This is a genomic window from Bradyrhizobium sp. USDA 3650 (assembly GCF_054057395.1).
This window is the reverse complement of the sequence record NZ_JBSRZG010000001.1, coordinates 3,981,990-4,038,381: the sequence shown is the minus strand read 5'-3', so window position 1 is coordinate 4,038,381 and position 56,392 is coordinate 3,981,990. Positions and strand designations below refer to the sequence as shown.

The 56,392-nt window shown below is 64.0% G+C and carries 49 protein-coding genes and 3 pseudogenes (2 of these 52 only partly in view); 30 read left to right on the top strand and 22 right to left on the bottom strand.

Going from position 1 to position 56,392, the window contains the following annotated elements; all coding sequences use genetic code 11:
* Window positions 1-570, top strand: partial view of a bifunctional 2-polyprenyl-6-hydroxyphenol methylase/3-demethylubiquinol 3-O-methyltransferase UbiG gene (ubiG, locus tag ACVIN2_RS18770; RefSeq protein ID WP_354207422.1) — the 3' portion only. Its footprint begins 204 nt before the window's first position; the window shows 570 of its 774 coding nt (coding positions 205-774); its start codon lies off the left edge, out of view; it ends in the stop codon at window positions 568-570.
* Between the two features lie 265 nt (window positions 571-835).
* Window positions 836-1,736: pseudogene (locus ACVIN2_RS18765) on the top strand (EamA family transporter).
* On the opposite strand, the gene ACVIN2_RS18760 reads toward ACVIN2_RS18765, so the two are convergent.
* The 4 genes from ACVIN2_RS18760 to ACVIN2_RS18745 are packed head-to-tail and all read right to left on the bottom strand — an operon-like array spanning window position 1,733 to window position 4,210.
* Window positions 1,733-2,218: a DUF1178 family protein gene (locus tag ACVIN2_RS18760; RefSeq protein WP_247464461.1), complete on the bottom strand. Its 486-nt coding sequence runs from the start codon at window positions 2,216-2,218 to the stop codon at window positions 1,733-1,735. The pseudogene ACVIN2_RS18765 and the gene ACVIN2_RS18760 overlap by 4 nt on opposite strands.
* Window positions 2,215-3,093, bottom strand: a complete 879-nt coding sequence (locus tag ACVIN2_RS18755; RefSeq protein WP_247363092.1) for a carbon-nitrogen hydrolase family protein — start codon at window positions 3,091-3,093, stop codon at window positions 2,215-2,217. The genes ACVIN2_RS18760 and ACVIN2_RS18755 overlap by 4 nt, the downstream gene beginning before the upstream one ends.
* The gene (gene grxC, locus ACVIN2_RS18750; RefSeq protein WP_456769758.1) at window positions 3,090-3,365 is read right to left on the bottom strand and encodes a glutaredoxin 3; all 276 of its coding nucleotides are present in this window, start codon (window positions 3,363-3,365) and stop codon (window positions 3,090-3,092) included. Before grxC ends, ACVIN2_RS18755 begins: the two co-directional genes overlap by 4 nt.
* A 47-nt stretch (window positions 3,366-3,412) precedes the next feature.
* The gene (locus ACVIN2_RS18745; RefSeq protein ID WP_456766670.1) at window positions 3,413-4,210 is read right to left on the bottom strand and encodes a ComF family protein; all 798 of its coding nucleotides are present in this window, start codon (window positions 4,208-4,210) and stop codon (window positions 3,413-3,415) included.
* 43 nt (window positions 4,211-4,253) lie between these two features.
* Here ACVIN2_RS18745 and ACVIN2_RS18740 point away from each other — a divergent pair, with 43 nt between their 5' ends.
* Complete coding sequence (locus ACVIN2_RS18740; protein WP_456766669.1) at window positions 4,254-5,123, top strand: methyltransferase domain-containing protein; 870 nt, start codon at window positions 4,254-4,256, stop codon at window positions 5,121-5,123.
* Window positions 5,124-5,268: 145 nt separating this feature from the next.
* Here ACVIN2_RS18740 and mutT read toward each other — a convergent pair whose 3' ends face one another.
* Complete coding sequence (gene mutT / locus ACVIN2_RS18735; RefSeq protein WP_456766668.1) at window positions 5,269-5,679, bottom strand: 8-oxo-dGTP diphosphatase MutT; 411 nt, start codon at window positions 5,677-5,679, stop codon at window positions 5,269-5,271.
* A gap of 139 nt (window positions 5,680-5,818) precedes the next feature.
* Between mutT and ACVIN2_RS18730 the strand changes: the two are divergent.
* Window positions 5,819-7,169, top strand: a pseudogene (locus tag ACVIN2_RS18730) (TadE/TadG family type IV pilus assembly protein).
* Between the two features lie 14 nt (window positions 7,170-7,183).
* Here ACVIN2_RS18730 and argJ read toward each other — a convergent pair.
* Both argJ and ACVIN2_RS18720 read right to left on the bottom strand, forming a co-directional pair.
* Window positions 7,184-8,425 carry a bifunctional glutamate N-acetyltransferase/amino-acid acetyltransferase ArgJ gene (gene argJ, locus ACVIN2_RS18725; protein ID WP_456766667.1) on the bottom strand — a complete coding sequence of 414 codons (1,242 nt, stop codon included), beginning with the start codon at window positions 8,423-8,425 and terminating at the stop codon, window positions 7,184-7,186.
* Between the two features lie 100 nt (window positions 8,426-8,525).
* Window positions 8,526-9,488, bottom strand: a complete 963-nt coding sequence (locus tag ACVIN2_RS18720) for a peptidylprolyl isomerase (protein WP_456766666.1) — start codon at window positions 9,486-9,488, stop codon at window positions 8,526-8,528.
* Between the two features lie 361 nt (window positions 9,489-9,849).
* Between ACVIN2_RS18720 and secA the strand changes: the two genes are divergently transcribed.
* Window positions 9,850-12,690 carry a preprotein translocase subunit SecA gene (gene secA / locus ACVIN2_RS18715; RefSeq protein WP_456766665.1) on the top strand — a complete coding sequence of 947 codons (2,841 nt, stop codon included), beginning with the start codon at window positions 9,850-9,852 and terminating at the stop codon, window positions 12,688-12,690.
* A gap of 188 nt (window positions 12,691-12,878) precedes the next feature.
* Here secA and ACVIN2_RS18710 read toward each other — a convergent pair whose 3' ends face one another.
* A complete protein-coding gene (locus ACVIN2_RS18710) occupies window positions 12,879-13,313 on the bottom strand; it encodes a MarR family winged helix-turn-helix transcriptional regulator (protein WP_456766664.1) in 435 nt (144 codons plus the stop codon).
* 178 nt (window positions 13,314-13,491) lie between these two features.
* Here ACVIN2_RS18710 and ACVIN2_RS18705 point away from each other — a divergent pair, with 178 nt between their 5' ends.
* The 7 genes and pseudogenes from ACVIN2_RS18705 (at window position 13,492) to ACVIN2_RS18675 (ending at window position 21,066) form a co-directional block, all read left to right on the top strand.
* Window positions 13,492-14,679: a substrate-binding domain-containing protein gene (locus ACVIN2_RS18705; RefSeq protein WP_456766663.1), complete on the top strand. Its 1,188-nt coding sequence runs from the start codon at window positions 13,492-13,494 to the stop codon at window positions 14,677-14,679.
* 161 nt (window positions 14,680-14,840) lie between these two features.
* A pseudogene (locus tag ACVIN2_RS18700) lies at window positions 14,841-16,356 on the top strand (amidase).
* A gap of 108 nt (window positions 16,357-16,464) precedes the next feature.
* Window positions 16,465-17,322 carry a branched-chain amino acid ABC transporter permease gene (locus ACVIN2_RS18695; protein ID WP_063992465.1) on the top strand — a complete coding sequence of 286 codons (858 nt, stop codon included), beginning with the start codon at window positions 16,465-16,467 and terminating at the stop codon, window positions 17,320-17,322.
* Between the two features lie 4 nt (window positions 17,323-17,326).
* Complete coding sequence (locus ACVIN2_RS18690) at window positions 17,327-18,544, top strand: substrate-binding protein (protein ID WP_007599205.1); 1,218 nt, start codon at window positions 17,327-17,329, stop codon at window positions 18,542-18,544.
* A gap of 6 nt (window positions 18,545-18,550) precedes the next feature.
* The gene (locus ACVIN2_RS18685; RefSeq protein ID WP_456766662.1) at window positions 18,551-19,657 is read left to right on the top strand and encodes a branched-chain amino acid ABC transporter permease; all 1,107 of its coding nucleotides are present in this window, start codon (window positions 18,551-18,553) and stop codon (window positions 19,655-19,657) included.
* Entirely contained in the window at window positions 19,644-20,378 is a 735-nt protein-coding gene (locus ACVIN2_RS18680) for an ABC transporter ATP-binding protein (protein WP_007599214.1), read from the top strand. Before ACVIN2_RS18685 ends, ACVIN2_RS18680 begins: the two co-directional genes overlap by 14 nt.
* The gene (locus ACVIN2_RS18675; protein WP_007599215.1) at window positions 20,371-21,066 is read left to right on the top strand and encodes a branched-chain amino acid ABC transporter ATP-binding protein; all 696 of its coding nucleotides are present in this window, start codon (window positions 20,371-20,373) and stop codon (window positions 21,064-21,066) included. The genes ACVIN2_RS18680 and ACVIN2_RS18675 overlap by 8 nt, the downstream gene beginning before the upstream one ends.
* A 50-nt stretch (window positions 21,067-21,116) precedes the next feature.
* Here the strand turns inward: ACVIN2_RS18675 and ACVIN2_RS18670 are convergent, their stop codons facing one another.
* From ACVIN2_RS18670 to ACVIN2_RS18645, 6 genes are all read right to left on the bottom strand, one after another.
* Window positions 21,117-21,521 (bottom strand): PIN domain-containing protein, encoded by a 405-nt coding sequence (locus ACVIN2_RS18670; protein WP_456766661.1) that lies wholly within the window; start codon window positions 21,519-21,521, stop codon window positions 21,117-21,119.
* Window positions 21,518-21,754, bottom strand: coding sequence for an AbrB/MazE/SpoVT family DNA-binding domain-containing protein (locus tag ACVIN2_RS18665; RefSeq protein ID WP_456766660.1), 237 nt, complete (start codon window positions 21,752-21,754; stop codon window positions 21,518-21,520). The genes ACVIN2_RS18670 and ACVIN2_RS18665 overlap by 4 nt, the downstream gene beginning before the upstream one ends.
* Window positions 21,755-21,906: 152 nt before the next feature.
* Window positions 21,907-23,436: a L,D-transpeptidase family protein gene (locus tag ACVIN2_RS18660; protein WP_456766659.1), complete on the bottom strand. Its 1,530-nt coding sequence runs from the start codon at window positions 23,434-23,436 to the stop codon at window positions 21,907-21,909.
* A gap of 375 nt (window positions 23,437-23,811) precedes the next feature.
* Window positions 23,812-24,774: an acetyl-CoA carboxylase carboxyltransferase subunit alpha gene (locus tag ACVIN2_RS18655; protein ID WP_007599220.1), complete on the bottom strand. Its 963-nt coding sequence runs from the start codon at window positions 24,772-24,774 to the stop codon at window positions 23,812-23,814.
* Window positions 24,775-24,975: 201 nt separating this feature from the next.
* Window positions 24,976-25,959, bottom strand: a complete 984-nt coding sequence (xerD, locus tag ACVIN2_RS18650; protein ID WP_456766658.1) for a site-specific tyrosine recombinase XerD — start codon at window positions 25,957-25,959, stop codon at window positions 24,976-24,978.
* A 17-nt stretch (window positions 25,960-25,976) separates the two neighbouring features.
* Window positions 25,977-26,123, bottom strand: coding sequence for a histidine kinase (locus tag ACVIN2_RS18645; protein ID WP_211400134.1), 147 nt, complete (start codon window positions 26,121-26,123; stop codon window positions 25,977-25,979).
* A gap of 184 nt (window positions 26,124-26,307) precedes the next feature.
* Between ACVIN2_RS18645 and ACVIN2_RS18640 the strand changes: the two genes are divergently transcribed.
* The 3 genes from ACVIN2_RS18640 to ACVIN2_RS18630 all read left to right on the top strand — a co-directional run bounded on the left by ACVIN2_RS18640 (window position 26,308) and on the right by ACVIN2_RS18630 (window position 29,473).
* Window positions 26,308-26,931, top strand: coding sequence for a shikimate kinase (locus ACVIN2_RS18640; protein ID WP_456766657.1), 624 nt, complete (start codon window positions 26,308-26,310; stop codon window positions 26,929-26,931).
* A complete protein-coding gene (gene aroB, locus ACVIN2_RS18635; protein ID WP_456766656.1) occupies window positions 26,928-28,076 on the top strand; it encodes a 3-dehydroquinate synthase in 1,149 nt (382 codons plus the stop codon). Before ACVIN2_RS18640 ends, aroB begins: the two co-directional genes overlap by 4 nt.
* A 92-nt stretch (window positions 28,077-28,168) precedes the next feature.
* Window positions 28,169-29,473, top strand: coding sequence for an HlyC/CorC family transporter (locus tag ACVIN2_RS18630; protein ID WP_007599226.1), 1,305 nt, complete (start codon window positions 28,169-28,171; stop codon window positions 29,471-29,473).
* Between the two features lie 167 nt (window positions 29,474-29,640).
* On the opposite strand, the gene ACVIN2_RS18625 is transcribed toward ACVIN2_RS18630, so the two are convergent.
* The gene (locus ACVIN2_RS18625) at window positions 29,641-29,916 is read right to left on the bottom strand and encodes a BolA family protein (protein WP_456769757.1); all 276 of its coding nucleotides are present in this window, start codon (window positions 29,914-29,916) and stop codon (window positions 29,641-29,643) included.
* Between the two features lie 152 nt (window positions 29,917-30,068).
* On the opposite strand from ACVIN2_RS18625, the gene ACVIN2_RS18620 reads away from it, so the two are divergent.
* On the top strand, window positions 30,069-30,704 hold the full coding sequence (locus ACVIN2_RS18620) for a J domain-containing protein (RefSeq protein WP_456766655.1): 636 nt from the start codon (window positions 30,069-30,071) through the stop codon (window positions 30,702-30,704).
* 199 nt (window positions 30,705-30,903) lie between these two features.
* Here ACVIN2_RS18620 and ACVIN2_RS18615 read toward each other — a convergent pair whose 3' ends face one another.
* On the bottom strand, window positions 30,904-31,998 hold the full coding sequence (locus tag ACVIN2_RS18615) for a citrate synthase/methylcitrate synthase (protein ID WP_456766654.1): 1,095 nt from the start codon (window positions 31,996-31,998) through the stop codon (window positions 30,904-30,906).
* A 75-nt stretch (window positions 31,999-32,073) separates the two neighbouring features.
* Here ACVIN2_RS18615 and ACVIN2_RS18610 point away from each other — a divergent pair, with 75 nt between their 5' ends.
* Window positions 32,074-33,294 (top strand): citrate/2-methylcitrate synthase, encoded by a 1,221-nt coding sequence (locus tag ACVIN2_RS18610; RefSeq protein WP_456766653.1) that lies wholly within the window; start codon window positions 32,074-32,076, stop codon window positions 33,292-33,294.
* Window positions 33,295-33,460: 166 nt separating this feature from the next.
* On the opposite strand, the gene ACVIN2_RS18605 is transcribed toward ACVIN2_RS18610, so the two are convergent.
* Window positions 33,461-34,120, bottom strand: coding sequence for a DedA family protein (locus ACVIN2_RS18605; RefSeq protein ID WP_456766652.1), 660 nt, complete (start codon window positions 34,118-34,120; stop codon window positions 33,461-33,463).
* 309 nt (window positions 34,121-34,429) lie between these two features.
* Here ACVIN2_RS18605 and cobS point away from each other — a divergent pair, with 309 nt between their 5' ends.
* The 5 genes from cobS (at window position 34,430) to ACVIN2_RS18580 (ending at window position 40,456) form a co-directional block, all read left to right on the top strand.
* Complete coding sequence (gene cobS, locus ACVIN2_RS18600) at window positions 34,430-35,428, top strand: cobaltochelatase subunit CobS (protein WP_456766651.1); 999 nt, start codon at window positions 34,430-34,432, stop codon at window positions 35,426-35,428.
* A 162-nt stretch (window positions 35,429-35,590) separates the two neighbouring features.
* Window positions 35,591-37,495 carry a cobaltochelatase subunit CobT gene (gene cobT / locus ACVIN2_RS18595; RefSeq protein WP_456766650.1) on the top strand — a complete coding sequence of 635 codons (1,905 nt, stop codon included), beginning with the start codon at window positions 35,591-35,593 and terminating at the stop codon, window positions 37,493-37,495.
* Window positions 37,492-38,565: an esterase-like activity of phytase family protein gene (locus ACVIN2_RS18590; protein WP_456766649.1), complete on the top strand. Its 1,074-nt coding sequence runs from the start codon at window positions 37,492-37,494 to the stop codon at window positions 38,563-38,565. The genes cobT and ACVIN2_RS18590 overlap by 4 nt, the downstream gene beginning before the upstream one ends.
* A gap of 125 nt (window positions 38,566-38,690) precedes the next feature.
* Window positions 38,691-39,803: an NADH:flavin oxidoreductase/NADH oxidase gene (locus ACVIN2_RS18585; RefSeq protein ID WP_456766648.1), complete on the top strand. Its 1,113-nt coding sequence runs from the start codon at window positions 38,691-38,693 to the stop codon at window positions 39,801-39,803.
* 245 nt (window positions 39,804-40,048) lie between these two features.
* Window positions 40,049-40,456: a hypothetical protein gene (locus ACVIN2_RS18580; protein ID WP_456766647.1), complete on the top strand. Its 408-nt coding sequence runs from the start codon at window positions 40,049-40,051 to the stop codon at window positions 40,454-40,456.
* A gap of 183 nt (window positions 40,457-40,639) precedes the next feature.
* Here ACVIN2_RS18580 and ACVIN2_RS18575 read toward each other — a convergent pair whose 3' ends face one another.
* The 3 genes from ACVIN2_RS18575 to ACVIN2_RS18565 form a co-directional block, all read right to left on the bottom strand.
* Window positions 40,640-40,885, bottom strand: coding sequence for a PilZ domain-containing protein (locus ACVIN2_RS18575; protein ID WP_007599245.1), 246 nt, complete (start codon window positions 40,883-40,885; stop codon window positions 40,640-40,642).
* A gap of 359 nt (window positions 40,886-41,244) precedes the next feature.
* Window positions 41,245-42,582, bottom strand: a complete 1,338-nt coding sequence (locus tag ACVIN2_RS18570) for a DUF2235 domain-containing protein (protein ID WP_456766646.1) — start codon at window positions 42,580-42,582, stop codon at window positions 41,245-41,247.
* 286 nt (window positions 42,583-42,868) lie between these two features.
* On the bottom strand, window positions 42,869-43,000 hold the full coding sequence (locus tag ACVIN2_RS18565) for a hypothetical protein (RefSeq protein WP_007599247.1): 132 nt from the start codon (window positions 42,998-43,000) through the stop codon (window positions 42,869-42,871).
* Window positions 43,001-43,359: 359 nt separating this feature from the next.
* Here ACVIN2_RS18565 and ACVIN2_RS18560 point away from each other — a divergent pair, with 359 nt between their 5' ends.
* From ACVIN2_RS18560 to ACVIN2_RS18550, 3 genes are all read left to right on the top strand, one after another.
* Entirely contained in the window at window positions 43,360-43,626 is a 267-nt protein-coding gene (locus tag ACVIN2_RS18560) for a hypothetical protein (protein WP_085351640.1), read from the top strand.
* Complete coding sequence (locus ACVIN2_RS18555; RefSeq protein WP_456766645.1) at window positions 43,619-43,915, top strand: hypothetical protein; 297 nt, start codon at window positions 43,619-43,621, stop codon at window positions 43,913-43,915. Before ACVIN2_RS18560 ends, ACVIN2_RS18555 begins: the two co-directional genes overlap by 8 nt.
* A 197-nt stretch (window positions 43,916-44,112) precedes the next feature.
* A complete protein-coding gene (locus ACVIN2_RS18550; RefSeq protein WP_007604598.1) occupies window positions 44,113-44,391 on the top strand; it encodes a DUF1488 family protein in 279 nt (92 codons plus the stop codon).
* Between the two features lie 207 nt (window positions 44,392-44,598).
* On the opposite strand, the gene ACVIN2_RS18545 is transcribed toward ACVIN2_RS18550, so the two are convergent.
* Together ACVIN2_RS18545 and rpmB are read right to left on the bottom strand one after the other, a co-directional pair.
* Complete coding sequence (locus tag ACVIN2_RS18545) at window positions 44,599-48,624, bottom strand: hypothetical protein (RefSeq protein ID WP_456766644.1); 4,026 nt, start codon at window positions 48,622-48,624, stop codon at window positions 44,599-44,601.
* Window positions 48,625-48,829: 205 nt separating this feature from the next.
* Window positions 48,830-49,141: a 50S ribosomal protein L28 gene (gene rpmB / locus ACVIN2_RS18540; RefSeq protein ID WP_026232426.1), complete on the bottom strand. Its 312-nt coding sequence runs from the start codon at window positions 49,139-49,141 to the stop codon at window positions 48,830-48,832.
* A 634-nt stretch (window positions 49,142-49,775) separates the two neighbouring features.
* Between rpmB and ACVIN2_RS18535 the strand changes: the two genes are divergently transcribed.
* The 5 genes from ACVIN2_RS18535 to ACVIN2_RS18515 form a co-directional block, all read left to right on the top strand.
* Window positions 49,776-50,585, top strand: coding sequence for a DUF3108 domain-containing protein (locus ACVIN2_RS18535; protein ID WP_456766643.1), 810 nt, complete (start codon window positions 49,776-49,778; stop codon window positions 50,583-50,585).
* Window positions 50,586-51,259: 674 nt separating this feature from the next.
* Window positions 51,260-54,682 carry a helicase-related protein gene (locus ACVIN2_RS18530; RefSeq protein WP_456766642.1) on the top strand — a complete coding sequence of 1,141 codons (3,423 nt, stop codon included), beginning with the start codon at window positions 51,260-51,262 and terminating at the stop codon, window positions 54,680-54,682.
* Window positions 54,683-54,704: 22 nt separating this feature from the next.
* Complete coding sequence (locus ACVIN2_RS18525; RefSeq protein ID WP_456769756.1) at window positions 54,705-54,974, top strand: RNA-binding S4 domain-containing protein; 270 nt, start codon at window positions 54,705-54,707, stop codon at window positions 54,972-54,974.
* Window positions 54,975-55,106: 132 nt separating this feature from the next.
* Complete coding sequence (fdxA, locus tag ACVIN2_RS18520; protein WP_027567965.1) at window positions 55,107-55,445, top strand: ferredoxin FdxA; 339 nt, start codon at window positions 55,107-55,109, stop codon at window positions 55,443-55,445.
* 344 nt (window positions 55,446-55,789) lie between these two features.
* Window positions 55,790-56,392 carry the 5' portion of a CarD family transcriptional regulator gene (locus ACVIN2_RS18515; RefSeq protein ID WP_456766641.1) on the top strand. It continues 240 nt past the right edge of the window, so only the first 603 of its 843 coding nucleotides appear in the window; its start codon is at window positions 55,790-55,792; the stop codon falls past the right edge of the window.

Below are 56,392 nucleotides of genomic sequence, written 5' to 3'. Positions count from 1 at the left end.
AGCCTCAACTGCCTCGGCGGTCTGCGCGTGCTCGACATCGGCTGCGGCGCCGGCCTGCTCTGCGAGCCGCTGTCGCGCCTGGGTGCGCAGGTCATCGGCGTCGATCCGTCGGTCAGCAACATCGCGGCCGCGAAGCTGCATGCCGACAAGGCGCATCTCGCGATCGACTATCGCTGCACCACGGTTGAGGAGATCGACCCGCGCGAGCGCTTCGACATCGTGCTGGCGATGGAGGTGGTCGAGCACGTCGTCGACGTCGGCGTTTTCCTGAAGCGCTGCGCGGCGATGCTGAAGCCGAACGGCCTGATGGTGGTCTCGACGCTGAACAGGAACTGGAAGAGCTTTGCGCTCGCCATCGTCGGCGCCGAATACGTCCTGCGCTGGCTGCCGCGCGGCACCCACGAGTGGAACAAGTTCGTCACCCCCGACGAGCTGACGAAATACCTGCTCGATAACCGCCTGGTCATCACCGAGCAGACCGGCGTCGTCTACTCACCCTTCGCCGACAAATGGACCCTCTCGTCAGACATGGACGTGAACTACATGGTGGTGGCGGAAGGCATGGTGTGAGGCCGGGCTGCATCCAAACATTCGTCGTCCTGGCGAAAGCCAGGACCCATTACCCCAGGGTCTGGTTAGGCGAAGGCTGATAACCACGAATCTTCGCCAAATCACTCCCTGGGGTAATGGGTCCTGGATCTGCGCTTCGCTTGTCCAGGACGACACTGAGTTTGTCAGGCAAGCATCGCACCCATGACATCGGCGTGATTGACCTGCTTGAGCGCGAGCGGCACGTTGACCTCAACGTCCTCTTCCTCCCACCGCCATCCCACCCATGTTCACCATCGCCAGCCTCTGGATTCCCTTTACCGTCATTGCCGCGCTCGGCCAGGTCGCGCGCAATGCGATGCAGCGGTCGCTGACGAAGCCGCTGGGGACCTGGGGCGCAACCAATATCCGCTTCCTGTTCGGCTTTCCGTTCTCGCTGCTTTTCCTGGCGGTGGTGCTGGTCGCCACCGGCCGATGATCTCGGCATGCCGCCCGGCGTGTTCTGGCCGTGGCTGCTGCTCGGCGCCCTCAGCCAGATCGTCGCGACCGGCCTGATGCTGCTCGCCATGAACGACCGCTCCTTCGTGGTGACGACGGCCTATTTGAAAACCGAGGCGATCCAGACCGCCATCTTCGGCTTCGTCTTCCTCGGCGATCATCTGACATGGCTCAAGGTGCTTGCGATCGTGATCGCGACAATCGGCGTCGTCATCACCGCGCTGCGGCCCGGCGGCGAGAAGAGCTTTGCCGAATTGAAGCCGACCATCACCGGTCTCGTCGCGGCGGCTGCGTTCGCGTTGTCGGCGGTCGGCTTCCGCGGTGCCATCATCAACGTGCCTGATGTCTCGTTCGTGACGGCGGCATCCTTCACCCTGGTGCTTGGCCTGTTCGTGCAGACGCTGATCCTGACGATCTATCTGCTCTGGCGCGCGCCGAACGTGCTTCAGGCGATCCTGGGGCTTTGGAAGCCATCGCTGCTCGCCGGCTTCATGGGCGCGTTCGCCTCGCAGTTCTGGTTCCTGGCGTTCGCGCTGACGGCCGCCGCCAATGTCCGCACCCTCGCTTTGATCGAGGTGCTGTTCGCGCAAGGCGTGGCGTATTATTCGTTCAAGCAGCCGATCGCGCCGCGCGAGATCATCGGCATCGCGCTGATCGTGATCGGCGTGGCGGTGCTGGTGGGAGTTTAATTCCGATCTTCCGGCAGCGTCGGCAGCGGAGACACCTCGATGCCTTCGTCGATCAGCGACTTGGCCTCGTCGGGCGAGGCCTCGCCGTAGATCGGACGGTGCTCCTTGTCGCCGTAATGCATCGCGCGGGCTTCGGTGGCGAATCGCTCACCGACATTGTCGGCGTTCTTCACGATGTGGTCGCGCAGCTCCTTGAGCTTGGCGCGCAGCTCGCGCTCCTGCGCCATCAACAGCGAGGTCGGTGCGGATTGCGCAGCCTCGGGCGCGGGCGTCGTGGCGGTGGGCTCGGGCGGCGGCGTGGCGCGTCCGCGGCCCTTCTTGCCGACGATGCGCGGCGCCATGATCGCCTTGTCGACCTTGGCCGAGCCGCAGATCGGACAGGTCACGAGCTTGCGCTTCACCTGAGAATCGTACGCGGCCGAGCTCTGGAACCAACTCTCGAAGTCGTGGCTCCGGTCGCAGCGGAGCGCGTAGCGGATCATGCCGATCCCCGCACCAGATGCAGGTGGTCCGGCCCCGCCTTAGGGTCGGCGACGCCGAAGCGGCGGCCGTGCTGGAGCGAGGGGATCGCGCGGCGCGCGGTCTCGACCTTGGCCGGGTCGATTTTTGCCATGATGATGCCGGGCTCGACATCGCCCTCGGCGAGAATCTCGCCCCAGGGATCGATGATCAGGGAATGGCCATAGGTCTCCCGCTTGTTCTCGTGCAGGCCTGCCTGCGCCGCGGCGAAGATGAAGCACCCCGTCTCGATCGCGCGGGCACGCAACAGCACATGCCAATGCGCCTCGCCGGTCTTGCGGGTGAAGGCCGAGGGTACCGTGATGAAGTATGCGCCGCTTTCGGCCAGCGCGCGGTAGAGCGCGGGGAAGCGCACATCATAACAAATCGTCAGGCCGACGCGGCCCCAGGGCAGGTCGGAGATCACCGCCGTCTCGCCCGGCTGGTAATTGGCGGATTCGCGATAGCTCTCGCCATCAGGCAGCTCGATGTCGAACATGTGGATCTTGTCGTAGCTCGCGAGCACATTGCCCTCGGGCCCGATCAGGAACGAGCGGTTGACCGCTTTCTCGTCCGAAAAGCGCAGCGCCAGCGAGCCGACATGGATGTGGATCTTCAGTTCGGCCGCGAGCGCCCGGTATGCCCTCAGCGAATTGTCGTCGTCTTGGCTCTGGAGGTGCTCGAACAGGGCCTTGCGGTTGAGCTGCATCATGTTGCTGACTTCGGGCGTCTGCACGTAGTCGGCGCCATTGGCCGCAGCCTGGCGGATCAGCCTGGTCGCCTGCGCGAGGCTCGGCTCGGGCATCAGGCCGGTGCGCATCTGCACCATCGCCGCCGTGAAGGTCCTGTTGTCGCTCATGACTCCGCCTTGACGCTTTCGAGCATGCCGTCGAGCTTGCCTTCGCGATCGAGCGCGTAGAGCTCGTCGCAGCCGCCGATATGGGTTCCGCCGATCCAGATCTGCGGGAAGGTCGAACCCTCGCCGGCGCGATCGTACATCTCCTGACGCCAGGACGGATTCTTGGCGATATCGAACTCCGTGAAGGTCGCCTTCTTGCGGGTCAGCAGCGACTTGGCGGCGGAACAATAGCCGCAGCCCGGCCTGGTGTAGATCTCGACAGCAGCGGTCATCTTGCCTGGCGCTTTCATGTCATGAATTCATTGAATTATATGGGACTTCACCGGCTCTCGACAACCCGGGCGAACACCAGCACGTCCACTTGCGCCGCCTTGGCCCGGAGCAGGGCCCGCGCACAGGCATCCAGCGTCGCACCGGACGTCAGGACGTCGTCGATGAGGACAATGCGCCGACCCTGGACGTCCGCCTGACGGTCCGGGGATACCTGGAATGCGCCCTGCACATTGGTGGCGCGCTGGGCTCGCGACAGGCCGATCTGCTGCTCGGTGGCGCGGACCCGGCGCAGCACCTCAGCCTTCGCTTTCACCCCGCTTTGCCGCTCGATGATCCGCGCCAGCGCCCCGGATTGGTTGTAGCGGCGGCGCCAGGCCCTTCGCCAATGCAGGGGAACGGGCACCAGCATGTCGGCCTCGGCGAGCAGCTCGCCGCCCGCGCGCGCCATCCAGCGGCCCATGGCAGGCGCCAGATCCGTGCGGTCCTGGTATTTCAGCGCGTGCACCAGGGTGCGCGCGACGTCGTCATAACGCACCGCGGCGCGCGCCCGCTGGTAGGCCGGCGGGCTCGCGATCGCCTCCATCGACAGCATGTCGGGGCCGGGATCGTACACAAAAGGAATGCCGAGCCGCGGGCAGTAGGGCCGTTCGATGAACGACAGCCGCGCCCAGCACGCCGCGCACACGCCCTCGCCGTCGACCGGCTCGCGGCAGGACACGCACAGCGTCGGCAGCGCGATGTCGAGCGCAAGCCGTGCCGCACGTGACAGCACGTGGCGGCCAGCCATCCATGCGGCACGCAGGGGGGCGGCGATGGAGCTGAAGGGGGCGGCGTCGGATGCCATGGCCGAAAGCTAGCGCCGCACGCACCGGATTGCCAGAACCAGCATGATCGGCGTAACCAGCGGCATGGCTCAAGACCCGCAAACCCCGCCCGCTTTGTTCGATCGTGCTTTGCTGCACGCGCGACAGCGCCGCGCGCAGGCGCAAGGTGCCGTGAGCTTCCTGCTGGATCGGGTCGCCGAGGACATGTCCGACCGGTTGGCCGCGGTGATGCGGGAGTTTCACACGGCGGCCGATCTCTGGACGCCCGGCGAGGGTCTCGCCGTGCTGCGCGCGCGGCTGCCCTCGATCGAGCGCATTGAGCTCGATGCGTCCGGTGCGGAGAAGCTGCCCTTTGCGCCGGAAAGCCTCGATCTCGTGGTCTCGGCGCTGGCGCTGCAATTCGTCAACGATCTGCCGGGTGTGCTCGCGCAAATCCGTCGCGCGCTGAGGCCGGACGGGCTGCTGCTGGCGGCGATGATCGGCGGCGACAGCCTGACCGAGCTGCGCCAGGCTTTTGCCGCCGCCGAGGCCGAATGCGAGGGTGGCGTGTCGCCGCGCGTGGCACCGTTTGCCGATCTGCGCGACGTTGGCGCGCTGTTGCAGCGGGCGGGGTTTGCGCTGCCGGTCACCGATGTCGACCGCGTCGTGGTGCGCTACGCCAACGCGTTCGCGCTGATGCAGGATATCAGGCACATGGGCGCCGCCAATGTGCTGATCGAGCGGCGGCGTACGCCGAGCCGGCGATCGACGCTGCTGCGGATGGCCGAAATCTACGCGGAACGCTTTGCCCATGCCGACGGCCGCATCCGTGCGACATTCGATATCATCTGGCTCTCCGGCTGGGCCCCGCATGCGAGCCAGCAGCAGCCGCTCAAGCCCGGATCAGCGAAGGCGAGCCTGGCGGAGGCGGTGAAGAAGGCGGGGAAAGAGTAGCGGCGTCTAGCCGCAAAACGCGGCGTCATCCTGAGGTGCGAGCCTCTTCGGCGAGCCTCGAAGGATGCTCGCGGGTACTTTGGCGTCGTCGCCCTTCGAGGCCTCCGCTTCGCTCCGGCACCTCAGGGTGACGGCGATCTTCCATTCACAGCAGCAGATCAATCAAATGCGGGATCAGCGGAATGTCCGCGGGCGGCATGGGATAGTCGCGCAGCTTGTTGGCGCGGACCCAGGCCAGGGTCTGGCCTTCGCGTGGCGCGACCTGTCCCTCCCAGCGCCGGCAGATGTAGAGCGGCATCAGGAGGTGAAAGGTCTCGTAGCCGTAGCTCGCGAATGTCAGCGGCGCCAGGCAGGGCTCGGCGACGGTGATGCCGAGCTCCTCGTGGAGTTCGCGGATCAGGCTCTGTTCCGGCCGCTCGCCGGGCTCACACTTGCCGCCGGGAAATTCCCAGAGGCCGGCCAACGTCTTGCCCTCGGGGCGCTGCGCGATCAGGACGCGGTTGTCGGCGTCGACCAGCGCGCAGGCCACCACCAGCGTCAGTTTGAGATCAGCCATGCCTGGAATGTCGCTCGCTGAAGGTCATTCGCAACGGTTCGTTAACCCTGTTAAGGCCCGTGTTTCCGAGGTCTCCATAAGTCATATTTAATCCACGGTTCCTAGAGTGGAAGCGCCGAAACCAATCCGGGCCAGATCCATGCGCGCTGAGTGTCGTACCATCTTCCGCCGGTTCCTCCGCGACCGGCGCGGCAATGTGGCGGTGATCTTCGCAATCTGCTGCGTGCCTCTGATCACGTTCGTCGGCAGTGCGATCGACTACTCCCGCGCCACGCAGGTCCGGGCGAAACTTCAGGGCGCGGCCGACGCGGCCAGCGTCGGTGCCATCGCCAAAGCCTCGCCCGGGGTTTGCCGCCGCGGGCTCGATGACCGCGGACGGCTCGATCGCGGTCGGCGTCACCGACGCCCAGAAAATCTTCGATGCCAATCGCGCCAACCTGACCGGCTATACGCTCAACAGCGTCACCCAGACCGTCGTCAAGACCGGCTCGACCATCAACTCGACCGTCTCGTTCACCGCCTCCATCAACACCATGTTTCTCGGCTTGATCGGCAAGACCACGCTGACCATGAGCGGCACGTCGGCGTCGACGGTCAATATGCCGCTCTATGTCGACTTCTATCTCCTGCTGGACAATTCTCCGTCGATGGGCGTCGCAGCGACACCGGCCGACATCACGAATTTGCAGGCGAAGACGGGCGGATGTGCATTTGCCTGTCACGACACCACCAAAGCGGCCGGCACAAGCAACTACGCCATCGCCAAAGCAAATGGCATCACGACCCGAATTGACGTGGTGCGCCAGGCGAGCGCCAACTTGATGGACACGGCCCAGAGCACGCAGACCTACTCGAACCAGTTCAGAATGGCGATCTACGATTTCGGCGCTTCGTCGGCGACGATCGGATTGAGAAATCTGTTCTCGCTCTCGTCGAGCCTGACCTCCGCCAAGACGGCGGCGGGAAATATCGACCTGATGTCGGTGGCCGGTCAGAATGATGCGTATACTGCCGACAAGGATACTCCGTTCACCACTATTTTTCCGGCAATCAATAGTGCAATCGCCTCGCCGGGAGCCGGCACATCTTCCGCCCCGCTGAAATATTTGTTTTTCGTATCGGACGGCGTTGCAGATGAAAGCAATGCCTCTTGCCTGAAGACGATGTACAATAGTCATTGGGGAAACATAGCGCCGCGCTGTCAGTCTCCTATCAATCCCGCGCTGTGTACGACGTTGAAGAACCGCAATATCAAGATCGCGGTCCTGTATACGACGTATCAGCCGCCTACCGACAACTGGTACAGCGACTGGATCGCGCCCTTCAACCCGGGGCCGTGGGGCCCATCGCCGAACAGCGAGATCGCGCAGAACATGCAGAGCTGCGCGTCGCCGGGATTCTATTTCGAGGTAAGCCCCACCCAGGGCATTTCGGCCGCGATGAACGCGCTGTTCAAGAAGGCGGTCGCCGACGCGCGGATTGCAGGGTGAGGCAGCCGTAAACTCTACGACCTGTAATCCCCGTTGATCGCGACATACTCCTTGGTGAGGTCGCAGGTCAGCACGCGGTCGCGGCCCTTGCCGAGGCCGAGCGAGACCTTGATCGCGATCTCCGGCGCCTTCATCGCTTCCGACACCTGCGCCTCGTCATAGGACGGATCGCGCGCGCCGCTCTTGGCGACGCGGATGCCGTTGAAGGAGATCGAGAGCTTGTCGCGGTCCGCCGGCTCTCCTGCCTTGCCGACCGCCATCACCACCCGGCCCCAATTGGCGTCCTCACCGGCGATAGCGGTCTTCACCAGCGGCGAGTTCGCGATCGACATCGCGATCTTACGCGCTGAGGCCTTGGTCTTGGCGCCCTCGACGGTGATCTCCACCAGCTTGCGCGCGCCTTCGCCGTCGCGGGCCACCTGCTCGGAAAGATTGGCGAGCACCTGGTTGAAGGCCTTGACGAAGGCTTTCAGGCGCGGGTCGCTGGCCCGGCTGATCTTCGGCGCGCCGTGTTCTGCAGCAGCACCGGTGGCAAAGGCCAGCAGCGTGTCCGAGGTCGAGGTGTCGCCGTCGATCGTGACCGCGTTGAACGTATCCTCGACGCCGCTCTTGAGCAAAGCCTGCAGTGCGGCAGGCGCGATCGGTGCGTCGGTGAAGATGAAAGACAGCATCGTCGCCATATCGGGCGCGATCATGCCGGCGCCCTTGGCCATGCCGTTGATCGTGACCTTGGCCTTGCCGAGCTTCACGGTCGCGGTCGCGACCTTCGGGAAGGTGTCGGTGGTCATGATCGCCTTGGCGGCGGCGAGATAATCGCCGGCCTCGGCGGTTTCCGCGAGCCGACCAAGCACGCCGTCGAACTTGGTCGCATCCAGCGGCTCGCCGATCACGCCGGTCGAGGCCAGGAAGATTTCTCCCTCGGGGCAGCCGACGGCCTTGGCGGCGATCTTGGCGGTCAGTGCGGTGGAGCTGCGGCCGGTCTTGCCGGTGAATGCATTGGCGTTGCCGGAATTGACCACCAGCGCGCGCGCCTTGCCGCCCTTGAGCTTGGCGCGGCACCATTCCACCGGCGCGGAGGGGCATTTCGACTTGGTGAAGACGCCTGCGACCGCGGTGCCCTTGTCCATCACCGCGAGTAGAACGTCGGTGCGGTTCTTGTAGCGGATGCCGGCCTCGGCCGTCGCGAGACGGACCCCCGCGATCACGGGCATGTTCGGAACGTTCTTCGGGGCGAGGGGAGAGACGGAGGAGGACATCGCGGGCGCCTTGATGGGGTCTGGATATGCAGATGGCCGGGCGATGCCCGGCCATTGCGACGTTAGATACCCTCGGCGTCACCGAAGTGACAGCGAATTCTTACTTCTTCGCGGGCGGCGCCATCTTGCTGTCGGACGGCTTCGCATCGGCAGGCTTGGCATCGGTAGACTTGGCATCGGCAGGCTTGGCCGCATCAGCCGGCTTGGCGTCCTTGGCCGCATCCGCCGGCTGGTCCAGCCGCTCGACCTTGGCTTCCGCGCGCAGCTTGGCGACGTAGTCGGCCTGGGCCTTGCGGGTGACATACTGCTCGATCTGCGCCTTGACCTGCTCGAAATCAGGCGCCTTGCGGCTGCGCTTTTCCTCGACCTTGATGACGTGCCAGCCGAACTGCGACTTCACGGGGTCGGAGATCTTGCCCGGCTCGAGCGCGAAGGCGATTGCCGAGAATTCCGGCACCATCTGCTCCTTGGTGAAGAAGCCGAGGTCGCCGCCGTCGGCCGAGCCCGGATCCTTGGACTTCTTCTTGGCGAGTTCGGCGAAATCGGCGCCCTTGTCGAGCTCGGCCTTCACCGCCTTGGCCTCGTCCTCGGTCTCGACCAGGATGTGGCGGGCGTGCACTTCCTGCTCGCCGGTGATCTGCTTGGAGGCCTCCTCATAGACCTTCTTCATGGCATCCGGGGTGGTGGCGGCCTTGCCCTCGCCGGCGAGCAGGCTGTCCATCAGCAGGCGGTTGCGGGCAAACGCGAGCCGCTTCTTGAACTCCTCGCCGTCGGCGAGCTTCTTGTCCTCGGCGGCCTTGCCGACGATCTTCATGTCGATCAGGAAGGACAGGACGTTCTCGTCCTTGGTCGCCGGGTCCATCTGGGCGAGGCTCGGCCCGAGTTCCTCTTCGGCCATGGCGACGTCGCTCTTCTTGATTTCAGCGCCATTGACCTTCGCCAGCACCGGATCGTCGGCAGCCCGGCCGGGACCCGCGATCAGCGCCAGCGCAAGGCAGCCCAGGAGGGCGGTGGCGAGGCCGAAGCGCAGGCCGGTTTTGGTTACCGGGAACGAGGTGGTCATGGAAAATCCTTTTGTTGAAGCAGGGGGCTGCTCGAGCGGGGCGGACACTCGCCCAATTCAGGGGGCCTTGGCAACGCGAAAAGTCTGTCAAAATGATGAATTAGCCGCAATGCACCCGCCGTTGACAAGGCCCTGACCGGGCCATATCTCTGCCCGGTCGCGTCCATGCGATGGCGTTTATTTTGCTGCGTTTTTGGCCGTTGAACCCAGACTTGCCCAACTCCCACCCATATGGCGGATGGACCCCCCGCAGTCCGGGCTCCGGCGCCCAGCAGGCGTCACGGTGAGTTGATTGGCAGGCGGGTGACAACCTCTTGGCTGCAACGCGAACGCGGTTGAATCGCGAACACAGGAACTAAGCATGATCGGCGCGCTCGCCCGCAAGTTTTTCGGCTCCGCCAACGACCGGCGGGTGAAGGGATATCAGTCCCGCGTCAACGCGATCAACGCGCTGGAGCCCGAGGTCTCGAAACTCTCCGACGAGGCCCTCAAGGCCCGCACCGTCGAGTTCAGGCAGCAGCTCGCCGAGGGCAAGACGCTGGACGACCTCCTGGTCCCCGCTTTCGCCACGGTCCGTGAAGCCGCCAAGCGCACGCTCGGCCAGCGCCATTTCGATGTCCAGCTGATCGGCGGCATGGTTCTGCACGAGGGCGACATCGCCGAGATGAAGACCGGCGAAGGCAAGACGCTGGTCGCAACGCTCGCGGTCTATCTCAATGCGCTCGCCGGCAAGGGCGTCCACGTCGTCACCGTTAACGATTACCTCGCCCGCCGCGACTCCGCATGGATGGGCCAGATCTACGGCTTCCTCGGCCTGACCACCGGCGTGATCGTGCACGGCCTCGACGATTCCGAGCGCAAGACCGCCTATGCTTGCGACATCACCTACGGCACCAACAACGAATACGGCTTCGACTATCTGCGCGACAACATGAAGTACCGGCTCGAGGACATGGTCCAGCGGCCGCACTTCTACGCCATCGTCGACGAAGTCGACTCTATCCTGATCGACGAAGCGCGCACGCCGCTGATCATCTCCGGCCCGCTCGACGACCGCTCCGACTTCTACAACACCATCGACGGCTTCCTGCCCAAGCTCGACAAGTCCGACTACGATGTCGACGAGAAGCAGCGCACGGTGACGCTGACCGAAGCCGGCATGGAGAAGATCGAGACGCTGCTGCGGGATGCCGGCCAGCTGAAGGGCGAGTCGCTCTACGACGTCGAGAACGTCTCCGTCGTGCACCACATCAACCAGGCGCTGCGCGCCCACACGCTGTTCACGCGCGACAAGGACTACATCGTCCGCGACGACGAGGTCGTCATCATCGACGAGTTCACCGGTCGCATGATGCAGGGCCGCCGCTATTCCGAAGGCCTGCATCAGGCGCTGGAAGCCAAGGAGCACGTGCAGGTCCAGCCGGAAAACCAGACGCTGGCCTCGATCACCTTCCAGAATTATTTCCGGATGTACGAAAAGCTCGCCGGCATGACCGGCACGGCGCTGACCGAAGCCGACGAACTGTTCGACATCTACAAGCTCGAGGTCGTGGAAATCCCGACCAATTTGCCGGTCGCCCGTCTCGACGAGGACGATGAGGTCTATCGCACCCAGAACGAGAAATACGCCGCGATCCTGGCCGAGATCGAGCGCGCCAATGCGCGGCTGCAGCCGGTGCTGGTCGGCACCGCCTCGATCGAAAAATCGGAAGTGATCGCCGAATATCTGAAGAAGCACGGCTATCGGCAGATCGATTTCGGCAACGAAAATTCGATGCAGAAGCTGTACGCCGCGGCCCGCGCCGGCAAACCGGCAAAGCTGTTCGCGGTGCTGAACGCGCGCTTCCACGAGCAGGAAGCCTACATCGTCGCGGAAGCCGGCGTCCCCGGCGCGATCACGATCGCGACCAACATGGCCGGCCGCGGCACCGACATCAAGCTCGGCGGCTCGCTGGAAATGCGGATCCAGCAGGAGGCTGCTTCGATCGAGGACGAGGCCGAGAAGGCCTTGAAGATCGAGCAGATCAAGGCCGACATCGAGCACTTCCGCGATATCGTCCTGAAGGCCGAGGAAGAGGTCGAGATCGAGCCGGCGAAGGGTTCGAAGCCCGCCAAGACCGTGAAGAAGCCCGGCGGCCTCTACATCATGGGCTCCGAACGCCACGAATCCCGCCGCATCGACAACCAGCTCCGCGGCCGTTCCGGCCGTCAGGGCGACCCCGGCCGCTCGAAATTCTTCCTGTCGCTGGAAGACGATCTGATGCGCATCTTCGGCTCGGATCGCCTCGACAGCATGCTGCAGCGTCTCGGCCTGCAGGAGGGCGAGGCCATCATCCATCCCTGGATCAACAAGGCGCTCGAGAAGGCGCAGCAGAAGGTCGAGGCCCGCAACTTCGACATCCGCAAGAACCTGCTCAAGTTCGACAACGTCCAGAACGACCAGCGCAAGGTGATCTTCGACCAGCGCGTCGACCTGATGAAGGATGACAGCGTCGCCGAGACCGTCGCCGACATGCGCCACGCCTTCATCGACGACCTCGTCGCCAAGCACGTGCCCGAGCATGCCTATGCCGAGCAGTGGGACGTCGCGGGCCTGAAGGAAGAGCTCAAGCGCGTGCTCGATCTCGACCTGCCGGTCGATGACTGGGCCAAGGAAGAGGGCATCGCCGACGAGGAGCTGCTCACGCGCATCGAGACCCGCGCCGACGAGCACATGGCGGCCAAGGTCGGGCAATGGGGTCCCGACGTGATGCGTTACGTCGAGAAGACCATTCTGCTGCAGACGCTCGACCATCTCTGGCGCGAGCATCTGATCATGCTCGACCATCTGCGCCAGGTCATCGGCCTGCGCGGCTACGGCCAGCGCGATCCGTTGCAGGAGTACAAGACCGAGGCGTTCAACCTCTTCCAGGAGATGAGCGCGCATCTGCGCGAGGCCGTCACGGCGCAGCTGATGCGGGTCGAGATCGTGCCGCCGGAGCAGGAAGCCCCGGTGCTGCCGCCGATGGAAGCGCACAAGTTCGATCCGAACACCGGCGAGGACGAAATGGCACTCGCCAGCGTCACGCTCGGAGCGCAGGCCACCGACGCCGCGTTGCGTGATCCCAAGAACCCGGCAAGCTGGGGCAAGATCGGCCGCAACGAGGATTGCCCGTGCGGCTCAGGCAAGAAGTACAAGCATTGCCACGGGCGGTATGCCTAAGGTTCGAATGTGAGTCGCCGACGCCGGCGCCTCACTGTTCCGCGAAAGCCGCGGCTCGCACGAACTCGTAGCCCGGATGGAGCGAAGCGCAATCCGGGAATCCTGTCGCTGTGCGGGAAAAACCCGGATTACGCTTGCGCTCCATCCGGGCTACGGCCGTGCGGCGAGGCGCGTAAATCGCGCGCCACTCAATTCGAGCTGTCGATCAAGCTCTCCAGCAGCCGCTTCAATTCGCTCGTCGATTTGTCGCCGTAGCTCTCCAGGATGTGCTCCTCCTGGTCGACCGCGAGCGAGTTGAGCTTCTTGCTCAGCACCTTGCCGCGATCGGAGATGAACATCAGGACCTTGCGGCGATCGTTCGGGTCCTGCACGCGGTAGACCAGCGTGTCCGAGACCATGCGGTCGATCATCTTGGTCAGCGTCGGATGGTTGAGCAGCACGGCATCCGCGAGCTCGCCCATCGAATGGCCGTTGCCATCCGACAGCACTTTCAGGATGCGCCACTGCTCGACGGGTACGCCTTCCTTGCTCAACCGCAGTTCGAGCTGCCGGTTGATCTCCCGGTTGGCTTGCGCGAGCAGGTAGACGAGGTGTTCGGTGATCGGGGTGTTCGGTTTTGCCACGGCTAAGACTTTGTCTTGACCCAAATGAGTGAATGTCTTGCAATCGATGCTGCATCTATATGCACTTCAATTCTTGAATATTCAATATTTTCAAAATAGGATATTGCCCAACAATAGGGCGGGTGCCGCGGCCGCCTCTCGAATGAGCTTTCAAGCCTGGTGTCAGACAGGAGTTGGCGTGCGCGCGACGGTAAACTTCCCGGCTCACGGCGGTCCGGCGTTACCGCCGTCCTTGCTGTTCAGGAATCTGTCGTCCGCGGCAGCGGATTTCGACCTGTCGCCGGCTGACGCGTATTTCATGAAGCGCCGCGGCGCACACAACAAGCTCCGGATCGGGGGCTTCATGTGCTGCACCGGCTCGCCCGGCGTTTGGGGCCCGTGCGCGACAAGCAGCGCGCAGCTCGCGGTCGCCGAGATCAACAAGCGCGGCGGCATTCTCGGGCGCGAGATCGAGCTTTCGATCTACGACGCCGGCGGCCCGCTCGACGAGATTCTGAGCCGCGCCGAGCAGGCGATCGCGTCCGATGAGATCGATCTCATCGTCGGACTGCATACCAGTGCGGTGCGCGTGGCGCTGCGCAAGGTCACCACCCGCCACCGCATCCCCTACATCTACACGCCCGTCTACGAGGGCGGCGAGCAGACGCCGGGCGTCATGGCGATCGGCGAGACGCCGCGCTGGCAGAGCCGCCCGTCGATCCACTGGCTCGCCGACGTCAAGAAGGCGGCGCGCTGGTACCTGATCGGCAGCGACTATGTCTGGCCCTGGCAGTCGCACCGCGCGGTGAAGCGCTACATCAAGGAGGCCGGCGGCCATGTCGTCGGCGAAGAGTTCGTTCCCCTTGGCGAAGACAACCACGAGCCGCATCTGGAGCGCATCCGAGCCGCGAGGCCGGACGTCGTCCTGATCTCGTTGATCGGCACCGACAGCATCACGTTCAATCGCGCGTTCGGCGAATGCGGCCTCGGCGCCACGACGCTGCGGCTGGCCGGGGCGATGGACGAGACCGTGCTGCTCGGAATCGGCGCGGACAACAGCGAGAACCTGTTCTGCGCCTCAGGCTATTTCCCCGGCATCGGATCGCGGGCCAATGACGACTTCCAGAGCCGCTATCGCGCGATGTTCGGACCGAACGGCCCCCCGATCGGCTCGCTCGGTCAATCCAGCTATGAGGGACTGCGCTTCCTCGAAGCCGTGGCGAACAAGGCGGGCACGTTGGCGATGGGGCCGATGCTCGCGGCCGGCCGCAACATCGTCTATGGCGGCGCCCGCGGCCCCGTCACGGTCAGGAACGGTCACACCCGGATGCAAATGTATCTCGCCGGGGCGGATGGCCTCGATTTCAAGCTGATCAAACCGATCTGATGCGGGCTCGGCGCATCTGCAAACGCCCGAATCCAAAATAATACTTGAAAAGGAAAATATTTCCGTCTGTAGTATCGAAGCGAAGCCGCCCGACCGGTGCCATGCAGGCGCAGGACGGCTTCCGTCCAATGCCAGGGATCAAGAAACTTCAGGAGAGCGCCGTGACAGTTGTCCTTCCCACTCCAGCCCAATTGCGCAGTGTCGCCGACCAGTGCGGCCTTTCGCTGTCTGATGACGATGTCGCCTCGTTCCGCGGCCTGATGCAGGGCTCGATCGAAGCCTATAATCTCGTCGGCGCCATGCCGGATGAGGTGCCGGAGGTCAAATATCCGCGCACGCCGGGGCTATCGGCCCTCGCCGGAAGAGAACCCGCGCAACGCCTGGTATCGCAAGTCGACCGTGAAGGGTGCGGCGAGCGGCAAGCTCAAGGGCAAGACGGTCGCACTGAAAGACAACATCATGCTCGCCGGCGTTCCCATGATGAACGGCTCTGCGACGCTCGAGGGTTACGTCCCCGATTTCGACGCCACCATCGTCACCCGCATGCTCGATGCCGGCGCCGAGATCGCCGGAAAAGTCCATTGCGAATCCTTCTGCATGTCCGGCGGCAGCCACACCAATGCCGTCGGCGCCGTCCACAATCCGCACAAGATGGGCTATTCGGCCGGCGGCTCCTCGTCAGGCTCAGGCGTCGTCGTCGCGCTCGGCGAGGTCGACATGGCGATCGGCGGCGACCAGGGCGGTTCGATCCGCATGCCGTCCTCGTTCTGCGGCACCTATGGCATGAAGCCGACCTGGGGCCTCGTGCCCTACACGGGCATCATGCCGATCGAGGTGTTCGTCGATCACACCGGCCCGATGACGGCGACCGTCGCCGACAACGCACTGCTGCTCGAAGTGCTGGCCGGCGACGACGGCTACGATCCCCGAATCAAGGCGCCCAAGGTCGAGGAGTACACCAAGGCGCTCGGCCAGGGCGTCAAGGGTATGAAGATCGGCATCCTCAAGGAAGGCTTTGAGCAGGCGAATGCCGAAGCCGCCGTGAACGAGAGCGTGCGGGAGGCCGCAAAGCGTTTCAGGGATCTCGGCGCCACGGTCGAGACCGTTTCGATTCCGATGCATCTCATGGGCCCCGCGATCTGGACGCCGATCGGCACCGAGGGCATGACCCAGACCATGATGTATGGCGACGGCTATGGGCTGAGCCGGTCCGACCTCTATTCGACCACGCTGATGGACTTCCATCGCGGCTGGCGGCGGCAGGCGGATTCCCTGTCCGAGACCACAAAGCTGTTCCTGCTGCTCGGCACCTATATCAACAATACTTTTGGTCCGCGCTATTACGGCAAGGCGCTCAACATCTCCCGACGCCTGACCGCGGCCTATGACAAGGCCTTCAAAGACTACGATTTGCTGCTGCTGCCGACCACGCCCATGAAGGCGACGAAGCTGCCGGAGCCCAACGCCAGCCGCGAGGACTATGTCGCGCGTGCGCTGGAGATGATCTCCAACACCGCGCCGTTCGACATCACCCATCATCCCGCGATGTCGCTGCCCTGCGGCATGGTCGACGGCCTGCCCGTCGGCCTGATGCTGGTCGGCCGCATGTTCGAGGAATCCACCATCTACCGTGCCGCGCATGCCTTCGAGCAGATCGGCGACTGGAAGAAGATGTGAGCGAGGCATTGATGCGGGGCAACGGAACAGGGAAGCGTTTTCGGACGAGTCAAGACATCAAGCCGGAGCCCCGTTCCGATTCCTTCGGAACGGGAAAGGCTCCGGCGCATGGCTAACGCGTTCGTCGCGGCGTTCGAGATCCTGAGCTTTGGCGCGATCATTGTCCTGATCGTGCTGGGGCTTGGGATCATCGCCAGCATGATGGGCATCTTCAACTTCGCGCAGGGCGAGTTCGTCCTGCTCGGGGCCTACATTACCTATCTCGCCTACGCCAAGGGCCTGCCGATCTGGGCCGGCATGGTCGCCGCGCCCTTCGTCGTCGGCGCGCTCGGCTTCGTACTGGAGGCGCTGATCATCCGACGCTTCTACGCAGCCCCCATCGTCGCCATGCTCGGCACCTATGCGCTTGGCTTGATCATCCGCGAATCCGTGCGCGGCCTGATCGGCGGCTTCTATCTCACTGTGCCCGAGCCGATCGGCGGCTCGATCGACATCGGCGCCATGCACATCTCGGCCTGGCGCTTCACCATCATCGTCATCACGGCGCTGGTGATGGGCGGCTGCTATCTGCTGCTGGCGCGCACCAGCTTCGGCCTGCGCGTGCGCGCTACCCTGGAAAATCCGTCGCTGGCCCGCGCCTCCGGAATCTCCACGCCGCTGATCTACGGCGCCACCTTTGCGTTCGGCGCGGCGCTTGCCGGCCTTGCCGGCGCGCTGATCGTCCCCGTGTTCAGCCTGTTCGCCGATCTCGGCCTGCGCTTCCTGATCCAGGGCTTTGTCGCGGTGATGGTCGGCGGCGTCGGCTCCTTCATCGGGCCGGTCGCGGGCGCCGGCGTCATCGGCACGCTGAGTGCCGCGCTCCCCTGGGTGATGGCGCCGGTCGTCGCCGATGTCCTCGTCTTCGTTCTCGCCATCGTTTTCATCAAATTCCGGCCGCAAGGCCTCATCGCTGGAAAAGGGGTTTAGTCACATGTCCGATCGCACTCAGCTCTCCCGCCGCCGCTTCCTCTCGAATTTCGCCTTTGCCTCCGGCGCGGTCGCAACCGGCGTCGGCAGCTGGGTGATCCCGGCGCCCTGGGCCAATGCGGCCGAAGCCCCGATCAAGGTCGGCATCGCCACCGACCTCACCGGGCCGATCGCCTACGCCGGCAATGCCGACGCCAATGTTGCGAAGATGGTGATCAAGGAGATCAACGCCGGCGGCGGTCTGCTCGGCCGCCCGCTCGAGCTCTACATCGAGGACACCGCCTCGAACGAATCCGTCGCTGTCGGCAACGTCCGCAAGCTGATCCAGCGCGACAAGGTCGACATGGTGCTGGGCGGCATCACCTCGTCGATGCGCAACGCCATCAAGGACCCGATCGTCGCGCGCGGCAAGACGCTCTACATCTATCCGCAGCTCTACGAAGGCAAGGAGTGCACGCCCTATCTGTTCTGCACCGGGCCGACGCCCGCGCAGCAGTGCGACGAGTTCATTCCCTGGCTGATCAAGAACGGCGGCAAGAAGTTCGCGCTGCCGAGCGCCAACTATGTCTGGCCGCACACGCTCAACGTCTACGCCCGCAAGGTGATCGAGGCCAACGGCGGCGAGGTCGTGTTCGAGGAATATTATCCGCTCGACCAGGTCGACTTCTCCTCGACCGTCAACCGCATCATCTCCAACAAGGTCGACGTCGTCTTCAACACCGTCATCCCGCCGGGCGTCGGCCCGTTCTTCAAGCAGCTCTATGAAGCCGGCTTCCTCAAGAACGGCGGACGGCTGGCTTGCGTCTACTATGACGAGAACACACTCAACATCAATCAGGCCGCCGAGATCGAGGGTCTCGCCAGCTGTCTCGACTATTTCAAGGTGCTGACCAAGGAGAACCCGTTCGACGCAAAAATCCAGGCGGCCTACGAGAAGGATTTCCCGGGCAACTTCCTGTTCGCCGCCGGCAGCGCCGCCACCGGAACCTATCGCGGCCTGAAGCTGTGGGAAGCCGCCGTCAAGGAAGCCGGCAAGATCGACCGCGAGTCGGTCGCAGCTACGCTCGACCACGCCAAGATCGCCGAGGGCCCGGGCGGACCGGCCGAGATGGTTCCGGGCAAGCGGCATTGCAAGATGAAGATGTACACCGCGGTCGCCAAGGGCGGGAATTACGAGATCGTCGGACGCAGCGACGGGCTCGTCGATCCCAAGGAATGCTAGAGTCGAATGCCGAAAGCGATGGGCGCAGTGAAGCAGGCAGTCCCCGCCGAGATCGGCGGGGAACAGAATGTCGCCATGCTTGAACACGGATCAGAAGGAGTAACTGGTTCGCAGCGAAAAATCCTGCCGATCGTGGAGGGCGTCGTGCTCGCCGCGGCGCTGCTCGCCCCGCTGGTGCTGCAGGACTACCTTACGGTGTTCGCGACGCGGGTGATCATCCTCGCGCTGTTCGCGCTCTCGTTCGACCTGGTGTGGGGCTATGCCGGCATCATGAGCTTTGGCCAGGCGCTGTTTTTCGGGTCGGCCGGCTATGGGGTAGCGCTGCTCGCGCGCGACCTCGACATCACCAACATCTTCCTGGTGCTGCCTGCGGGTACGCTGATCGGCCTCACCTTCGCGCTTCTGCTGGGCGGCTTCCTGCTGCTGGGGCGGCATCCCTCCAGCGTGATCTTCGTCTCGCTGGGCACGCTGACCGGATCCTACGCCGCCGACCGGCTGGCGCGCGGCTGGTACTATCTCGGTGGTCAGAACGGTATCCCCTCGATATCGTCGATGACGCTCGGCAGTTACGAATTCTCGGAAGGGCCGCCGTTCTATTATCTCGTGCTTGGCCTTCTTGTCGTGGTCTATCTGCTTTGCCGTTTTCTGGTCCGCTCGCAATTCGGGTTGGCGCTGGCGGGATTGCGCGAGAACGAGCAGCGCATCGCCTTCTTCGGCTACAAGGCGCAGCACCTCAAGGCGATCATCTTCGCGATTGGCGGCGCGGTGGCGGGTCTTGCCGGCAGCCTTTACGCCTTCCACGAAGGTTTCGTCTGGCCCAACATGGTCGGCGTCGTGGTCTCGACGCAGGTCGTGCTCTACGTCCTGTTCGGCGGTTCCGGCACGCTGATCGGCGCCGTCATCGGTGCCGTCATCGTCGAGGGCGTCAGCTTCTGGCTCTCGGACAATTACCGCGAGGTCTGGCCGATCATCCTCGGCGTGCTGCTGTTGCTCGTGATCCTGTTCCGGCCGCTCGGCCTGATCAGTTTCGTGCTCGGCGAGCGCGAGCGGGTCGGCAGCTTTGGTGGTAAATCCAGGAAGACCGGGAAGGAGAAGCGCGATGCCGCTCCTTGAAGCCACCGGCGTCAAGAAGATCTTCGGGAAGCTCACCGCGCTCGATGGCGCAGCGCTCACTGTCGGCGAGAACGAGTTTCACGGCCTGATCGGCCCGAACGGCTCCGGCAAGAGCACGCTGATGAAGTGCATTGCGGGCGCCGAGGTGCCGACGCAGGGCAAGGTGAGTTTCATCAATACCGACATCACCGCGTTCACGCCGACGGAGCGTGCCCGCGCCGGCATGAGCCTGAAATTCCAGATCACATCCGTACTGCCGACGCTGACGCTCTACGACAACATCCTGCTCGCGCTGCAGGCGCAATCCTCGCTGTTCGACCTCGTGTTCTCGCGCACGCGCGGGCTCCTGCACGATCAGGTCATGACCATGCTGACGCAGTTCCGCCTCGCTGATCGCGCCTTCGATGCGGCGGCGGCGCTGTCGCACGGCCAGCAGCAATGGCTGGAGATCGCGATGGCGCTGGCCGGCAAGCCGAAACTCCTGCTGCTGGACGAGCCGACCGGCGGCATGAGCCTGGAGGAGCGCCGCGTTACCGGCGAATTGCTGCAGCCGATCAAAAAGCATTGCTCGCTGGTCATCGTCGAGCACGACCTCGATTTCATCCGCGACATCTGCGATCGCCTCACCGTGCTCGACCAGGGCAAGGTACTGGCGTCCGGCACGGTGTCGGAGATCCAGGCCAACAAGGCCGTCCAGGAGATCTATTTGCGCCGTGCCTGAATTTTTGGACATCAAGCATCTCGACGCCGGCTATGGCCGCAGCCAGGTCCTGTTCGACGTCAACCTCGGCATTCCCTGGCGCGGCGGTGTCGCCGTGCTGGGCCGCAACGGCGCCGGCAAGACCACGCTGATGAAGACCATCGTCGGCGAGCTGCCGGCGTGGAAGGGCGAGGTCGCCTTCGATGGCCGCGACATCAGCCGTCGCGCGACCCAGGAGCGCGTGCGCGCCGGCATCGGCTACGTGCCGCAGGAGCATTCGGTGTTCGCGCGGCTGTCGGTGCGCGACAATCTCGCGGTCGGCTCGCTCGCGAGCAGGAAGGCCGACGCGGTCGACCACGTGCTGACCATCTTCCCAAAGCTCGGTCAGCGCCTCGACCAGCCCGCCGGCACGCTCTCCGGCGGCGAGCGCAAGATGCTCGCCATCGGCCGCGCGATGCTGGGCGATCCCAAGCTGCTTCTGCTCGACGAGCCGACGGAGGGCGTCTGGATCGGCGTGATCGAGGAGATCACCGAGCGCCTGATCGAGCTCGCGAAAACCATCGCCGTCATCATCGTCGAGCAGCACCTCGACCTCGCACTGCGCGTCGCCGATTACGCCTACGTGCTGGACCGCGGCCGCGTCGCGCTGCAAGGCGAGGCAGGCGAGGTGAGGGGCAATCCGGAACTGCTGCGGTATCTGGCGCCGTAGGGATGCGTTGATGCCGGCTCCGAAGCCAACTCTCGCTTGCGGTCGGGCGCTTACGGCACGTTTCCGAGGAACGGATTGACAATGGTGAGCCCGCCGACGCTGCGGCCATGCTGCATATCTTCGCTGTAGAGCGTGTCGCAGCCGGCTTCGATCGCGGCGGCGACGATCAGCGCATCGTAGAAAGCGAAGCCATCATCTCGTGCGAGCGCAAGAGCCGCACGGCTGATCTTTGCCGTCAGCGGGTACGCCGGATCGAGCGCATTGTCGATATCATCGAACACAAGCTCGATGTCGTGCCAGCTGATTCCCTGCTTCTTGCGCAAGACGTTTGCCAGTTCGTTCAGGACTTGCACGCTGACGGTGCCGCCCTGGCTGATCAGGTCTCGAGAGATGGTTGCCTTGGTGCCAGTCTGCTGCGCGTAAACGAGAATGTTGGTATCCAGAAATGCCCTCACCGCTCGTTCGCCTCATCGCGATCGAACTTGTAGTCGGCAGGGAAGGGAGGCCAGTTGCGAGCGCGCATATTTTCGATTGCCCGCCGACGACGCTCTTCCTTGGTCTCGACCTCGATCTTCCCCTTGCGGGCGGCGACGACATCGAGCTCGTCGCCTTCCTTGAGGCTCAGTTCCTCGACCAAGGCCTTGGGCAGGCGAACCGCAAGGCTATTACCCCATCTGGAGACCTGCATCGTACGCTCCATGATATACAATAACTTATTGTATATCATGGGATATATATCAGTGGAATTCAAGGCGCCCGCGGGCCGTCACCGATGCTCCCAGGTGGGGTCGGCGGTTTCGCTCGGACGGAATACATGAAGGGCGAGGGGCTTGCCCGCTCTTACTTCACCGCCCCAAACCGGCTGTCGAACGAGTTCGACTGGACCACCGGCGCGGCTCCCATGATCTGCGTCGCTTCACCGGCGCCATCCGACACTGACGGCTTCAGCGTCGGGCGCGTCGCCGCGAGGCGGGTGTCGGGTTTCGCCGGCTCGGCGGGTTTGGCGACGGCGACAGCCGGCTTCGGCGCATCCTTGGACGTGTCGCGACCCGGCACGAACCGGGTCACCGCGGCCTTCAGTCTCGACGCTGCGGTCGGCGGTGTCGTGGTCGTCGCGGCCGGGGCGACGGATGCCGTGGCCTGCGGCGGCGTGGTCGCCGTGGCGTCGGCGTTGCCCACGCCCATCTTGCGGCCGAGATTCGAGAAGAAGCCGGATTTCTCGGGCGGGGCTGCGGTGGCGACGCGGGCGTTGGCGGCGGGCGCGCTGACGGCGACGACCGGCTCTTCCTGCGGCGAGGGCGCGGCTGCATCGAGATTCGGCTTCGGCGGATTGACGTGTCCCGGGATCGTGCCCGGCGCCTTCGCCATCGCCAGCATCTGCAAGGTCGTGCCTTCGGCGCCCTCCGACAGACCGGTCGAGCCTTCCGGAATTTTCGCGGCGAAGATCTTGTTCATGCCGCCGTCGATGCCGGTGTTCATGCGCGCAACGGGCGTGCCGCGCGAAACCAGCTTGCTGTACTCGGCCTGGTCGCGCGCATCCTTCTCGCGCACGGCGCTGGCGATCTCCTCGGGGATCACATAGGCCGGGCACTTTGCGGACGCGTCGAACACCGGATCACGCTTGGCGTCGGGCGCCTTCGCCGCGTCGAACACGTATTTCTTCTCGCAGAAATCGACCTTCGGCTCCTGCCGCGTCACCTCGAAATGATCGTAGCCTTCCTTGATCATCTTCCAGAACGGCATGTTCGGATTGTTCCGGTGCTTGGCCATGTTCACCGGCGTCATCTTGAACGGATAGGCCTGCAGCTGGAACGCCTTCTGACCGCCGAAGAATGACTCGCGCCCGAGCGAATAGATCTCGGCGATCTGCTCGTCCGTCATCGCGTAGCAGCCGCGCGACGAACAATCGCCATGCACCATCAGCTGCGAGCCGCTGCGGCCCAAAGCCTTGTCGAACGCGTTCGGATAGCCCGTGTTGAACGACAGATAATACGCCGACTGCGGATTCATCTGGCCCGGATTGATCGAGTAGAATCCTTCCGGCGCCTGGCGGTCGCCTTCGCGCACCTTCGGGCCGAGGTCGCCCGACCAGCGACAGATCGGATAGGTCTTGAGCAGCGCGAACTGGCCGTTGCGGGTCTGCTTCCAGACCTCGAGCTCGGCCTCCTGCTTGAACAGGCGCACCAGGATCGGTGATTGCAGGTCCATGTCCTTCTCGACCATCGCGGCGAGAAGTTTTGGCGGCACCGGCTGGTTGGCCTTGGCATTGGTCGCAAGCGAAACCTGGTCGGTATCGCAGCCGGCCAGCACGAAGCTGGCGGCAAGCGCCACCGAAACCAGAAACGCGCGAGCAAGCGAACGAGAAATCAAGATGGACCCCACACCGTCCAAGGCATCGCGCGCAAACCCCAATCTTGAAGCATGATCCGACCGGAGGCCCGGACCCGTCGCGACGGGCTTTTTCGCAATCACGCTCCAGCGCTTATGCCCTGAAGCCATTGATTAAAATTCTAACCTCTGGGTCATGTGGTCGCAACCCGAACGGGGATCACGAGCCCGTTGGCCCAAAGGCGTGGTCAACGAAGACTTAAACTGGGCTGAAACTTGGGCCTTCCGAACAAACCAGTACTGAGATCGCTGATTTGGGCAAAAAAAGGGTTAACGCGGGGTTACCGGGGGCTCTTCACCTCCCCCGCAAGCGGGTGAGGGAGCGCACCGCCGCTGCGGGCCCCAAACCCGGCCGAATCAGCCCAGTTTCCGGCCGATATCGAGGAATTTCTGCCGCCGATGCTTGCGGATAGCGTCTCCGTCGAGACCCCGGAGCTCGTCAAAGGCCTTGGCGATGGCGTCGCCCGTGGTGGCGATCATGGCGGCGGGGTCGCGATGGGCGCCGCCGACCGGCTCCTTCAGGATGCTGTCGATCACGCCGAAGCGGAGCATGTCCTGGGCCGTGATCTTCATGTTGTTGGCGGCTTCCTGCGCCTTGGAGCCGTCGCGCCAGAGGATCGAGGACGCGGCCTCAGGCGAGATCACGCTGTAGATCGCGTGCTCCAGCATCAGGACCTTGTTGGCGGTGGTGATGGCGATGGCGCCGCCCGACATGCCCTCGCCGGTGATGATGGCGACGTTCGGCACGGTCAGCGCCATGCAGGCATCGGTGGAACGCGCGATCGCCTCGGCCTGGCCGCGCTCTTCCGCGCCGATGCCGGGATAGGCGCCGGCGGAATCGGCGAGCGACAGCACCGGCAGGCCGAACCGCTCGGCCATCTCCATCAGCCGCACGCATTTGCGATAGCCCTCGGGCCGCGCCATGCCGAAATTATGCTTGATGCGGCTCTCGGTGGAATCGCCCTTTTCCTGGCCCATCACGCAGATGGCCTCGCCGCGGAAGCGGCCGAAGCCGGCCACCAGCGCCTCGTCCTCGCCGAACTTGCGGTCGCCGGCGAGCGGGGTGAACTCGGTGATCAGGCCCTTGATGAAGTCGTTGAAATGCGGCCGCTGCGGATGCCGCGCGACCAGCGTCTTCTGCCACGGCGTCAGGTTCAGATAGAGGTCGGCCATCGCCTGCGCCGCCTTGTCCTCGATCCGCCCGATCTCCTCGGCGATGTCGCTGCCGGAGGCCGCAAGCGTCCGCAATTCGTCGAGCTTGGAATCGAGCTCGGCGACGGGCTTTTCGAAATCGAGATAGCTGCGCATCTGGTCTGGCATCAACTCAATATAGGGAGAACGGGGCGAGGCGGCGAAGCGGATTCGATGTCGTGGAAAGAAATGTAGGTTCGTCAATGAGTTGGCTTGTGTGTTCGCAACCAGCGCAGGCCAATCATCGTGAGGCCCCGGCTCTTTCTGCGGAGATGTGGCCGAAGTCAAGGCGGTTTCGGCCTTGGCCTGTAGCGGGGCGACGCGCCAGACCTACTTCTCCGCCAGCGGGTGCAGGTCGCGGACCAGGCTCTTCAGCCGCTCCTCGACCACGTGGGTGTAGATCTGGGTCGTCGAGATGTCGGTATGGCCGAGCAGCGTCTGCACGATGCGCAAATCGGCCCCGTTGTGCAGCAGGTGGCTGGCGAAGGCGTGGCGCAGCACGTGGGGGGAAACCAGCCGGGCCTGCAGCCCTGAGGCGACCGCGAGCTCCTTCAAGTCGCGGGCAAAATGCTGCCGCGTCAGATGCCCGCTCTCGCCGAACGAGGGGAACAACCATTTCGAGGCCGCCACGCTGTTCTTCTTGTCGGACTTGTTGTTGTCCTTGGCGGCCTCCGTCGCCGCGAGATAATCGGCCATCGCCTGGCGCGAGGCCTCGTTGAGCGGCACCAGCCGTTCCTTGTTGCCCTTGCCGCGCACCACGATCATGCGGGCGTCGCGCTTCGCGGCCGTGCGCGGCAGCGCCACCAGCTCGGAGACGCGCAGGCCAGTGGCGTAGAGCACCTCGAGCAGGCAATAGAGTCTGAGGGCGCGCAGCCGTTTCGAGGGCGAGGCAGCCTCCGCCTCGCTCAATTCCTTGGCGCGGCGGAGCATGCGGTCGACATCCGGGATCGACAGCACCTTCGGCAGGCCGCGGCCGCGCTTGGGGCCGGACAGGATCGCCGCGGGATCGTCGGTTCTGATGCGTTCGTTCAGGAGGAAGCGATAGAGATGCCGCATCGCCGATAGCCGTCGCGCGACGCTGGTGGATTTGAAGCCGCGCGTGTCGAGATCGGCGAGATAGTCGCGCAGCGTCTGCGTTTCCGCGTCCGCGAATGCATGGCCGACGCGGCCGAGAAACTCGGAGAAATCGGTGAGGTCGCGGCGATATGCGTCGAGCGTATTGGGGCCGGCGCCCTGTTCCGCCGCAAGCATGTCGAGGAACAGGCCGGTGAGTTTTGTGTCTGAGGGCTTGTTATCGGAAGATCTGGCACGCATGCCCGGCAGCCTAGCTGCTATTTCTTGAGAAACTTATCCGGCGGGATCGTCACCGTCATTTCCCGCGACTTGGGATTGACGAAGTTCGCCAGCGCGAAGACCACGCCATAGACGATGCCGGCGATCACGGCGACGACCGTCAGGAAGCGGAACAGGCTGGGCATCGGCAGGATCTCGGAGAGGGTCTCGGTCAGGGGCTTGGCGGGCAAATTAACCAATGAAATCATCCAACACGTTCGCCGTTTCGTGGCAAGAGTCCTCTGGCGAGGGCCCCTGCGGGGTCGTATAGGTGGCCAAAGGATGCCGCCTTTGGCGGCAGATCGAGCGAGACCCATTCGAGCGAGACAAATGCCCGACGCCGCGTTGCCGATCCAAGCCTCGCCCGAGGCCGACATCCTGTCGGCGCTGGGGACGCGCTCGATCGTGCTCGTCGGCATGATGGGGGTGGGCAAATCCACCATCGGCCGCCGCATGGCTCTCCGGCTCAAGCTGCCCTTCGTCGATGCCGACACCGAGATCGAGGCGGCAGCCGGCATGACCATACCGGAAATCTTCGAGCGCCACGGCGAGCCGCATTTCCGTGACGGCGAGGCCCGCGTGATCGCGCGTCTGCTCGACGGCGGCCCCATCGTGCTGGCGACCGGCGGCGGCGCCTTCATGCGCGAGGAGACGCGGGGCCGTATTGCGGCGAAGGCGATCTCGATCTGGCTCAAGGCCGATCATGACGTCATCATGCGCCGCGTGCGCCGGCGCGCCGACCGTCCGCTGCTGCAGACCGCCGATCCCGAAGGAACCGTGACGCGCCTGCTCACCGAGCGCGAGCCGGTCTACGGCCATGCCGACCTCACCATCGCCTCGCGCGACGTGCCGCACGACAGAATCGTCGATGAGACCATCGAGACGCTACGCGCGCATCTTTGCGGCGAACGGGCGTCCCCGCCACCAGCCGACGTCGCGAGTGCCGCACGATGACCGCGCCCTTGAAACATTCCGATCCTGTCAACGTCGAGGTCGCGCTGGAGAATCGCGCCTATGACATCGTCATCGGCCGCGGCGTGCTGGCTTCGCTCGGCGAACGCGTCGCGCGCCTGCGCCCCGGCGTGCGCACCGCGATCGTGACGGATCGCACCGTCGCGAAATACTGGCTCGAGCCCGCCGAGGCTTCGCTCGCAGCCAGCGGCATTCCGACATCGCGCATCGTCGTCGATGAAGGCGAGATCTCCAAGACCTATGCCGGTCTCGAAAAGGTCAGCGAGGCCCTGATCGCCGCGAAGATCGAACGCAACGATCTCGTCATCGCGCTCGGCGGCGGCGTGGTCGGCGATCTCGCCGGCTTTGCGGCGGCGATCCTGCGCCGCGGTGTCGATTTCGTGCAGGTGCCGACCTCGCTGCTGGCGCAGGTCGATTCCTCCGTCGGCGGCAAGACCGGCATCAACTCGCCGCAGGGCAAGAATCTGCTCGGCGCCTTCCACCAGCCGGTGCTGGTGATCGCCGACACCGCCGTGCTCGACACGCTGTCGCCGCGGCAATTCCGCGCCGGCTATGCCGAGGTCGCCAAATACGGCGTGCTCGGCGACGAGGCCTTCTTCGCCTGGCTCGAGAAGAACCATTCCGACATCTCCAAAGGCGGCTCGGCGCGCGAGCATGCGATCGCGACCTCCTGCCGCGCCAAGGCCGGCGTCGTCTCGCGCGACGAGCGCGAGACCGGGGAGCGCGCGCTGCTCAATCTCGGCCACACGTTCGGCCATGCGCTGGAAGCCGCGACCGGCTTCTCCGACCGCCTGTTTCACGGCGAGGGCGTTTCGATCGGCATGACGCTGGCGGCGCAGTTTTCCGCGAAGCTCGGCATGATCGGCGACGCGGACGCCGCGCGCGTCGAGCGTCACCTCGTTGAGGCCGGCCTGCCGACGCGCTTGCAGGACATCGCGGGCTTCGCGCAGGAGGGGCTTGCCGATGCCGACGCGCTGATGGCGCTGATGGCGCAGGACAAGAAGGTCGACCGCGGCAGGCTCACCTTCATCCTGCTGGAGGCCGTGGGACGCGCCGTCGTCGTGAAGAACGTCGAGCCGGCTCCGGTGCGCGACTTCCTCAAGGACAAGCTCGCCCACAAGGCGTGACACGCGGTTGAACGACGCTAAAGCGTTTTCGAGCGAAGTGGGTACCGGTTCGCGTCAAGAAAACCCGTCAGAACAAGAAACCAGAGTGGTTCATGGATTGGCTCGGATTCACCATCGTCATTCTCTGCCTGCTCGTCTCCGGCTTTTTCGCCGCGAGCGAGACCGCGCTGACCGGCGCCTCGCGCGCCAGCATGCTGCGGCTCTCCAAGCAGGGTAATCGCGACGCCGACGTGGTCTCGCAACTGCTCGACATGCGCGAGCGCCTGATCGGTGCCCTGCTCCTCGGCAACAACATCGCCAATATCAGTGCATCCGCCCTGGCCACCAGCATCTTCACGGCCTGGTTCGGCGACGTCGGCGTGCTCTATGCCACCGGTTTGATGACGGCACTGGTCGTGATCTTCGCCGAGGTGCTGCCCAAGACCATCGCGATCAACGCGCCCGACCGCATGGCGCTGGCGGTGGCGCGCCCGATGCGGCTGACGATGTACGTGCTGGGGCCGCTGCTGCGGATCGTGGAAGTCATCGTGCGCTTGTTGATGCGCCTGTTTGGCCTTGCCGGCGAGCACCAGGCGATTCTGTCGCCGACCGAGCGCCTGCGCGGAGCGGTCGACCTGCTGCACCATGAAGGCAAGTTCGAGAAGCACGACCGCGACATGCTCGGCGGGCTGCTCGATCTGCGCGAGCTCCAGGTCTCCGACGTCATGATCCATCGCACCGAGATGACGATGATCAACGCCGACCTGCCGCCGGAGGATCTGGTGCGCGAGGTGCTGGCGGCCGAATACACCCGCATCCCGCTGTGGCGCGAGAAGCCGGAAAACATCATCGGCGTGCTCCACGCCAAGGATTTGCTGCGCGCGATCCGGGCGGCCGACGGCGAAACCTCGCGCATCGACGTCTCCACCATCGCGCTGCCGCCGTGGTTCGTGCCGGAGATGCGGCCCGTCTCCGAGCAGCTCAAGGCGTTCCGCCGCCGCAAGACCCATTTCGCCCTGGTCGTCGACGAGTACGGCGAAGTTGAAGGGCTCGTGACGCTGGAAGACATTCTGGAAGAGATCGTCGGCGACATCTCCGACGAGCACGACGTCGTGGTCGCGGGCGTGCGCGCCCAGCCGGACGGCTCGGTCGTCGTCGACGGCTCGGTGCCGATCCGCGACCTCAACCGCGCCATGGATTGGCACCTGCCCGACGAAGAGGCAACGACGGTCGCCGGCCTCGTCATTCACGAGGCGCGCTCGATCCCCGACCGCGGCCAGAGTTTCACCTTTCACGGCTTCCGCTTCCGCGTCCTCCGCCGCGAACGCAACCGCATCACCGCACTCCGTATTTCCCCGGTGCCGCGCGAGACGGAAATGGAGGAAGCCAAGCGGCGGCGGGCCGGGACGTCGTTTTAGGATTCGCATGACCCTGTTGCCCCTCATGGTGAGGAGCGCCGCAAGGCGCGTCTCGAACCATGCAGGCCAGGATGCCGCAGCGGGGGCCTGCATCCTTCGAGACGCGCGCAAGTGCGCGCTCCTCAGGATGAGGAGAAATGGCGCCGTCTGACGCTCGAATTGGCGAGCTAGCTCCCGCCTTCTCCCGGCGCTTGCGCGTGGATCGCCAGCGCGTGCACTCTGCCGGAGAGTTCCGCGGCCAGCGCCGAATTTATCATGCGGTGGCGATCGACCCGGCTCTTCCCTTTGAAGGCGGAAGATACAATATAAACGCGGAAGTGCGTCTCGCCGCTCGGCCTGTGGCCGGCGTGGCCCTCATGCAAATGTGACTCGTCGACGACTTGCAGGCTTTCCGGCGTGAAAGCTTCCTGCAACTTGTTGCTGATAGTGTCTCTCATAGCCATCTGGGTCATTACGGTGCGAGATCGCTCTCCGTATTGCATAGGCCGCCTCTGGCGGTCGTTCAAGGACGCCTCAGCATAGTTTCGGCTATGCTTTTCAGCTAATTGCAATGTCAAGACTTGAAGGTTTTTGCATTGCGTAGTCAAAGTCAGCCATGCCGATCGATTCATCAAAGTTCTTCGACTCCATCCGGATCAAGCCGAAAGGCAAGCAGCCGGAAGTGAAGCCGCGCGATGCCGTGGTCAATTGCGAATGGACCGGGTGTCAGAACAAGGGCGCGCATCGTGCGCCCAAGGGTCGCGACAATCAGCGTGAGTACTGGCACTTCTGCCTGAATCATGTGCGCGAGTACAACCAGAACTACAATTTCTTCTCCGGCATGAATGCCGACGCCGTCGCGCGCTATCAGAAAGATGCGCTGACCGGTCATCGTCCGACCTGGAAGATGGGCGCCAATGGCGGCGTCAAGAAAGGCGCGGAAGCCGAGATCGACAGCGCCTTCGATCCGTTCAGCATGTTCCAGGAGCTCAACGGCCGCACCGGCTGGCGCGCCGGTCCGCAGGCCGCGCCCAAGGCCGAGACGCGCAAGATCATGAACGCCGAGCGCAAGGCGCTCCAGGTGATGGGCCTCGGCCCCGAGTCCACGCTCGCCGACGTCAAGTCGAAGTACAAGGCGCTGGTGAAGCAGCACCACCCCGACGCCAACGGCGGCGACCGCTCCACCGAGGACCGCCTGATCGAAATCATCAAGGCGTATAATTATCTGAAGACCGTGGTGCGCGAGGCCTGAGGCCGCGCCACTGTCTTCCCTTCTCCCCTTGTGGGAGAAGGTGGCGCGAAGCGCCGGATGAGGGGTTGCGTCCTCAAATTCCAATGCAAGGGATTGTGCGGGGAGAGAACCCCTCACCCGTCTCGCCGCTGCGCGGCGAGCCACCCTCTCCCACAAGGGGAGAGGGAAAGAACGCCGCTCCATCCAGGTTACGCTTTCATCACGCCTCCGGCATCGCCCCCACATACGAAGAGCTCGGCCGGATCAGCCGCCCGGTCCGCTGTTGCTCGCGCGCATGCGCCGTCCACCCGGCTGCGCGCGCCACCGCGAAGATCGGCGTGAAGGCTTGCCTCGGGATCGCCAGCGCATCGAGCAGGATCGCGGTGAAGAACTCCACATTGGTCTCCAGCGGCCGCTCCGGATTCTTCTTGCGCAAGGCTGCGCGGATATAGGCCTCGACCTCGCCGGCAAACGGCAGGTCGGCGCCGTCTGAGGCCAGCGCCTCGATCGCGGTCTTGAGCACGTCGGCGCGGGGGTCGCGCACGCGATAGACGCGGTGACCAAAACCCATCATCCGCTCGCCGCGGGCGAGTGCCGCGTCCACCCAAGGCTGGATGCGCTCGCGCGAGCCGATCGCGTCGAGCATTTCCAGCACCGGCTCAGGCGCGCCGCCATGCAACGGACCCGTCAGCGCGCAGTAACCGGCGGTGACGGCGGCAAACAGGTCAGCCTGCGTCGAGGCCACCACGCGCGCGGTGAAGGTCGAGGCGTTCATGCCGTGGTCGCTGGCGGTGACGAGATAGGCGTCCAGCGCCGTGACCTCGCGTGGTTCAGGCGCGCGCCCGTGCAGCATGCGAAGCGTATCGGCGGCCTGGCTCACGTTGGGATCGGGCGCCACGGGATCGAGACCCCTGGCGCGGCGGACGAGCGCGCCCGCAATCACCGGGAATGCGCCGACGATGGTCGCCTCATGGGCGAGGCCGTGCTCGGCGCGAAGTCCCGCGACCGCCGCGCGAAACCCGTCGACGACGCCCATGCCGCGTGTCGCCGGCAGCAACTCATCCAGCCGCGCGAAGGCGCGCTCGCGTGCCGCGCCCAGGCTCGCGCGCACATTGGCTTCGTTCAGCGTGGTCGTGCTGGCGCCGTTCCAGAGCCGGGCGGTGACGCCCTCAAAGCTCGACTGGCTCGCCAGTCGGCCGACATGCTCGCCAGCGATGATCAACTCGCCGCGCTCGCCGTCGACATGGCTCAGCACGGTTTCGGCCGCGGGAACGCCGTCCAGCCCGATCTGGCTTTTGGTGAGGTGGATGTTCATGGCCCAAATCTCCTTTGCACCAGGCAAAGGTCAGGCCTCTCGACAGATTGATCAATCTTGATTACATAAATCAATATGAAAAATTCGGAAGGTCTCTACCTCTCCGCCCGGGAAGCCGCCGCCGAGCTCGCGATCTCGCCGGCCACGCTCTACGCCTATGTCAGCCGCGGCCTGGTCCGCTCGGAGCCGACGCCGGACTCGCGCAAGAACCGCTATCGCGCCGAGGACGTCCGGGCGCTGAAGGAGCGCCGGGTGCCGTCGCCGGAGCCGCGCGGCCTGCGCAGTTTCGATGCCGATCTGCCGGTCATGGACACCGAGATCTCCACCATCACGGAGGACGGCGCGATCTATCGCGGCGTCAATTGCGTCGATCTCGCCGAAAACGACACGCTGGAGCACACGGCGACGCTTCTGTGGGACGTCTCCGGCGTCGACCCGTTCGCGCCGGATAATCAGCCTGCGATGTCCGATGAGATGCGCCTGATCGCGCAGGCCGCGCGTCGCGCCGCGCCGATCGATCGCGCCATTGCCGTGCTGGCGCTCGCGTCGAGCGCAGATCCGCGCGCCTTCACCCGCGCGCATGATGGACGCGCGATGGTCGGTGCGCGCATCGTCCGGCTCCTGGTCGCGACCATGCTCAATACGGAGCCGTCCGCCGAGCCGCTGCACCAGCAGATCGCGAGGGCCTGGGCGCCCGACAACAAGCACGCGGCCGATCTCATCCGCCGCGCGCTGGTTCTGCTCGCCGAGCATGAATTGAACGCGTCCACCTTCACCGCGCGCTGCGCAGCCTCGACCGGCCTCAATCTTTATGACTCCGTCATCGCCGGCCTCGCCGCCCTGAAGGGGCCGAAGCACGGCGGCGCCGGCGTGCTCGCCTCGCAGCTCGTCAAGGCGCTGGTGGATCGTGACGTCGAGCCAATGGTCCGCGAACGCGTCGCGCTCGGCGAACGCTTTGCCGGCTTCGGTCACGGCGTCTACAAGCGGGGCGATCGGCGCGCGCAGTCGCTGCTGAATGCCCTGGGCCGCGCCGGCGCACCGCGCAAATTCACCAAGGAGGTGCCGGAGCGGATCGCGGAGGCGACCGGCGAACTCGTCAATATCGACTACGCGCTCGCGGTGCTCGTGCACGCGCTGCGCCTGCCGGCCGGAAGCGAGCTCGCTTTGTTTGCGATGGCCCGCAGCGTCGGCTGGATCGCACATGCCAGCGAGCAGCTACAGCACGGCAAGCTGATCAGGCCGCGGGCAAGGTATGTCGGGCCTGCGCCGGGGCGGAGGGCGGGGGTTGCGGATTAGAAATTCCGCGCGGGCCGCATTCTCCGCCGTCGTCCTGGCGAAAGCCAGGACCCATACCGCGGAATCTATCGATGGGGGCGCCGGGAGTACCGAACGACGATTCTTCGCCAAACCGCCCCTTGTGGCAATCGGTCCTGGCTTTCGCCAGGACGACGCAGGGAGAGGTCTATCCGCGCGGCTTCGCCACCGCCACACCGCCGCCATTCCGGCGGCGATAGATCCAGACCGCCAGGCCCAGAACGATCGCGACGCCGATCACGGTCAGGATCCAGATGTGCTTGCCGACGTGTCCATGGTGGTGCAGCCCGGCATATTCGTGCAGCACTGAGACCGCCAAAACACCCGGCAGTACATGCGCCGGCGCCCAGACCAGGATCGCCGGGACGTTGATGGCGTAGAAGCGGGCCGGGGTCATGCCTAGCGCGCCCGCGGTGACCGGGACGAAGGCACGGATCGGCGGCACGAAGCGGGCGAAGAACACCGCCCAGGTGCCGAAGCGGTGGAAGAAAGTCTCGCTCTGCTCGACCACGCGCGGATATTTGGTCAGCGGCCAGGTGTTGAGGATCTCCCGTTGCTGCCGGTGGCCGATCCAGTAGGCCGAACCGTCGCCGAGCACTGCGCCGAGCGCCGCCGCCAGCAACACCCATTGCAGCCTAAGCTCGCCGCCCGGGACCAGGGCGCTTAGCGCCAGGATGATGGTCGAGCCGGGGATGACCGACCCCACCACCGGAACCGCCTCCAGCAGGGCCGCCAGGAACAGGGTCAGATAGGCCAGCCACGCATGGGCCGAGACGAATGAAATGAGGGGATCGAGAAAGGACGTCACATCGTCTCTGTGGTGGGATTGGGCCTAGGGGGATTGGCCTCAGGGTTCGGACCCTACATAAGTAACGAGCGGCGGTAAAAGTGCCACCCGCGTGGGCAGGACCGCGCCCCCGCACGAAATTCAGGCGTGATTCGCAGGGCAGCCTTCCAAAAATCGCGTTCCTTGCCTATCTAAATGAAAAGACAACGGAACTTTGATTGGGGGGCGGGCTTCTGCCCGCACGTTGTCTCTGATAGGTTCGCGATCGCACCCAGCCGCAGCCAACGTGCAATAACTGGTCTCGGGATCGCCCGGGACCTCGGAGGATTGATGACGACCGCCGCGATGTCCAAAGTTGAGGAAGTTTCCGGTTTGCCCGACATGAAGGTGTCGGTGCGCCAGGTGTTCGGGATCGACAGCGATCTCGAAGTCCCAGCCTATTCCGAAGTCGATCCTCACGTGCCCGAAGTCGATTCCGATTACCGCTTCGATCGCGCCACCACACTCGCCATTCTCGCCGGCTTCGCCCACAACCGCCGCGTCATGGTCACGGGCTATCACGGCACCGGCAAATCCACCCATATCGAGCAGGTCGCCGCACGGCTGAACTGGCCCTGCGTGCGCGTCAACCTCGACAGCCACATCAGCCGTATCGACCTCGTCGGCAAGGACTCGATCGTGGTCCGCGACGGCAAGCAGGTCACCGAATTCCGCGACGGCATCCTGCCCTGGGCGCTCCAGCACAACATCGCGCTGGTGTTCGACGAATACGACGCCGGCCGCCCGGACGTGATGTTCGTGATCCAGCGCGTGCTGGAAGTCTCCGGCCGGCTGACGCTGCTCGACCAGAACAAGGTGATCAAGCCGCACCCGGCATTCCGCATGTTCTCGACCGCAAACACCGTCGGCCTCGGTGACACCTCGGGCCTCTATCACGGCACCCAGCAGATCAACCAGGGCCAGATGGACCGCTGGTCGATCGTCACCACGCTGAACTACCTCAGCCATGACGAGGAAGTGGAGATCGTGCTGGCCAAGGCCAAGCACTATCGCACCACGGAGGGCCGCGACATCGTCAACAAGATGGTTCGCCTCGCCGATCTCACCCGCAACGCCTTCGCCAATGGCGACCTGTCGACGGTGATGAGCCCGCGAACGGTGATCACCTGGGCGGAGAACGCCGACATCTTCAGCGACATCGGATTTGCGTTCCGGGTCACCTTCCTCAACAAATGCGACGAACTCGAACGTCCCCTCGTCGCTGAGTTCTACCAGCGCTGCTTCAACGCGGAGCTGCCGGAATCGGCGGTGAACGTGGCGCTCAGCTGATCTCTCTCGGTGTGTCGTCCCGGCCGAGTGCGCAATTGCGCACGGGGCCGGAACCCATACCGCGAGATGTCTCGAGTGAAGCGACGCTGCTGATTTTCCTGACGCAATGATCGCCGGTGGTTATGGGTCCCGGCCTTCGCCGGGACGACGGGTAAGGGCGAGATGAGCACCACCTCCAACTCCAAGTTCCGCAACACCAAGGAAGCTCCGACCGAGCCGTTCAAGCGCTCGGTGGCCTCCTGCCTGAAGGCGATCGCCAAGGCCCCCGAGCTCGACGTCAGCTTCGCCGCCGAGCGTCCCGGGCTCGCGCCGGGCAAGGCGCGGCTTCCCGAGCCCGCGCGAAAAATGACCAGGCGGGATGCCGCGATCGTGCGCGGCCATGCCGACTCCATCGCGCTCAAGCTCGCCTGTCACGATCCAAAAGTGCATCGCAAGCTGATGCCGGGCAATCCGCAGGCGCGCGGCGTGTTCGAGGCGGTGGAGCAGGCCCGTGTCGAGGCGATCGGCGCGCGGCGCATGGCGGGCGTTGCGAAAAACCTCACCGCAATGCTCGACGACCATTTCCATCGCGGCAAGTTCGACGAGATCACCGATCGCGCCGACGCGCCGCTCGCCGACGCGCTGGCGATGCTGGTGCGCGAGCGCCTGACCGGCATGGCGCCGCCGACGGCCGCGAAGAAGATGGTCGATCTCTGGCGTCCCATCCTCGAAGACAAGATCGGCAGGCGGCTCGACCGGCTCGATACCGTGGTCGAGGACCAGACCAGGTTCGGCGATGCCGTGCATGATCTGCTCACGGCGCTCGAAATCGGCGACGAGCGCAGCGCCGACAGCGAAGACAATGACGAGAACGACGAGAACCAGGACGGCGACAACGATCAGTCCGGTGCCGAGGGCTCGCCCGATTCCGACGCCGCGCAGGAGATGAGCGCCGACCAGGCCCAGGCATCGAGCGAGGAGATGAGCGAGAGCGCGATGGAAAGCGCGCAGGCTTCGACCTCCGACACCTTCGATGACGGCGAGCTCGGCGACGACGAGACGCCGGGCGAGGCGACGCGGCCGAATTCGCACGGCAAGAACGAGCCGCGCGGGCCGGAATATCACGCGTTCGCGCCGAAGTTCGACGAGGTCATCGCCGCCGAGGACCTCTGCGACCATGACGAGCTGGAGCGGCTGCGCGCCTATCTCGACAAGCAGCTCGCGCATCTGCAGGGCATCGTCGCCCGTCTCGCCAACCGCCTCCAGAGGCGCTTGATGGCGCAGCAGAACCGCGCCTGGGAGTTCGATCTCGAAGAGGGCATTCTGGACCCCGCGCGGCTGTCGCGCGTGGTGACCGATCCCTATCACCCGCTGTCCTTCATGCACGAGAAGGAGGCGACGTTCCGCGACACCGTGGTGACGCTGCTGCTCGACAATTCCGGCTCGATGCGCGGGCGCCCGATCACGGTCGCGGCGACCTGCGCCGACATCCTCGCCCGCACGCTGGAGCGCTGCGGCGTCAAGGTCGAGATTCTCGGCTTCACCACGCGCGCCTGGAAGGGCGGGCAATCGCGCGAGGCGTGGCTTGCCGCCGGCAAGCCGGCCAGTCCCGGCCGCCTCAACGATCTCCGCCACATCATCTACAAATCCGCCGACGCCCCGTGGCGCCGTGCGCGGAAGAATCTCGGCCTGATGATGCGCGAGGGGTTGCTGAAGGAGAACATCGACGGCGAGGCGCTCGACTGGGCGCACAAGCGCCTGCTCGGCCGGCTCGAGCAGCGCAAGATCCTGATGATGATCTCGGACGGCGCGCCGGTCGACGATTCCACGCTGTCGGTCAATCCCGGCAACTACCTCGAGCGGCACCTGCGCCACATCATCGAGGAGATCGAGACCCGCTCGCCGGTCGAGCTGATCGCGATCGGCATCGGCCATGACGTGACGCGCTATTATCGCCGCGCGGTGACGATCGTGGACGCCGAAGAGCTCGGCGGCGCCATCACTGAAAAACTCGCCGAACTGTTCAGCGAGACCAACACCGCGCCCACGCAACCGGCCGGTCGCCCGCGACGCAAACTGCATTCGTGAGCAACCATCGATCCCGCCGCAGCTTTATCGGCCACGCGGCGGCGGGATTTTCCACTCTCGCACTGTCTCGCCTGGCGCAGGCACAGCCCGCGCCGAAGCCGGCGCTCGTCGAGCACGCCGTCGCCGCGCCCGTCGGCATCGAGGTCAACGCGCGGCCGATCCCCAATTTCGAGCCGCGCGACCGCGCGCGCACGCGGTTCGGTTCGCTGGATTATCGCGGCGGCCTGGTGCTGACCTCGCCGCATCGCGGCTTTGGCGGCCTGTCCGGCTTCCGCTTTCTCGACAGCAAAGGCGAACGCTTCCTCGCGATCTCCGACCAGGGCACCTGGTTCACCGGTCGCATCCGCTATTCCGGGCGGAGCATGACCGGTCTCGACGATGTCGAGGCCGCGCCGGTGCTCAATGCGGAGGGGCGGCCGATCACGGAGAAGCGGCTGTGGTACGACACCGAGGCGCTCGCGCGAGACGGCGACCTCGTCTATGTCGGGCTCGAGCGCGTCAACCACATCATGCGGTTCGATTTTGCGAAGGGCGGCACGCGCGCCCGCGGCGAGGTGCTGCCGACGCCGCCGGCAGTGCGAAAACTGCCTTATAACAAAGGGCTCGAGGCGCTGGTGTTCGTCCCCAAGGACATATCAAAGGGGCAGCCGCTCGCGGGCACCTTGATCGCGCTGTCGGAAGGCGGCTTCGATGCCGACGGCAATCTGATCGGCTTCTTGATCGGCGGTCCGACGCCGGGCCAGTTCAGCGTTCGCCGCACCGACCAGCAGCTCATCAGCGACGCCGTGCTGCTGCCCTCGGGCGATCTCCTGATCCTCGAACGCAAATTTTCCTGGTTCACCGGCGTCGACATCCGCATCCGCGCCATCCCCCTGAGATCGATCGCGCCCGGTGCGGTGGTCGACGGCCCCGTGCTGTTCAAGGCCGATCTCGGCCACGAGATCGACAACATGGAAGGCATCGACGCCCATGTCGGCACCGACGGCGAGACCGTGCTGACGCTGGTGTCGGACGACAATTTCTCGATGCTCCAGCGCACGCTGCTGCTGCAGTTCGCGCTGGTGGAGTAGGGGCGTCGCGACCGCAATGCATGGCCCTTGGGGCGGCCATTCCCGCCGCGCAGGTGGCAATCCGCCATCCGCCCACTAAACTTCATGCAATCGCTTCCATCCCTCCCATCCCGGAACTCCCCCGCATGAGCGCCCTGTTTTCCCCGATCAAGCTGCGCGGCCTGACCTTGAAGAACCGCATCGTGGTGTCGCCGATGTGCCAATATTCGGCCGAGGACGGCGTTCCCACCGACTGGCACTTCACCCACATCAACAATCTCAGCCTGTCGGGCGCGGCGATGTTCTGCATCGAGGCGACCCATGTCGAGGCGATCGGCCGCATCACGCCGGGTTGCCTCGGGCTCTACAGCGATGCCGCCGAGGCCGCGCTGAAGCAGATCCTCACCTCGGTGCGGAAACATTCCTCCACAGCAGTCGCGATGCAGCTCGCGCATGCGGGCCGGAAGGCCTCGAGCGCGCGGCCCTGGGACGGCGGCCAGCTGATCCCGCAGGACCAGGGCGGCTGGCAGACCGTGGCGCCGTCCGCGCTGCCGCACAAGGAGGGCGAAGCCGCGCCGCTGGCGCTCGACGCCGCCGGCCTCAAGCGCATCCGCGACGCCTTCGTCGATGCGGCGAAACGCGCCGATCGCATCGGCATCGACGCCATCGAGCTGCACGGCGCGCACGGCTATCTGCTGCATCAGTTCCTGTCGCCGATCTCGAACAGGCGCACCGACGAATATGGCGGCTCGCTCGAGAACCGCATGCGCTTCCCGCTGGAAGTGTACGACGCGGTCCGCGCGGTGTTCCCGCACGACAAGCCGGTCGGCATGCGGGTGTCGTCGACCGACTGGGTCGAGGGCGGCTGGGATCTGGCGCAGACGATTGAATTCGCCAAGGCGCTGAAGGCGCGCGGCGTCGACTGGATCGATGCCTCCTCGGGCGGCGTCTCGCCATTGCAGAAGATCGCGCTCGGCCCCGGCTACCAGGTGCAGTTTGCCGAGGCCATCAAGCGCGAGACGGGTTTGCCCACCATCGCCGTCGGCCTGATCACGGAGCCGAAGCAGGCCGAAGACATCGTCGCATCCGGCAAGGCCGACATGGTCGCGCTCGCCCGCGGCTTGCTCTATGACCCGCGCTGGGCCTGGCACGCCGCAGCGGACGTCGGCGGCGAGGTCGAAGCCCCGCCGCAATATTGGCGCTCGCAGCCCTCGACCCAGAAGGCGCTGTTCGGCAAGACGACGTTCGGGGCGCGGTGAGTTCTTTACCTCGCCCCGCTTGCGGGGAGAGGTCGCATCCCATCGACGATGGGATGCGGGTGAGGGGGTACAGGTGCGGCGATGATCTCACATGCGGAGAGAGGCCCCTCACCCCAACCCTCTCCCCGTAAGAACGGGGAGAGGGAGCAACGCTCCGCCTCACGCATCCGTAACGCCTCTCAGCTTCCACCTCCGCCAAATCTGGCCTAACCTCGCGTGCGTTCAACGCCTCACGGAGGCCCGCCATGCGGTTTCGTATTCGAAAGGCTGCCCACGTCATCGAGCGCGTGGGGCTTGCGATGGCGGGCGCGGCGTGCGGGCTGTTCGTCGGCGCTTATGTGGGATCCGCCATACCCGCGCTCACCACCGAGGGCTTCCTGCTGCTGATGATGGTGCTGGGCTTCGTCGGCTTCTATCTCGGCATCGACACGCCGCAGCTGCCGTTCGACGAGGCCCATGGCGACATCGACGCCGCGGAACTGTTGAGCGCCGCCGGCACGCTCTGCGCCACGCTCACCGCGCTCGCCTCCGTCGCCATCATCGTGCTCCGCCTCGAACCGCATATCGCGTGGAGCTGGTTCGCTCTGTTCGGCTGGATCGCCGGCGTCGCGATGCAGATCGTCGCGGGCGCGAAGGCGCGGATGCGGAAGTAGGTTTCTTCCTTCTCCCCTTGTGGGAGAAGGTGGCGCGAAGCGCCGGATGAGGGGTCTCTCTCCGCAGATCCGACTGTGAGAGATGTACCCGCGGAGAGAGACCCCTCACCCGTCTCGCCGCTCTGCGGCGAGCCACCCTCTCCCACAAGGGGAGAGGGTGATCAAGCTGACGTCTCGCTTCCTCTAAAACACCACGCCCACCTTCGTGCCGCGCTTCCACGCCACGCGGCAGCGTTTCTTGGTGTTCACATGCAGCAGCTCGAAGCGATCGGGAATCTTCACCTGCCCGCCGAGATCGACGCAGGCCCCTCCCGGCGAATAGTCGATCAGCGTGCAGGGGATCACCGGCGCGCGCGGGTCGGTGATGATCTTGGCCTGGCGGGACACCAGGCCCGCAGGTTTGACGCGGGCATGTCGTCGCGGATGCATTGGCACTCTCCTCCAATTTCCGCGGATGGCGCGGGTGGTCTGGGAGATGATGCCCAGGAGATGATTCGATCCGGCTAAGGCGGGGTTGAGAATTTTAATGAAAAGTATCGGCGAATGGAGAAAGCGGCGGTAGCGGGGTGGGGCGGCTTTCCCCTCTCCCCTTGTGGGAGAGGGTGGATCAATCGCGCGAAGCGCGATTGAGACGGGTGAGGGGTCTCGCACGGAATACGAAGCTTTCGCGTTCGCGGCGACAACCCCTCATCCGGCGCCATAGCCGATGCGAAGCATCGGCGTTTTCAAGAACGGCGGCCGAAGGCCGCCTATGCCACCTTCTCCCACAGGGGGAGAAGGGAAGGCCCTCACCCCACCACGATCTCCCCCGCCTCCGCCGCCATGCCCATGTGCGGCGGCACCGGCATCGGCACCGTCACATAATCCTTCGGCAGATTCACCGGCCGATAGTCCGGCTCCACCGCCATCCGCTTCACCACGCTCTCGTGCACATGCGCGCCTTCGGGGATCAGGCGCGGTTCGCAATCGGGGATGTAGAGCCCCATAAACACCTTGCGCTCCGGCCATTCCTTGTAGATCGCACGCTTCGGCAAATACTCCAGCACGCGCCACACCGCCGTCATCGAATTGTGCAGCTCGCCCGTCTTGCCGGTGTATTCAGGCGGCACGTATTGGAAGGGCGAGTTCTTGCGCTGGATGCCCCAGGCGAGCTGGTTCACCGTGCGCGGGTTGAAGTTCAGCCCGGCCTTGATCGCCTCCTCGATCATCCAGAGCAGCGGATATTTGGACTCGCCGCTCTCGGCTTCCGGATAGCCGCCGCCGACGTCGCAATGCACGCCGGCGAACCACACCTGCAGGATGTCCTGCGGCTCCTTCTTGTGATCGGGCACGAAGCGGTTGCGCCAGTACTCCTGCGGCTCCTCATACTGCTTGAGGCGGAACATGCAGCGCTGCTCGTCGATCGCGATCGCCTGGCGGAAGATGTTGACGCTGGGATTGCGCAGCGTGAAGGCGAGCTCCTCGAAGCTCGGCAAATAGCCCCGGTCGGCGCGCGGCACGATCACGCTCGCCACCGTGTCCCAGACGCCGATGAAGTGGATGGTCGGCCAGCGCGACGAAGTAATGCGCGCGAACTGGGCGGCGAGATCGAACTTGTTTTTTGGCAGCGGCCCGCTGTCGTCAAAACCCTCATCGATGAGGTCGCTGACATCGTTGCCGCGTCCGGTGCCGGAATATTGCTTGTAGGCGACGAGGCCACTGCCCGCGAGGTTGGCCTGCTCCGGCGAGATCAGGCCGATCTTGTGGATCAGCCCCGCCAGCACGCGGACCGTATAGGCGCCGCGCGAAAAACCGAACAGATAGATCCTGTCGCCCGGCGCGTAATGCTGGACCAGGAAGCAATAGGCCGACAGCGTGTTGTCATCGAGCCCGTAGCCGGTGGCGAGCCCCAGCACCAGGTTGACGTTGGCTTTCCAGCGGTGCCACGTCGATGGCTCCGTCACCGTGCCGACGCCGGGATCGTAGAACACCATCTGCCGCGGCCGCGTCTTGTCGGTCTTGCGCAGGCAGCGATAGAGCTTCAGGACGTTGGAGATGTTTTCGGAGATCTCGTTGCCGGTGCCGTCACAGCAGATGACGAGGTTCTTCGGCTCGGATGTATGCTCGGCGTTGCGCTCGTGCTCCACAGGATACCCCTCCCGCTGATGCTACCCGGGCGAGTATAGCGGAAAACGGCGGGGAGAGGGAGATGTATGGCTGGAAGCTCGACTGCGGCCATCCTTCGAGACGCCCGCCTGCGGCGGGCCCTCAGGATGAGGGATGAGTATGCGGCGGCTTTCAACGCAGATAGGTGCAGCCAAGCCTCATCCTGAGGAGAGCGCGAAGCGGTCGTCTCGAAGGACGAGGCGCTCGCTCAGGCGCCGCTGAGGCGTCCTATGCGAGAGCCCCGCCGTTGTGAAAGAGGCCCCGCCGCTACTTCTTCTTCTGGCCGATCTCCGGCTGCCACGCCGCATCCTTGCGGCTGGGCGCCGCGGCGCTGGTCTTGATCTTGTCTTTCTTCGGCTTCTTGGTCTCGCGGTTGCTGCGTTGCTGTCCCTTGGCCATGACGTCGTCTCCTCCTGGGTTTCGAGTTCGTCCGCGTGCGAGATCGGCGCTGCAATGGTCGCTGGCAGGGCTACGCGATGCACCCGCCCGAGCCATTGAAGATCGCCGCTGCGCACACGAGGCGCGAAAGATGCAGCGCAACATCGACGCGCGGCAATTGCGTGAGCTGCGCTGACGTGGTCGAGCGTACGCCCGCGCCCTGCCGATGGCGAGGACTAAAACGCCGCGCGCGAGCACCGCGCTCGCGCCTTAAGTCCCGGCCCGCGCTGACATAAAGCTGGCTATTGCCGCGCAAGGAGCGCATGGTCGCGACCAGCTGGCGTCGGTTGGGGCCCCTTCTTTGCGAAAGGCAGGCGCGCATGACCATCCGTTCGCGGCGAGAAACCATCACCTTCAAGCATCCATTCCACATCCGCGGCCTCGAACGCGAATTGCCGGCCGGCGCCTATGAGGTCGTCACCGACGAGGAGATGATCGAGGGCCTGTCGTTCGCGTCCTATCGCCGCGTCGCCACCATGATCACGGTGCCCTCCGAAGGCGTGCGCGGTGCGACGGAGATGCTGTCGATCGGCTCGGTCGACCTGGCGGATGCCCAACGTATCGATGCGAGTGCGGCAAATGACTGACATCCCGGTCGACCTCGACAGCCACCGCGGCATGGCCGCCCAGAAGGCAACCGATCTGCGCCGCGCGCTGGCCGACGTCGAGGCCCAGGTTAGGGAGCTGCGCGAGCGCGAGGCCGATCTCGAAAACCGCATGATGTCGGTGCCGGCCGCGTCCTGGCCGGAGGCCGCCGTGAAGGCCCGCCATCTGCTCAACCTCTATGCCGCCAGCCTGCCCGCCGAGGACACCCGCCACCGCGCGCTGGTGGCCGCGCTGTTCGACGATTTCGCAAGGCTCAACGGCGACGGCTGACGCGGGCCAACTCGTGGCGCGATCGCGCACTGCTCGCAAACACAAGCGTCGTCCTGGCGAAAGCCAGGACCCATAACCACCGAAGTGCATTGTTGTGCACCCTTGTGCCACAGCCCGCTTCGACAACGCTGACCGCCGTCCCCGTGCGCCATCGCGCACAAGCCCGGCACGACGCGCGGCCGCAAAAGGAGAACCCCATGACGCTCACCAGCAGCCGCTTCATCGCCCACGACCAGGACCGCGGCATCGTCCAGTTCTCGATGCAGGACGGCAGCAAAGAGATCGCCTGCGCGATCTCGACCTCCGCCATGGACGACCTCGAGCGCGGCCCGCGCGCCAGGCCAAGCGAGCGCGAAGAGCAGTTCACGCGCCTGCGCGAGCGCATCGAAGCCTGCACCGGACGCAAATATCAGGCGACGGAGTTCGAAGGCACGCCGCCGGGGATCGTGCTGCGGAGCATTGATTTTCGGGGGTAGGGGGAGGCGGTATTATGGTGTCGCAAACGTTTCATGAGCGTGTCCAGAGCCAGCGGTGAGCCCAGCACCAGGTCGGATATTGGCCTTCTAGCGGTGCTAGGTTGTCGGCTCCGTCACGTGCGACCCCCGTCATCCCAGGACGCCATCTGCGGCGGCTGCGTCCTCTCGGGGGTGAGTATAGCAGGGCCTTGATGTTCGTCGAGAGTTTCAGCTCTGTCCTGCTAGAGGGAGCAAGAGATCAAAACTCTCCCCAGGAAGCTTAAGACGCGTCCAGACCTCCAGATTTGTTAGCCCGGATTTTCTACTGTCGAGAGCTCGACGCATCGGTGCAACATACGCCTTCCAATCGGCAGATCCTTTATCTCTCAGCTTGTTCACGAGGAGGGTTAGCAATCGCAGACGATCATCTAATTGAGCATGTTCGCTCGATAGAACGGCAAGCAGTAAATCCTCAGGCACCCTCATATCGAGCAGAACGTCTAGATCTTCAGATTTATTGTGCCCGTATAAAAGCCGCGCGGCGAGTATTGCATATCGCGCGTGGATATCCGAAACCCCTTCAATATCAGTTGCTGAAATCTGCTTCAGATATGCAGCAGCTGTGTTCGTGTCGTCTGCCCCGCTGGATCTAACTACAGGATAAAATAATCTCACGTCCGTGGAATTCAATTTGAAGACGTCCAAAATTACTCGATTAACATTATAATCGTGAAATTCGAATTTGGGGAGGCGCAACATCAGCCCCGCCATCTTAGTTACCGTGTCTGGATCAGTGTATAGCGCCGATGGTATAGCTTCGAGAACCTGCGAAAAGCCTTGTTGAAAATGATAGGACGGATCTGACATTCGGTTTAACGCAAATTCCAAATCCGACGGCGTCCAACTATCCTTCCGGGAGTTGAAGAAAATCTCAAGATCGGCGGTCATTGTGAGAAGTGCGGCGATCTTGGGCTGTTCTATTGTTTTAGCTTTGCTCAAGAGGAGCTTGGCGACAGACAAATCGGTTTGGCGTACGCGGTCATACGCTACTACCCATGAAGGCATACCTCGCCGCGCGATTTCAGAACTGAACCAGCGCCCTCGACTATCTGGAGAGAGGTCATCTTGAGTTATGCCAGTTTTTTGCCATCGCCTTTCCGCGGCAATCCATTCGCCCACATCCCCCCGCTCCCCGTCTTCGATTTCGTTCGAAATCCGTTCGAGATCGTCCTGGTTGTTTGCTTCGCTTAGGGCCATAGAAATTGGCCAAGGAAGAAAATTCCAAATTGACGGCGCCCTTTTATCGAATCGAAAATCGCGTATGCACGAAGCCAGGGTCTGTCTGTTTGGCTTTTCAGTGAAACGCCTCACTCCACGAACGAAGTTCCATGGCTCGCCATTGAAATCTCGTCCGTCGAATTGCTTGAAGGCATTCGCGTTGCTGATCGAGACGAATCTGACTGTATAATAAGCGCTTGGAAAGAGGTCGCGCAGAACGACACAATCTTGTCGGTTCAGTACATCGGCGTAATACAAGCTGGTGAAATTCATTGCTCGCAAGCGCGAATAGTCGATGCGCTCATCCCGCTTATTGCGGACTAACAATCGATCTCCCAATTGCTGCGCCTGGAGGCCATTCGTTGGTCCATCTTTTGAAAATGCGTTGGCCAAAAGGTCCGCGATTATCTGACTTCCAAGGGGAAAGGCAATTTTTTCGATTAGTTCACTGTCGAGCCGATCAACTCGCGGCCAAAACTGCACAATTATGTCGTCTGCCCATGATTGCCCTTGCTGACTAATCTGAAAAAGAAGCTTCCATGCAGACAGAGTCGACGTCGGCTTGCCTTCCAGTATCTTTCGACTGGTTACCTCCCTAACGATATCGGATGCTGTGGCATCGCAAACGGTGGCCAGACGATCGTCAACCGCCGTACTGCCTAGGTCTAGCTGCTCCAAGGCATGTCGGATTAGCGGTCGACGAAAATTCGGCTGATCCAGCGCAATTCCATCGAAGAGTAGGTCTACAGCGAGACGAGCTCCATTTCCGGCGGTCATGTCGGGCTCGATGGAATCCATCTGCCGAGCAATTTGTGTGATGGTGGCTCTGCGGTAGTGGAAGCTATCGTCGGCAAAGCAGCGGCTGGAGGCAATTTGAAATACATGACGCCAGTGAGAGTTTCCTGCAATTTGCGAAAGACGGAGTTCCATTATTTCCTGATCGCCCGAAGTGAGCGCGGCAGCGGCCATAAATTCTTGAAGCGATCGGACCTCAAAACTGACGGTGCCTTCAATCTGTTGTGACAAAAGAACCAGCCGCTCAGTTGCCAGCTTCATCAATTCTTCGACGCGATTATGCAGTTCGGGGTCAACGAAGCCTTCCGAGCCCAGATAGTTCCGGATTAGGTGCCGTAACCGATCCTGGGTAAACGTGCTGCCCGCGCCTCCAGAGTGCTCGCTATCGGTTTGCAGAATGAGCCCCGCGCGATAGTGAATCGGCCCGAGATGAAGGGAATGACGTTCAAGTATCCGCTGTAGCTCACCACCTTTCGATTTTTCGCGCTTCTTCAGGACCTCAAAATACTCATTGAAGAGCGTCCAACGAGCAGTTGGTACTCCGCCTCCCGTATCGACAATGAAATGCAAGATCGTTATCTGTAGCGGCGTGACCATCAGTCGGGCCGTAGCTGCCTGACTTGCTGCCTTCTCCAACGATCGGTGCACCTCTTCCCGTCGAAGAGAATCGTTCGGGTATCGGGCTCGGCCAAATGCTTGCGCATACCGCAACGCTTGAGCTGGCTTCAGGTCGGCTAGTTGCCAATGCTCCCACAACTCTTCGCCTAAATCCTTATTGTAGCCCTGAGGTCGTGTTGTGACGACAATCAGTATGTCCTCATTTACTTCACTGACTTCGGTCAAGAACACCTTGACTGCTTCCAGAATTGCCGGCCGCTCTCCACTCGGCGGAACTTCGTCGAGGCCGTCCAGAACGAGCATCCAAGGATAACTACGCAACCAATTCCGTAGATCAGAACGGTCAACTTCCAAGTCCGCGCTATTCCCAATCTCTATCGCAAGATGTGTGAGGATAGACGGAAGTCGGTTCTTAGACTGTCGCGCGGTGCTAATTGCATCGGCGTATCGCGGCAACGAGATATGGCACGGAAAGCGGGGCGGAAATGACGTGGAGATATGCTCGCTCTCAGCGCGCCCAAGTATTTCCGCGACCAAGCGCTTGGTGGCAGGGTCGCGCCGCAAGTTGTGTTGCTGACTGAGTATTCCGGCACGAAAGAGTTGCGTTAAAAATAAACTGACTGTCGACTTTCCTTGGCCAGGTCCTCCTATCAGGACGACCTTATTTCTGGTGAGCCGTCCAGTATCGTTGGGCTCTTCATCAGCAACCAAAGTTTCCGCGTCCAGCTTTTCCCTCGCCCGTTCGACGAGTTGCGCAATAGCGTTTTCAGAAGCGGCCTCTTCTTCGTCAAATGGTATATCATCCTCTTCCAGCAAATACGCGGTGTGTAGCCTATCGCCGGTCGCTAGCGGAAGGTCCACGATTACCTGGCTGGTACGGATTTGCAGGTCGCTTACACTGCCCGCGTCCCTTAATCTGACGTACTGATCCCTCTGTAGTGAATTCTTGATATACCTTACAGCCACGTCTCCAAAATCAGGCCGGGTCGACGCAAAGTGCTGGAGTGTTTTAGCCAGTACGTCTCCAGACGTTATCCATTGCGCGTACGTTTGTCGGATTGCAGGTTGTGCGATTAGCAGATCTGCAATTTTGTCGTGGGGCCAAACATCGAAGTCCTTGATCTGCAGTTTGTCCTTCCAACTGGTGAAAAGATCTGCGATCTTCGTTAAGCCTCCTTTTCGCGATTTACCTGTTCGCTTGTTGCTTACCCCGTCTGCGCCGGACAGCTGTATGTTGGTCGCTAAGATATAATAGTCCGGCTTCCGCGGCCTCAGTCCGGATTGAAGAAATTTAGTGAGCTCCTCGTCTAGCTGAGTTTTTAGCCAAGTAAGGTCGTCAATCTTAGATGAGGTTTGGTCCTTAAATTTGCATTGTATTATGAGGTGCCCATTCCAGTCCCTTGCCTCGTAACCTTTGATCTTGCCTTCATAGGTGAAGTCTCGCCCTCCATCTGCACCAGGCGAATACACGATCCCAGCTGGCCCCATATTGGCAAAGCACAGGGCTCTAATCAGCCTCTCAAACGCAATCGGACTTAGTCGCGCAAGCTCGAAGCCCTCCACTGCATTCCCTCCTGTTCGTCTCCGGGCTTAAATTCCTGCGATACAACCTTTAGTTCTATTGTTAACTTGCGATGGAGCTGTTTTTCCACAGGGACGTAGCCCCAAAAACAAAAACGGCCGGATCTTCCGATCCGGCCGCAATGCAAAACTCTATCCGGCTAAGCCTACGCCTCTCGACGCAAGCCTCCGCCCAATCCCAAAATTCTTAGCTCGCCTTCTTCTCCGGCGCGGGGGTCGGGCCGACCTTCTTCTGGATGGCGCGCTTCAGCTCGAGGGCGCGCGGCGACAGCACGGCGGCCTTGGCCTTGAGCAGGAAGGGATCGAGGCCGCCATTGTGGTCGACGCTCTTGATGGCGTTGGTGGAGACGCGCAGGCGCACGTTGCGGCCCAGCGCTTCGCTGATGAAGGTCACGTTGACCAGGTTCGGCAGGAAGCGGCGCTTGGTCTTGATGTTGGAGTGGCTGACCGTGTGGCCGACCTGGGGGCCCTTGGCCGTCAATTCGCAGCGGCGAGACATGGCAAAATCCTCAATCTTTCCCAACGATGTGCGGCCGCCATTCGGGGCGCCACGGGCAAATTCTCTGTCCTTGCAGGGAGCGGGCGGACGTATAGGGGGGAAGCGGCGGGACGTCAAGGTTTTGGCTGCTGCTTTCGCCTCTCCCCGCCTGCAGGGAGAGGCCGGAATGCACGCGATCCGCGCGGATTTCGGGTGAGGGGGAGCCTCCGCGAGGGCGCTGCGGGTTGAGTATACTCAAGTCTCACCTCCTCCGGGGAGAGACCCCCTCACCCCGACCCTCTCCCCGCAAGCGGGGCGAGGGGGGGAGGTGGCGGGGTGAGGTGCGCGCTTCTGACCCGGCCCGATCACCAAAACGGCAATGATTATCGCGCCTTACCATCACATAAAGGGCGTATTCGCGCCCGAAGAGTCCGGTGGAGTTCCGGACGCGGAGTGGCCCGGACGCATTGCTTGGCGCGGTTTTTGGCTTAAGTAACAACCGTTCGCGCCCCGATTGGATTGTTTCGTGCTCACAACGCCTCATCTTGCGCCAAGCCTGCGTCCAAATGAGCTGCGCCCAAATGAGCTGCGCTCAGCGGAGCGGCGCGCAAGGAATCCGCGCGCAAGTCATCCGCGCTCTGCCGGAAGCTGGGTCATGGCGGCCCTTGGCGGGCTGGTCTTGGCGTGGGCGGCGGAGCCCGCGGCGGCGCAAGGCAAGCTCGAGGCGCAATACGAGGCGACGCTGTCGGGGATTCCTGTCGGCAAGGGCGCCTGGAACATCGACATCCAGGACGACGTGTTCGCGGCCGCGGCCTCCGGCGGCACCTCGGGGCTTCTAAAATCCTTCGCGGGCGGGTCCGGTACCGGCGCCTCGCAGGGCCGCGTGGTCAACGGCGCGCTGGTTGCGACCGGGTACCAGGCCTCCACCACCACCTCGAAGAAGACCGAAGAGATCCGCATCACGCTCGACAAGGGCAATGTGAAGGATTTTGCGATTCTGCCGGAGCCGCCGGTCGATCCCGACCGCATCGTCGTCACCGACGCGCATCGCCGCGGCGTCTGGGACCCGATGACGGCCTCGCTGGTGCGCGTATCCGGCACCGGCGACGTGCTGTCGGCGGACGCCTGCCACGGCAGCGCCGCCGTGTTCGACGGCCGCATGCGCTACGAGCTCAAGCTCGATTTCAAGCGCATGGAGAACGTGAAGGCGGAGAAGGGCTATCACGGCCAGGTCGTGGTTTGCTCGCTCTATTTCGTGCCCATTGCCGGCTACATCCCCGACCGTCCCGTGATCAAATATCTCGCCGCCCAGCGCAACATCGAGGTCGCGTTCGCGCCGATCGCGGGAACGCGCATCCTGGTCCCGTTCTGGCTGAAAGTACCGACCCCGCTCGGCCCGGCCATGCTGGAAGCGACCTCCTTCATCACCAGCGCCCAGCCGCCCAAGGTCGCGAAGACGCAGTAGGGGCTGCTGCCGTAGCCCGGATGGAGCGCAAGCGTAATCCGGGTTCTTTGCTTGGCCCCGCATTGCGCTCCGCTCCATGCGGGCTACGGACCTCTCTTTTGGCAAAATAAACGCGAATGATTTCAACGGCATGCCTACTGTGCATGGGGTTGTTTTCGCACCTTTTGTTTTGGAGGGGTCGAGAGCCGGGAATCCATTTGACTCCTCCCCGATTCTGATTCGACTCCGCGCCGTCCCCAGCTTTAACGAATCCGCCATCGAAACGTCGCTTGTGCGGCGGGGCAAAACTCCATCTAGTGCGAACCCAATAAGCCTCCCGCGACATCTTGCGAGAACGGAACAGGACTCAAGGGGGAGTCAGCGATTCGGCCGCGATTCGTTCTCAACTCGTTCCGAAGCTTAAAGCCAACGGGAAAAGCGTCGCAAAGTGAGACAGTTGCGCGAGATCTGGGGAGCTCTCTCGTTCCCCTCGCCCCGTTCTTACGGGGAGAGGGTTGGGGTGCGGGGCTGCTGCCACGGAAGCGGTGACAGACGGACTCGCGGAGAGCCCCCTCACCCGGCGCTTCGCGCCGACCTCTCCCCGCAAGCGGGGCGAGGTGACTTCCGAGCCCTTCGCGCCACCGCCCCAAAACAGCACTGACATTCGCCCCAATCGCCATTACCTAATCCCCCAGATGCCTTTTTCCTCCTCCCCCTTCGCTTCCGAGCGGCTTCCCGGCGCCGGCGTCACTGCGGTGCTCGGGCCCACCAACACCGGCAAGACCCATCTCGCCATCGAGCGGATGCTCGCGCATCCCTCCGGCATGATCGGGCTGCCGCTGCGCCTGCTGGCGCGCGAGGTCTACAACAAGATCGCAGCCCGGGTCGGCCCCGATGCCGTCGCGCTGGTGACCGGCGAGGAGAAGATCAAGCCCAAATCGCCGCGCTACTGGGTCTCGACCGTCGAGGCGATGCCGCGGGATCTCGACGTCTCGTTCCTCGCCGTCGATGAGGTGCAGATCGCATCCGATCTGGAACGCGGCCACGTCTTCACCGACCGCATCCTCAACCGCCGCGGCCGCGACGAGACGCTGCTGCTCGGCGCTGCGACCATGCGGCCGATCATCGAGCGGCTATTGCCGGGCGTCTCCATGATCACGCGGCCGCGCCTGTCGCAGCTGGAATTCGCGGGCGACCGCAAGATCACGCGGCAGCCGCGCCGCACCGCCATCGTCGCCTTCTCTGCCGACGAGGTCTACGCCATCGCCGAGCTGATCCGGCGCCAGCATGGCGGCGCCGCCGTGGTGCTGGGCTCGCTCTCGCCGCGCACCCGCAATGCGCAGGTCGCGATGTTCCAGAACGGCGAGGTCGATTACCTCGTCGCCACCGACGCCGTCGGCATGGGCCTCAATCTCGACGTCGACCACGTCGCCTTTGCCTCCGACCGTAAGTTCGACGGCTACCAGTTCCGCCGCCTGACGCCGTCCGAATTCGCCCAGATCGCCGGCCGCGCCGGCCGCGCCACCCGCAACGGCACCTTCGGCACCACCGGCCGCTGCGCGCCGTTCGAGCCCGAGCTGGTCAATGCGCTGCAGAACCACACCTTCGACCCCGTGAAGGTTTTGCAATGGCGCAATTCGAAGCTGGATTTCGCCTCCCTCGGCGCGCTCCAGGTCTCGCTGAACCTGGCGCCCGGCCATGAGGCGCTGACCCGCGCGCCGATCGCCGAAGACATGCGCGTGCTCGACCACGCCGCCCGCGACGCCGAAGTGCGCGATGTCGCGCATGGCAAGGACGCGGTGGAACGGCTGTGGGAGGCCTGCCAGATCCCGGATTATCGAAAGCTGTCGCCGGCCGCCCATGCCGAGCTGGTGACCACGCTCTACGGCTTCCTGATGCGGAAGGGATGCATCCCCGACGCCTGGTTCAGGACCCAGATCGACCAGGCCGACCGCGTCGATGGCGATATCGACACGCTGTCGGCCCGGATCGCGCAGATTCGCACCTGGACCTTCGTCGCCAACCGTCCCGACTGGCTGAAAGACCCGGAACGCTGGCAGGGGATCGCCCGCGAGGTCGAAAATAAATTATCGGATGCGCTCCATGAACGCTTGACTGAGCGTTTCGTTGATCGCCGGACCAGTGTATTGATGCGCCGCCTGCGGGAGAACACGAGCTTGAATACGGAAATCGGCAAGACCGGCGAAGTCATCGTCGAAGGCCATGTCATCGGCCGCCTCGATGGCTTCACCTTTGCACCGGATGCGGCGGAAGCCGGCTCCGATGCGAAAGCGTTGCAGGCTGCAGCGCAGGCCGTGCTCGCCGGCGAGATCAACGCGCGCGCCGAAAAACTGGGCAATGCGCCGGACGAGCAGTTCGTGCTGACCTCGGAAGGCATGATCCGCTGGACCGGCGACGCCGTGGCGCGGCTGTCTGCCGCAGAGGACGCGCTGCATCCGCGCATCCGCATCATCTCCGACGAACGCCTCACGGGCGCCCCCCGCGACAAGGTGCAGGCCCGGCTCGAGCTCTGGCTCAAGACGCACATCGAAAAGCTGCTCGGGCCGCTGTTCGAGCTCAGCAAGGCCGAGGACGTCACCGGCATCGCCCGCGGCATCGCCTATCAGCTCGTCGAGGCGCTCGGCGTGCTGGAGCGCCCGAAGATCGCCAACGAGCTGAAGGACCTCGATCAGCCCTCGCGCGCGACCTTGCGCAAATACGGCGTCCGCTTCGGCGCCTATCACCTCTATTTCCCCGGCATGCTCAAGCCGGCCGGGCGTGCGCTGGCCGCGCTGCTCTGGGCGCTGAAGCAGGACAACGTCGATCCCTCGGCGCTGTCGGGCGCGCAGCATCTGGCGAGCTCCGGCCGCACCTCGTTCCCGGTCGACAAGCAGCTGCCGCGCGATGCCTATCGCGTGCTCGGCTACAAGCAGGCCGGCGAGCGAGCCGTGCGCGTCGACATCCTGGAGCGCCTGGCCGATCTGATCCGTCCGGCGCTGGCCTGGCGCGAGAATGCGTCCGGCGAAAAGCCTGCCGGTGCGTTCGACGGCCGCAGCTTTGTCGTGACGCAGGCGATGACCTCGCTCACCGGTTCTGCCGGCGAGGATTTTGCGTCGGTGCTGCGTGCGCTCGGCTACCGCATGGACAAGCGCCCGCCGCTGCCGGCGAAGCCGGTTGTTGCTGAGGCACCCGTTGCTGAAGCCTCCACCGAAGAGACGCCCGCGACCGAAACGCCGGTCGAGGACGCCGCAACGCCCGCGGACACCGCGATCGAAGCCGCCGCCGAGCCTGTGACCGTCGAAGACGCGCCCGGCATGGAGCAGCACGACGAGCCCGCGCCCGAAGAGCCGGCGCTTGAGGCATCCGTCACGCCGGAAGACGCTCCCGGCATCGCGCCACCTGCGGAAGAAGCTGCGGCAGCCGTTGAAGCTGCTGAAACCGCTCCCGCTGAAGCTGTCCCCGCCGAAACCGCGCCTGCAGAAACCGCTGCTACCGAAGCCGCTGCGTCGGCCGATGCGGCAGCACCCGTGGAGACCGCGGCGACGCCCGCCGAGCCCGAGCTCATCGAGGTCTGGCGTCCCGCCGGCCGTCACGATGATCGCAAGCCGCGCCACGAGCGACATCGCAACCAGCGTCACCAGCCGCGTCCGCAGGCGGCTGCTGAAGCCGGCGCTGCGCCTGCCGAAGGCGAAGCCGCGCCTGCCGCAGACGGCGAGAAACGCGGTGAACGTCATCGCCATGGCGGCGGTCATCGCCGCGATTCTGGTCGCGATGGCGGCAGGGATTTCCGCAAGCCGCGCGAAGGCGGCACCGCAGCCGCGCCGCGTCCGGAGGGGCGCGACGACAAGAACCGCCGCTTCGAGGGCAAGAATGGCGGCAACAAGGACCGCGACAACAAGGATCGCAACAAGGGCAAGTTCGGTGGCGGCGATCGCGACAAGGGCCGTGACAACCGTGGCCGCGACCGCGACAAGGGCCGCGACCGCCAGGGCGGGCCGTCGTTGCGCCCCTACGCATCGAGCGCCACCCCGCGCGAGCGCGATCGTCCGGTCGATCCGAACTCGCCGTTTGCAAAGCTCGCTGCGCTGAAGGAGCAGCTGTCCGGGCGTAAGGAGTGAGCCCACGACCGAGCGGCAGCGCATCGACAAATGGCTATGGCACGCGCGGGTGGTGAAGGCGCGCACCTCCGCTGCCGAGCTTGTCGAGTCCGGCCATGTTCGCGTCAACGGCGCACGCGAGAAGTCGCCGGGGCATGCGATCAAGGTCGGCGACGTGCTCACCATCGCGCTCGATCGCACCGTGCGCGTGTTGAGAGTCATCGCCTTCAACGAGCGCCGCGGCGACGCCGCCTCGGCCCGTGTGCTCTACGAAGAGCTCAGTGAAGGCCATCCGAATTCTCAGCGCAATTAATTGCGCTTTGAATTCATTTCTTGGTCGATCAAGCGCATAAAGCCGTCATGATCGGCCGTTCCTGAGCTTGCGGCGCCGGGCCATCCGCGCTACGCAAGCCGCGACTTTTAAAAGAGCTTTTCGGAGCGTTGGATGACTTACGTCGTCACTGAAGCCTGCATCAAGTGCAAGTACACCGACTGCGTCGAGGTCTGCCCGGTCGACTGTTTCTACGAGGGCGAGAACATGCTCGTCATCCATCCTGACGAGTGCATCGATTGCGGCGTGTGCGAGCCGGAATGCCCCGCCGATGCCATCAAGCCGGACACGGAACCGGGCCTGGAAAAGTGGCTCACGGTCAATGCCGACTACGCCAAGAGCTGGCCGAACATCACCCAGAAGAAAGAATCACCTGCCGACGCCAAGGATTTCGACGGCATGGAGGGCAAGTTCGACAAGTATTTCTCCTCGAACCCCGGTTCCGGCGACTAATTCGGGTCAAACTTAACCCTATTAGCGGCGTTATCGCCGAAAACCAGCCCTTAAGACCCCTAAATCATTGATTTTTGCGGGAAATGTGCTATATTGGGCACATTGAGCCGAACCCTGGTTAGCCCCGTCGGCCCCGTTGGGTTCCCGTGAAACCAAATGTCGAACAGGGGCGTGGCAGTTTCCGCGCGCAGGCTGTGTCACAGAAAACGCGTAAAAAGAGTACTTCAGCGAAGGCTTCCCATAAGGACGCCAAGAAAGTCGCCGCGGCCAGCCGTAGCGCATCCAAGGGTCGGACCGCGACGAAGGCGCCGGCTGCAAAGTCCTCGAAGAACAAAAGAAGCGCAATGCCTAACAAGACTGCCAAGCCGGCCGCGAAAGCGACCGTTGCCAAGCCTGTTGCCGCCAAGCCTGCCGCAAAGCCCGCTGTTGCAAAGACGCCCGCTGCCAAGGCTCCCGCTGCCAAGCCCGCCGCGCCGAAGGCTCCTGTTGCTGCTGCTCCCGCCAAGGCCCCTGTCGCTGCCGCCAAGCCGGCCGTGAAGCCCGCGGCTGTTGCGCCGAAGGTCGAGGAAAAGAAGGTCGTGACCCAGCGTCAGGGCTTCAAGGCCAACGAATTCGTCGTCTATCCCGCTCACGGTGTCGGCCAAATCCTGGCCATCGAGGAGCAGGAGATCGCCGGCGCAAAGCTCGAGCTGTTCGTCATCAACTTCATCAAGGACAAGATGACGCTGCGCGTGCCGACCGCCAAGGTCGCCAATGTGGGCATGCGCAAGCTGTCGGAGCCCGCGCTGGTGAAGCGTGCGCTCGAGACCCTCAAGGGCCGTGCCCGCGTCAAGCGCACCATGTGGTCGCGCCGCGCCCAGGAATACGAAGCGAAGATCAATTCGGGCGACATCGTCGCGATCGCGGAAGTCGTGCGCGACCTCTATCGCTCCGAGTCGCAGCCGGAG

What these genes read in the sequence shown, in the direction of transcription:
- argJ (WP_456766667.1), bottom strand. Translation starts at nt 8,425, where the DNA reads ATGTCCTCCTCCGTCTCTCCCCTCGCCCCGAAGAACGTTCCGAACATG.
- ACVIN2_RS18555 (WP_456766645.1), top strand. Translation starts at nt 43,619, where the DNA reads ATGACTGACATCCCGGTCGACCTCGACAGCCACCGCGGCATGGCCGCC.
- aroB (WP_456766656.1), top strand. Translation starts at nt 26,928, where the DNA reads ATGACCGCGCCCTTGAAACATTCCGATCCTGTCAACGTCGAGGTCGCG.
- fdxA (WP_027567965.1), top strand. Translation starts at nt 55,107, where the DNA reads ATGACTTACGTCGTCACTGAAGCCTGCATCAAGTGCAAGTACACCGAC.
- ACVIN2_RS18530 (WP_456766642.1), top strand. Translation starts at nt 51,260, where the DNA reads ATGCCTTTTTCCTCCTCCCCCTTCGCTTCCGAGCGGCTTCCCGGCGCC.
- ACVIN2_RS18535 (WP_456766643.1), top strand. Translation starts at nt 49,776, where the DNA reads ATGGCGGCCCTTGGCGGGCTGGTCTTGGCGTGGGCGGCGGAGCCCGCG.
- ACVIN2_RS18745 (WP_456766670.1), bottom strand. Translation starts at nt 4,210, where the DNA reads ATGGCATCCGACGCCGCCCCCTTCAGCTCCATCGCCGCCCCCCTGCGT.
- cobS (WP_456766651.1), top strand. Translation starts at nt 34,430, where the DNA reads ATGACGACCGCCGCGATGTCCAAAGTTGAGGAAGTTTCCGGTTTGCCC.
- ACVIN2_RS18630 (WP_007599226.1), top strand. Translation starts at nt 28,169, where the DNA reads ATGGATTGGCTCGGATTCACCATCGTCATTCTCTGCCTGCTCGTCTCC.
- ACVIN2_RS18655 (WP_007599220.1), bottom strand. Translation starts at nt 24,774, where the DNA reads ATGCCAGACCAGATGCGCAGCTATCTCGATTTCGAAAAGCCCGTCGCC.
- rpmB (WP_026232426.1), bottom strand. Translation starts at nt 49,141, where the DNA reads ATGTCTCGCCGCTGCGAATTGACGGCCAAGGGCCCCCAGGTCGGCCAC.
- ACVIN2_RS18720 (WP_456766666.1), bottom strand. Translation starts at nt 9,488, where the DNA reads ATGACCACCTCGTTCCCGGTAACCAAAACCGGCCTGCGCTTCGGCCTC.
- ACVIN2_RS18740 (WP_456766669.1), top strand. Translation starts at nt 4,254, where the DNA reads ATGATCGGCGTAACCAGCGGCATGGCTCAAGACCCGCAAACCCCGCCC.
- ACVIN2_RS18760 (WP_247464461.1), bottom strand. Translation starts at nt 2,218, where the DNA reads ATGATCCGCTACGCGCTCCGCTGCGACCGGAGCCACGACTTCGAGAGT.
- ACVIN2_RS18645 (WP_211400134.1), bottom strand. Translation starts at nt 26,123, where the DNA reads ATGCCCAGCCTGTTCCGCTTCCTGACGGTCGTCGCCGTGATCGCCGGC.
- ACVIN2_RS18560 (WP_085351640.1), top strand. Translation starts at nt 43,360, where the DNA reads ATGACCATCCGTTCGCGGCGAGAAACCATCACCTTCAAGCATCCATTC.
- ACVIN2_RS18620 (WP_456766655.1), top strand. Translation starts at nt 30,069, where the DNA reads ATGCCGATCGATTCATCAAAGTTCTTCGACTCCATCCGGATCAAGCCG.
- ACVIN2_RS18665 (WP_456766660.1), bottom strand. Translation starts at nt 21,754, where the DNA reads ATGCAGGTCTCCAGATGGGGTAATAGCCTTGCGGTTCGCCTGCCCAAG.
- ACVIN2_RS18690 (WP_007599205.1), top strand. Translation starts at nt 17,327, where the DNA reads ATGTCCGATCGCACTCAGCTCTCCCGCCGCCGCTTCCTCTCGAATTTC.
- ACVIN2_RS18695 (WP_063992465.1), top strand. Translation starts at nt 16,465, where the DNA reads ATGGCTAACGCGTTCGTCGCGGCGTTCGAGATCCTGAGCTTTGGCGCG.
- ACVIN2_RS18640 (WP_456766657.1), top strand. Translation starts at nt 26,308, where the DNA reads ATGCCCGACGCCGCGTTGCCGATCCAAGCCTCGCCCGAGGCCGACATC.
- ACVIN2_RS18610 (WP_456766653.1), top strand. Translation starts at nt 32,074, where the DNA reads ATGAAAAATTCGGAAGGTCTCTACCTCTCCGCCCGGGAAGCCGCCGCC.
- ACVIN2_RS18685 (WP_456766662.1), top strand. Translation starts at nt 18,551, where the DNA reads ATGCCGAAAGCGATGGGCGCAGTGAAGCAGGCAGTCCCCGCCGAGATC.
- cobT (WP_456766650.1), top strand. Translation starts at nt 35,591, where the DNA reads ATGAGCACCACCTCCAACTCCAAGTTCCGCAACACCAAGGAAGCTCCG.
- ACVIN2_RS18580 (WP_456766647.1), top strand. Translation starts at nt 40,049, where the DNA reads ATGCGGTTTCGTATTCGAAAGGCTGCCCACGTCATCGAGCGCGTGGGG.
- ACVIN2_RS18550 (WP_007604598.1), top strand. Translation starts at nt 44,113, where the DNA reads ATGACGCTCACCAGCAGCCGCTTCATCGCCCACGACCAGGACCGCGGC.
- ACVIN2_RS18585 (WP_456766648.1), top strand. Translation starts at nt 38,691, where the DNA reads ATGAGCGCCCTGTTTTCCCCGATCAAGCTGCGCGGCCTGACCTTGAAG.
- grxC (WP_456769758.1), bottom strand. Translation starts at nt 3,365, where the DNA reads ATGACCGCTGCTGTCGAGATCTACACCAGGCCGGGCTGCGGCTATTGT.
- ACVIN2_RS18625 (WP_456769757.1), bottom strand. Translation starts at nt 29,916, where the DNA reads ATGGCTATGAGAGACACTATCAGCAACAAGTTGCAGGAAGCTTTCACG.
- ACVIN2_RS18565 (WP_007599247.1), bottom strand. Translation starts at nt 43,000, where the DNA reads ATGGCCAAGGGACAGCAACGCAGCAACCGCGAGACCAAGAAGCCGAAG.
- xerD (WP_456766658.1), bottom strand. Translation starts at nt 25,959, where the DNA reads ATGCGTGCCAGATCTTCCGATAACAAGCCCTCAGACACAAAACTCACC.
- ACVIN2_RS18680 (WP_007599214.1), top strand. Translation starts at nt 19,644, where the DNA reads ATGCCGCTCCTTGAAGCCACCGGCGTCAAGAAGATCTTCGGGAAGCTC.
- ACVIN2_RS18755 (WP_247363092.1), bottom strand. Translation starts at nt 3,093, where the DNA reads ATGAGCGACAACAGGACCTTCACGGCGGCGATGGTGCAGATGCGCACC.
- secA (WP_456766665.1), top strand. Translation starts at nt 9,850, where the DNA reads ATGATCGGCGCGCTCGCCCGCAAGTTTTTCGGCTCCGCCAACGACCGG.
- mutT (WP_456766668.1), bottom strand. Translation starts at nt 5,679, where the DNA reads ATGGCTGATCTCAAACTGACGCTGGTGGTGGCCTGCGCGCTGGTCGAC.
- ACVIN2_RS18615 (WP_456766654.1), bottom strand. Translation starts at nt 31,998, where the DNA reads ATGAACATCCACCTCACCAAAAGCCAGATCGGGCTGGACGGCGTTCCC.
- ACVIN2_RS18575 (WP_007599245.1), bottom strand. Translation starts at nt 40,885, where the DNA reads ATGCATCCGCGACGACATGCCCGCGTCAAACCTGCGGGCCTGGTGTCC.